The following is a 56,606-nucleotide window of genomic DNA, read 5'->3' as shown; positions in this document are numbered from 1 at the left end:
AGTTTCGGAAGGCCCTCATGTTCGAGAATCCCGTGAAACCGCACGCGCCAATCCATCGCTCGTTCTCGCTCGACGCCTAGCGCGAATGCAATCCAGCCGTCCAAGTGATTGATGAACGAAAACACGGAGTCGAAGCCTCGATGAGCGGCATGCCTCGCCAACCCGTTCTCCTCACATCCGCGCAAGTGCACCTCGATACGTCGTCGATGCTCCGGTAGGAGTCGGACAGCGCCGTCGACAAGTAGCCCCAGTACAACCTTGCGCGCGCCAGGTGGCACTATTCTCGTCTTCGCCCGATGAACAACGAAGCCCGCCTTTCGGATCAGGCCGGTGGCCTCCGCGGCAAGGCTCTGAGCTTCGCCTCGCTGAAATGTACTTCGGCCTGAAAACACGACGTCATCCGAGTAGCGGGTATACGTGAGGCGACGCGAGAGCGCGAGACTTTGTAAGAAGAGGTCGAGACGCGCGGCAGCAGCGTTTGCGAGCATCCCGCTCGTCGGCCCGCCTTGCGGCAGCACGCCGACGCCCGCGACTGCGTAGCTCGGAATGGCCGCGGTGCGAGCCCGCCAGGACGCACTATGCGCGCCTTCCGCCCGGGTCGTGATGCGAGCGAGCTCAAACGCAACAAGCTTGCGGTAACCGAGTCTCCTGAATACGCGGTATACCGAGGCCTCATTTACCGTGCCGAAGAAGTCGTGCAGGTCCATCTTGACCATCCACCGGGCACCCTGATGCTGTGTCGCGCACTGAACAATCGACACCTCTCGTCTATACGCGTAGCTCGCGGGATGCGCCGTCAACTTGTCGAGAACATGACCGAGAAGCCATCGCTGAACATCCATGAGAATGGGCTCGGGCGCCGAGATCGGTCGTACTCCGCCGGTTGCTTTTGGGACCGCGATCGAGCGATAGGGATCTCGTGTGCGGCTTACAACCTCCCGGAGGTACGAGTAGCTCGCGCCGGTCTCGTGTGCCAAATGTGCAAGCGACAATATCGGGTAAGCGCCTTGGGCGGTCAGTCGGGCAACTTCAGCAGTTGCGCGATCCAACGCGTCGACTTCGACCCCAAGGCCACGGCCGATTTCGTGGTAGAGATTCGGGGGGATCACGGGACTTACCTTTCGACCCGAAGGGCTCCGCACGGAGTGGATGGAGAATCCCCGAGGCATTCGAGGGCAGGCATTCTCCATCCAGCCCTACGCGTAGCCTCAGATCGTCCTCCGACCGCAGTCAGCTGCGATCTTCGAGCAAGACACGAAGGACTTGCTCCAGCGAGCTGCCACGACGTGGCAGCTTCATCACTAAGCGCGTGATCCCCCCTCATCTCGTGTTCCGAGGGTAGTACGGCGAAGGGTTTGGTGTGAGCACGGAGGCGCCGCCACGCGGCTTGCGTCTCTGGCTAGCGAGCACCCGACGACCAGCTGGCGTGACTGCGCGGCTTCCGTCAATGAGAGCGAGCCCGTGAAGCGACTGGAGAATGCCACGTGTAGCTCCAAGGTCGCGACCAAGCGCCACTGCCAGCTCCTCGTCCGTGCGCGGAAGCAGTCCGAGTACCGCGATGAAGTCCCGCCAGCGCAGCGCAATATGTCCGTCCCGATGACGCGCTGCGAGCCGCAACTGACCTGCCGACTCAAGGGCAGCAGGAAGGTCCACGTCCGGCCGGTAGTCGCCGATCTCGTCCGCCAAGTCGACCGGAACCGAACGGCCATCGAAGAAGGGCATCCACCGACTGGACCGCCGGATAAGTATTCCTGGCAGGTTGTTCGGCACCGAGAAGGAACTCGCATACAACCCGGCGCTGCCTCCATGACCGAGGGGCGGACCGACCCTCCCGCGCTTTGCGTAGATCCGGCACACCTCTTCAGCCCTGCCATCCGGAGTCGCGCGGCGGAGTTCGTCGATTCCGGGGACGATCTCGATGACTTCAACCTGGTGTATGTTCTTGCTCGCGTTGAGCGCGCGCTTCCCAATCAACGTGGCTGCGTACGCGATTACGACGATTTTCAGCCACCCGAATGAGCACCAGCTCCTGATCGTGGGGTTACGAGTCCAGACGGCGACGTAATCGAGGACCTGTCGCCCAGATCCGATGTAGTCGGTCACGCACACCAAGGTGCGCACTCTGGACTGGCGCATATTCTCAAGCGTAAGAGGCGCCGGGAGGATCGAAGCTCCGACTGTCGCACGCCGTAGCTCACCGATGAGCTGGGCGATAAGTGCCTCGCTGCCCGGATTGTTTGCAAGCGGTTGTGCCGGGTCGAAGTCGACGAACGCTGTTGCTTGCGAGTCGACTTCTGCTCCGTCGGGCCGGATGAGATCTTCGTCCGACAGCACGGGAACGAGAGCAACGGGAAGCCGCTCCGCGTGCTCTGAGATGAACCGCTCGACCGCGCGCCTGACGCCCGTGACCACGTCGCCGCCAGGAACGAATCTCACCGCGTCGAGTAGGGCAACAGCGCCGACGCGATCATCAGGCTCAAACTGGTCGAGCCAGTCGGCTGCTCGGCTCGTCATTGACAGCTTCAACGGTTCTCCTGCCGTACGCATATGTCGGAGTGAATGGGATTGCCCTTGCCTCGGCCTGACACCGCCGCCCCAGCTCTATCACGTCGCCCGCCATCCGCTTCGGGAGCCATTTCATCCGAGTACATCTCCTTTCCAGCGTCACGCCAAGACGACACACCCACGTCGGCGACGCATTCCGCAGAATCGCGCGCACGGCTGACCTCGAGTTCGGAATGGCGGTCGTTCCCGTTGGGTCTTCTGGAATCGCCATGGGCGTAAGCATCTAGATCACAGCCCACACGAGTCGGCGACGCCGTGCGACCACCGTCCCGATAAAGCCGTCTAACGTAGAAGGCTGTACACACCTCTCGGCAGCATCTGAGACTTGTGAAACACTCTAGGAGCCAGATCCATGACATCGTTCCGTGAGGTACGTATCGCCGCGTTGGCAGCGCTGCGGACGTCCGCGTGGGACGCCGACGGATACCCGCTCTACTGCGCAATGCAGGATCGTCATGAACACCTGCATGTCGGCGTCTACTGCAACGCCCTATCGCACATCGAGGCTCTGAGTGAACAACTCGACTACGCCAGGTGGTGCGACGATCTCGATATGGCGGTCGCTCGGGGAGACTCGGAAGACGCTGAGAAGCTGCTCCGCTTCTACACGACGGTGTTTCTACTCATGGAGGAGTGCCACCAGGACTTGGTCGACATCGCGGCTACCGCCGGCCTTGAGCAGAAGGGGCCGCTTGATGGACTGAAAGGCTTCGTCAACAACGTGCTCAAGCACCGTCGCTCGCACGACCACGGCGTCGTTGGTGGCTTCCATGTGTCCAACCATCACGGTCCGTACTATTTTGCGGACGATGCCGAGCATGGCGCCGTCCTCCCGCCGACGTACACGTCGATCGAGAACTACGGCGCCCTCAAGTCGGGGGCGGTGTCCGCGCTGCTGATTCCGAGCCTGGTCGACTCTGCGGCCGCACTCGCGCACGCCGTCGCTGTAGCGGAGACTGAGACGTCCACGTCCGCGGCGCTGGCCCAGATCGAGACGGAGTACGGGCGTGCGATCTCGTCAGCCGCAACTTAGTCAGGCCATCTTCCACCTCACCTGGGTCGGTCGCTGGGTGCGCTTCTATGGCGGGAGTTGACTCCGCGGCAAAGTGTGCCGGGCGCCGTGTCGCGCTCGGCGTGGATGGGCTCGTCGGCGGTGCTCAATTGAGCATGCTCAAACAATTCACTCCATCCGTTCCTACCACCAGATTTGAGCATGCGCAATCCTTGTGTTGAGCATGCTCAAGGCGTAGATTGAGCATGCCCAACTCCGACCCGGAAATGGGATCGAGATGATGATGCCTTGCCTGACCCGAGCGGGTGGAAGGTGTTCCGACACATGACCGAAGACGCGAGCAACACCGCAGCCGAAGACCTCGCCAAGCGACTCCGGCTTCTCCTCGACGTCGCCACAGCGGAGTCCGGCTCAGAGCCGACGTACTCCCAGATCGCCGAATTCCTCGAAGCGCGTGGAACCAATCTCTCGCGCTCGCGCTGGACCTACATGGTCAACGGGCACCGGTACGTACAGGACCGCGCACTGTTCGAAGGGCTCGCAGACTTCTTCGATGTCGAAGCGGACTTCCTCATGGGACTCGACGGAGCCGAGACGCCGGCGAAAGTGAACGCGCAGCTCGACCTCGTCCGCTCGATGCGGGCTGCACGCGTCAAGTCCTACGCGGCCCGCACGCTCGGCGACATCTCGCCGAACGCGCTCCAGGCGATCAGCAAGTTCCTCGACGAGGAGATCAGGCAGACATAGGGATCCGCGGGTGGTGCGCGCTGTCGCAGCATCCGACGACGTCAGGGGGTGACGAGACCGTGAACAGCGAAGCGGATGTCTCGACGGCGTTCTGCGAGCTCGCGCTCGGTGACGTCTTCAGCTTCGACGAGCTCGTGGATGCGGTGCAGGCGCGACGCCAGCGGGGGCTCCGCATCGTCGAGCTGGGCGGCCTCAGCGATCACGAGGGGCTCTGCGCGATCTGGTTGATGACGGACACCGAGGACATCGTGCTCCACGCGCACAGCGACTCCGGGCTGCATCGCCAGCAGTTCGTCCTGCATGAACTCGCGCACATGATCCTCGGCCACGGCACCGAGAACTCCGCCGAGACGCCCGACTTCCTGCTGCCAGATATCCCGCCAGAGACGCGACGGCGTCTGCTCCGCCGGCAGAACCTCGACACCCTCGAGGAGATCAGCGCCGAGTCGCTCGCGGACCAACTCGCTGCGGCGATCCGCGGTTCCGCCATGCACGAGTCCCGATTCCTGGAGATCTTCGGGTGATTCCCGTCCTGGTCTCCACGCTGATGTGGATCCTCCTCATCAGCCTGCTCGTGTTCCGACGAGGGCGTGAGGAACGGACCATCACGTACGCAACCCTCACCATCGCGGTGTCCATGACGCTCAACGTCGATCCGATGTACGAGGCACTCGACCGCGCGGTCGGCGGGCAGAACGTCGTGACACTCCTCGCGGACGTCGCCTTGATGATCGGCGTCTTCTTCCTCGGACGCGGGGTGATGAAGGCCTCCGATCGACCGGCCCGCATCGTCCGCATCGCGCTCGGCCGGACGGTACTCGCCGCCGCGCTGGTGGGTTCGATCGTCTCGTTCGTCTTCATCGATCAGCGCGGCACGACCACGACCTTCATGCTCGACCTCGGCGACCAGCCCGCCGCAGCGGCGTACTCGATGATCCACTTCGCCTACTACGGCATCGTCCTCGCGGCGATGGCAGTCCTCGCCGTGAATCGGATCCGCGTCAGCCATGGAAGCCAGCGGTTTCCACCGGCCTCGCTCCTCATCGGCAGCCTCCTCGGGCTCGCACTCAGCGCAGTCGTCATCGCCATGGATGTCAGCCACCTCCTCGGTAACCTCGACCTCATGCGCAGCGTGTCTGGGGTGTACGGCCCGCTGTACCTCGGCACGTTCATCTTCCTGGTGCTCGGGTTCGCCTCACAGCCGATCCTCCGGAGTCGGCAGACCCACTCACGCATTCGGGCGACCGAGGCGCTCATCGCCGAGCTCGAGCCAGTCTGGACACGCGCCACGACGGCTCGGCCGGGGATCAGTCAGAGCACGGATGCCGCGTTCCGCACGGCGCAGCCTGAGGCGATGCTGCACCGGGAGATCGTCGAGATCCGCGACGCGGTCATCGACAGTCGCGTCTCGTTCGAGCTGACGGAGGCGGAGCGAGAACTGCTCGACCGGGCAGAGCAACACCTGGTCGGCGACGGGGCGCCGGAGTCAATTGAGCCGGCGGATGTGCCCGTGACCGCGGATGCGGAGAGGCGTGATCCATGAGGGCCGGATGGGCGTTCGCGGCTCTCGGCGCTGCCGCGGCGGCATCCTTCGGTGGGCTCGGGTTCGTCATCGCTCGGCGGCTGACCGCGCCGTCGTCCGGCCGGCGATTCGACCTCGTCGTCCGCAGAGTGGAGTCGACTGCGGATCGGGAGTGGGTGGTGTTGGATCGGACGCCTCAGACGACGTCGCCCGGGAAGTACAGCCTGCTCCTCGAGGACGGTCTGTTGATCCGGCTTGGCAACGAGGTCGAGGATCGGGGTCCGCAGCTGATCGCACGTGAGGCCGTCGGTCGAAACACACTGGCCGGCGTGAGCGCGGGGGACCGGGCGTCATGGAGCGGAATCTACTTCGCCGACCCGTCAGACGCCGGCCTCGGAGCGACCGACGTCCGGGTTCCCACCGCCGTCGGGCCGGCTCCAGCTTGGCTTGTCGAGACAGCCGGTGCAGCGTCATCTACGTGGGCGATCCACATCCATGGACTCGGGAGTCCTCGGGCCGGCACGATACGGGGAGTGCAGGTCGCCGCTGAGCTCGGATTGACGTCGCTCGTCCTGACGTACCGCAACGACGGCGAGGGGCCACGGGTCGGGTCAGGGCGCTCCACGCTCGGCCGCACGGAAACAGATGATGTTCGGTCGGCGATGGCGTACGCGCGCGAGCACGGCGCCGAACGCTTCATCCTCTTCGGGTGGTCGATGGGTGGCGCGATCGCGTTGCAGATCGCGTCCGATCCAGAGTCGAGGTCTGACATCACCGCGCTCGTGCTCGATTCGCCGGTCGTCGACTGGGTCGCGACGATACGGGCGAACTGCGTCCGATCCGGGCTCCCAGCCTGGGCAGGCGGGCTTGCTCAGCCGTGGCTTGATCGTCCGGCGCTCGCTCGGCTGGTCGGGCTGCCGAACGCGATCGGCCTTGGTCGCTTCGACTGGGTTGCGCGCGCCACCGAGATCCGGGTGCCGACGCTCATTCTCCATGGCACTTTCGATTCGTCCTCGCCGTTCGACGCCGTGGCGCGTCTCCGAGATCGCCGCCCGGATCTCGTCGAGCTCGAGACCTTCGAAGCCGACCACACCATGAACTGGAACTCGGATCCGGATCGCTGGCGGCTCGCCGTCCGCACCTGGCTGTCTCCGCGCATCTGATCTGACCCGACCCGACCAGGTCCAGGCTCCCCGACAGCCGCCTCGTATCCACGACCCCACATGCCGCCACGCCTCTTGCAGATCGAGGCGCACCTTCTCCCCGGCGGGGGTGGTGATGGCGGTGACGGTTTCGATGCGGGTGATGAGCGCCGGCGACGGGTTCAGGTACTTGCTGCGCAGCGTGGCGATCGGTGACGGCGACCGATCGCTCTCCACGCCGCTGACCCGCTACTACAGCGCGGAGGGAACGCCGCCGGGCCGTTGGATGGGCAGCGGCCTTCCGTCGCTTCGTTCGAGGGAGATCGGCGGCGGCACCGAGGTCACTGAGAAGCAGCTCCAGCGGCTGATCGGCTGGGGATGTCATCCGGCATCTGGCGAGGCGTTGGGTCGCGCCTACCCCTCGTACGCGAAGGCGTCGGTTGGCGAGACCTCCCGTCGCCGCGCGGTCGCCGGATACGACTTCACGTTCTCGATTCCGAAGTCGGCGAGCGTGCTGTGGGGCATTGCGGATGCAACGACGCAGGCGCTCATCGTGCAAGCGCACCATGCAGCGGTTGCGGAGTCGCTTGCATTCCTCGAGCGCGAAGTTGCAGCGACTCGTACCGGGGTTGCCGCGCGCGACGGTGCGATTGCGCAGGTCGACGTCTCGGGGGTGATCGCAACCGCGTTCGATCACTTCGACAGCCGCGCCGGCGACCCGCACCTGCACACGCACGTCGTCATCAGCAACAAGGCGATGACCATGCTCGACGGCAAGTGGCGCTCGCTCGACGGGCGACCGCTGCACGCGGCGGTCGTTGCCGTGTCGGAGTTGCACGAAGCGCTCTTCGCCGACGCGCTGACCCGGCTGATCGGCGTGCCTTGGGAGCGGCGCGCACGAGGACGCGACCGCAATCCAGCGTGGGCGATCGCGACCGTGCCGGAGAAGCTCGTGGCCGAATTCTCGACGCGCTCGAGGCACATCGACGTCGAGACCGACCGCCTGATCGAGTCGCACATCGCGGTGCACGGTCGGCGACCCGGTCGCGTGACGATCATGAAGCTGCGCGCACAGGCGACCCTGTCGACCAGGCCGGTGAAGCACGTGCGCTCGTTGACCGATCTCACGAGCGAGTGGCGCGAGCGCGCGGGTCGCGTCTTGGGCGCGGATGCGACGGCGTGGACGAAAGGGGCGATCGCAAGCACTCCGCATCTCGGGATTCGCGCAGACGAGATCGAGCCGGGTGATGTCAGCGCGCTCGCCAGGGCAGTGGTGGACTTTGTGAGCGGGAAGCGCTCCACCTGGCGGCACTGGAACCTCGTCGCCGAGGCGGCTCGACAGACGATGGCTATGCGGTTCGCTTCTGCGTCCGATCGCGAGGCGGTAGTCGGGTTGATCGTCGACGGGGCCGAGGAGCTCTCGCTTCGGCTGACCCCGCCGGAACTCGCCTCGAGTCCTGAGCAATTTCGTCGCACGGACGGATCTTCGGTCTTCCGCCCGAGACATTCGATCACCTACACGTCGACCGCCGTCATCGAAGCCGAATCGAACCTGCTCGATCGAGCTGCTCAGACCAGCGGGCCGCGCATCGAACATGCAACGTTGCGAGGAACGCTCAGTGACGGCCGTGGCGCTGCGCGCGTCGGGGAGGGGCAGTACCAGGCCCTCGCCAAGATCGTCAGCTCCGGGCGAGCGGTGGATGTGCTCGTCGGTCCGGCAGGTACGGGCAAGACTCGCGCGATGAGTGCACTTCGCCGGGTGTGGGAGGGGACCTACGGCAGCGGGTCAGTCGTCGGCCTCGCGCCATCCGCTGCCGCAGCCCACGTGCTCGCGGAGGACCTCGGCATCCCGACCGAGAACCTCGCGAAGTGGTGGCACGAACGCGTGCGGAGCGGCAAGACCTTCACAGAGGGGCAACTCGTCATCGTCGACGAGGCGTCCCTTGCGGGCACATTGCACCTCGAACGCGTGACCGCGCTCGCCGAAGCGGCGGGCGCCAAGGTGCTGCTGGTCGGAGATCCCGCGCAGCTCCAGTCGGTCGAAGCTGGAGGTGCGTTCTCGCTGCTCGTCCATGCTCGAGCGGACGCTCCCGAACTCGTCGAGGTTCACCGCTTCGTTCACGAGTGGGAGCGGCGGGCATCCTTGGCACTCCGCGAAGGCGACGCTGACGCAATCGATCAATACGTCGCGCACTCGCGTGTGATCGAGGGCAGCACCGAGTCGATGACGGATGCCGCGTATCTCGCCTGGCGCGCGGACGTGCGCGCAGGCAAGGCGAGCGTACTGATCGCCGAATCAAACGAAGCGGTCTCGGCGCTCAACGTGCGCGCACGGACCGAGCTCATCCTCGAGGGCCGAGTCGACGCACTGCGCGAAGCACAATTGCATGACGGCACCGCGGCATCTGTCGGCGACACCGTGATCACCCGGCGGAACGATCGCCGATTGTGCGCCGGCCGTCAGTGGGTGCGCAACGGCGATCGCTGGGTGGTTGTCGGGGTGCGTAGAAACGGCGCCCTCGAGGTGCGTCGCCCGAGACAGCGCTGGGGTTCCACGGTCATGCTCCATCCCGGCTATGTCCGTCGCCATGTCGAGCTCGGATACGCCGTGACCGCACACCGGGCGCAGGGGATCACCACGGACACGTCGCACGTTGTGGCAGCATCGGGCACCACCCGGGAGAACTTCTACGTGGGAATGACGCGCGGACGCGAATCCAACAGCGCCTACGTTGCGATCGACCATCCGGATGTCTCGCATGCCGGACCGCGGCCCGGAGACGCCGAGCCGGCGACCGCGCGCAGCATCCTCTACGGAGTGCTGAACCATGTCGGAGCCGAGCTGTCGGCGCACGAGACGCTCGCGGCCGAGCAGGACGCATGGAGCTCGATCGCTCAGCTCGCGGCGGAGTACGAGTCGATCGCCGCCGCGGCGCAGCGGGACCGGTGGGCGACTGCCGTGCGCCGGTCAGGGCTCGAACGTGAGCAGGTCGACGCGGTGATCAAGTCGGATGCCTTCGGACCCCTCGGCGCCGAGCTGTGGAGGGCCGAGGCGGCGGGCTTCGACGTCGAGCACCTGCTCCTCGCGGCGGTGAGCGCCCGTCGGCTCGACAATGCGCAGGACATCGCAGCCGTGCTCCGGGATCGGATCGCCGCGGCATCCGCTCGTGGCCTCGGCGCTCGCGGGGGAGCGCGCCGCGCACCCCGACTGATCGTCGGGCTGCTCCCTACCGTGAGGACTTCGTTGGACGCCGAGGTACGGCGAGCGCTCGATGAACGCAGCGGGCTCATCGAGGCGCGAGCGGATACCGTGCTCGAGCAGGCGCTTCTCGCGAACGACCACTGGACGCGCGCCCTCGGTCAACAGCCACGAGACAGCGCAGCGGAGTGGCGTCGTCACGCGAGAACGGTGGCCGCGTATCGCGATCGCTATGGCATCACGGGTGCGAACACGCTGGGTTCTGAGCCGCAGAGCGACCTCCAGCGGGCGGATGCCGCGAAGGTGCGGCGTGCACTGGACATCGCCGGAGCCTCTCGGAGCGAGAGGTGGGCTTCCAGCGCCCGGAGCCGAGTGTCCCGAGCACGCTTCCGAGTGTCGGGCCCCGGATCTAGACTGCGGCGGAAGGCGACCTCATTCGTTGCATCGCTCGTCGCGATGGCATGACCTCCGGGCTCCGGCGGTCCTTCCAGGTTCTCGTCGCCGAACACGTGGAGGACTGCAGCATGTTCGGACTCATCTGGGCGGTCGTCGCCCGCGCGCGCTTCGTTTTCCGTCAATTCATGCCGACGAACCTGCTCCTCGATGCCATCCACACCCGCCGCGGCCTCAAGTGGGGCATGCTGGCCATGCTGCTCGCGGTCCCGTACGGCTGGGGAGCGCTCGCGTGTCTCGGTCTCGCCGAGGGCGGTGGCCAGGGTTGGCTGAACCTCATCGGGCTGCTCTTCGTCTGGAACGCGCTCAAGTTCCTGGTCGCCGGCCCTGTGACGCTGATCCGGCTCGTGCGCGTCCGGCTGGGTGAGGCGCGGATGGCTCGTGCTTTGACGCACAGTCCGGCGGGGGGCGGGGAGATTCCCGGCGAGGCGCCTCAGCGCGAGACGATCGAACTCGTCAGGTAGAGCTTTCATCGCGGCCGCATCGGCACGGCACTGTCGGCGCACCTGTTCTTCGCGTAAGTCTTGTGGCACTACGGACCCCGCGAGCAGGAGGAACAGACATGACGGTCCCGCAGGAGCAGTTCGATGACCTCCTCAGCCGAACTGCGCTCGCGGCGCTGTTCTACTACCCGGAGATCGCGGTCGACGACGCCGAGTACGACCTTCAGCGCGACATCGAGTACTGCCTCGAACCGATCGATGGACTGGCGGACGGAGATGTCGAGCGCCTTCGAACTGCGGTCGGCCGCGTGATCACGAACCCCTCGGCGCATCGCTCAGAGCTCCTTGCGTTGGTGATCGAGCTCGCGCCGCCGCCGACTGAGTAGGAGCTGTCGTGGCTTCAATTGATCACGACGACGACGCTGAGGCCGCGGCGAAGCTGGAACACACGCGCGAGCTGAAGCGTCGGTGGCGGCAGGCCCACCTCGATCGAGTGCACGAACAGAGTCGGGCGTGGAAGGCGGCGCACCCGGAGCGCGTGCGGGAGCTCAATCGTCGCTGGCGCGAGGAGCACCTCGATCGCTCGCGGCAGCAGAATCGGGACTCGGCTCGTCGCACTGCCGCCCGGAAGCGTCGTGAGGCGGAGACGCGGCGGAAGGCGCGTGAGCGAGCGAAGCGGTGGCGGGAGGAGCATCCCGAGCGGGTTCGCGCGTACCAGCAGCGCTGGGTCGAGGCCAATCGTGACAAGGTGCGCGAGTACTACAACCGCTACTACGCGACGCATCGCGATCAGGTGAGTGCGCGCGCGGCGGCACGACGGGACGCGGACCCGCAGCGCACGAGGCGCGCCTCGAAGGGGTGGGCCGAACGGAACAAGGAGCGTCGCGCTGAGCTGCAGCGCGCCCGGCGAAGCAACCCCGGGATCTACCAGGCGGAGCTCGAGGCGAATGCGGCGGCACGGCGGCTCAAGCGACGTCTCGCCCGCGATGGGCTACCGCCGCAACGACTTCATCCGACGACTGCCGCTGACCGTCGTACAAATGAGCGCGAAGCCGAGGCATACTTCGGCGATCCGTCGCTCAACGAGCACCTGCGGCAGTTCACTGTGTTCGCCGAGACCCTGACGGAACACATGCTGGAGCACGGCGCCAGCATGCGGGAGTTTGCGGAAGCGTATGCGGCGAGACGCGCACGGATGCGACTCCCGCCGGTCGACGTCGAACGCATCGCGTACGCCCGCGCGGTTGAGGTCGTCACCGACCGCATGCACCGGGTCGACCTTCTGAACAGCCAGGATGTAGCGGCCGCAGTTCGCAGCACACAAGCCGTGTTGAGGCAGGAAGACCGCCGCCAGCAGTTCGAGCGACTCGTGACGTCGCTCGTCGCACGCGTCGAGCATGATCTGATCCGCTTGCGCCACGAAGCAGCCTTCGAGAACCGGGCTCGTATAGAACGCGGTCTCGCCCCAGTTCCGATGGACTCGCTCGTCATCCAACTCGCCATGCAGGAACACTTGCCGAGGATGACGACCAGTCGGCTCTCGATTGACGATGCTCGGAAAGCGGGGCGGACGGCGAAGGCGCGCGTTCGCCTACCCATCGACAATGCGGCGGCGCGCGTGAGCACCCATCGAGCTCCCGCTGCCAGGCGCTTGAATTCCTGAAAGAGGCCCAGATGCCCGGGGTGCTTCACATCCTCGAACTCGACCACGACCAACTACTGGGTCCGCGCTCGTAGGTCCGCCAAGAGGGATTTGGTCGATATGGGGCGTCGTCGTGCCACAGCGCCGGCTCCTGGGACGGACGCCCGCCTCGTGCCTCGTTCGGACGAGTCGTGTCGGTCGTCTCACTTACCATCCGTACATGAGTAGGAGGGTCGACCCAGCTGAGGCCGATCGCATCATGCGTGCCGCAGGGTGTATCCCGCTTGTGCCCTACCCGGGCAGCGGAATCCCTTGGCCCTGCATCCACAAGCCTTGTGGGCGCGAGATCGCACCGCACTACGCGAACGTCCGCGCGCGGGGTACATCATGCAAGCGATGCTCCGATGTCGCGCGCGGCGCCAAGCGTCGTGCCGGTCTAGCCGACGCAGCCGTGCAAACCATGCGGGCTGCCGGGTTCGAGCCGCTAGACCCGTACCCGGGTGCCGACAATCCGTGGCGATGTCTGCACGAGCTGTGCGGCATGGAACGCACACCATCGCTCAATGCGGTACGTAGGAATGGGACCGCGTGCCGCGGGTGCTCGGCAGTAGCCGCCGGTCGCAGGCTTTGGGCTCCGGCTGACGCTGACGCCGCGTTCCGCGCCAACGGTCTTGAGCCACTTGAACCGTGGCCCGGATCGTCGTCGAAGCCGTGGCGCGCCCGACACGTCGCCTGCGGCCGTGAAGTCGCCCCGCGGCTTGGCAACATCGCTGCCGGCCAAGGACCATGTCGCGAGTGTGGCTTGGAATCGGCGCATGCAGCCATGCGGCTGGACGAAAACGAAGCGACAGAGCTATTCCGTGCCGCCGGCCTCGAGCCACTAGAGCCGTTTCCCGGGGTGGATCACCCTTGGCGCAGTCGGCATGAACGGTGCGGCAACGAAACTGCCCCTACTTACTCGAACCTCAAGCGCGGGCAGGGAGGTTGCATCGCGTGCGGCGTGCGAGACAACGCCGCCCAGCTGATGATGCCCGAGCCGGACGCTCGCGCAATCATGGAGGCACGCGGTCTTGATCCGGTCGAGCCCTACCCCGGCAGCGGGCGTCCGTGGAAATCGCGCCATGCTTGCGGGAAGCTCGTATCGCCAACGCTCGCGAACGTGTCGAGCGGGAAGGGAATCTGCCGCTACTGCAACAGCGCCTTCCCGTATGGCGGTCCGGCAACGCTCTACCTCGTGGTTGATCGTGACGCCTTGAAGATCGGCTGCGCCAGCCGTAGCGGCAAACGGCTCGCAGATCACAATCGTTTCGGCTGGGTAGTCGCCTGGACGGTCGATACCGCGACCGGCGACGATGCGTACAACCTTGAGCAGGCCATCCTGTGGTGGTGGCGAGACGGGCTCGGCCTTCCGCCCGCCTACGCTGCGGAGCGCCTCCCGCAGTCGGGGTACTCCGAGACCGTGCTCTGGGAGGACATGGCTCCGTCCTTCGTGTTGGCCAAGGTACGTCAGTTGGTCCTCGAGTTTGAGCTCCAGCCTGTGGTCGTGAATGAGACGGCGTTCGTCACTGAGCGGCCCGAGAACGTGGCAAGTGCACTCGGGCCGCGTGCACGGGCCAAGCGACGCCACCTCTCCACTGAAGCGCTCTTCGACGGGCTGCTCGATGATGTCTAGCAATGCGATTGCCATCAGCTGAGGCGCGGGGAGTGGGAGTGCCAAGCACGGCCATCGTGGGCGGCGCTGTACGCTGGCGTGAGCCGGACTCGTTGCTCGAACGACACGGGCTGCCGGGCCAGGCGGCCGCCGTCCGAGGCCAGTATGGGAGACACGAGTGACGCAGACGATCACCGAGGAGTTGATGGTGAAGTCACGGCATCGCGTAAAGGTTTACGGCGAAGTTTTCACCCCCCGGCACATGGTCAATCGCATGCTCGACCTTGTCCATGAGGAACTCGAGACCGGCCCGGATTTCGTCGACAAGACGTTCCTTGAGCCGGCCGCGGGCGACGGGAACTTCCTCGTCGCGATTCTGCACCGAAAGCTCCGAGCGATCGAGAAGCGGTGTCAACCCGAGTCCTGGCCCAACGAGTCCCTGTTCGCCCTCGCCTCGATCTATGGCATCGAACTGCTCGAGGACAACCACGAGGATGCCAAGGCGGCCATGCTCGCCGAGTTCTCGCGCTTCCATGCGAGGCACGATATCCCCTCCGCTCCCGACACAGACCTGATGCGGGCTGCATCGTTCCTGGTCGACACGAACGTCATCCGCGGTAACACCCTGACTGGCCGTGATTGGCGTGGCAACGAGATCCAGTTCTCCTGGTGGAACCGGGTCCCCAACAGCCCTGGCATGGTGCAACGCGACCCGTTCTCGCTCGCCTCGTTGCGCGACGACAACGCCCTTGACTTCACCGTCTACGACACATACACGGTGTGCCGAATCGACCACGTCCATGAAGAATCGAGAGCCGGTGGCTAGCCCGAATATCAGCACGTTCCACGAGGTGGTCCCCTACATCTATTCGTGGAAGACCCCCGACATCCCCAAGTACGACGGGTGGGAGAAGATCGGGTACACCGAGCAAGAGTCTGCCGAGAAGCGAATCTCCCAGCAGGGCAGTCAGCTCAACATCACGAAGATCAAGGTCTGGGCATACAGGGCAGCATTCATCACCGAGGACGGTGGGACGTTCCGCGACTCAGACTTTCACGCCTTCCTCAAGCAGCAGGGCATCCAGCGCGAGTTCGACCCGTCCAGCACACCGAGCCGCACGGAGTGGCACAAGTTCGCCGGTGCCCCGAAGACGAGCCAGCAGTACTTCTTCGAGTTCGCCTCGAAGTCCTTCACCACACCGCTCGGGGCGTCGCAGGATGCCTACAGGCTCCGGCCCGAGCAGCAGGAGGCTGTCAGCCAGGCGATGACGGCGTTCGCCACGCAAGGGGCTGGCGAGGTGCTGTGGAACGCCAAGCCGCGATTCGGTAAGACGCTGACGACGTACGACCTCATGGGGAAGATGGATGTCAAGCGTGCCCTCATCGTCACCAATCGCCCAGCCATCGCCAACTCCTGGTTCGACGACTATCAGCGTTTCATCGGCCATCAGACCAGCTACCAGTTTGTGTCCGACTCGCCGTCGCTCACCCAGCGCAGCCCCATGACGCGCGAGCAGTGGAAGGCGTACTCACTCGAGAACGTCGACCAGGACCCCCGCATTATCGAGTTCGTGTCGCTCCAGGACCTCAAAGGGTCGCAGTACTTCGGCGGCTCCCTCGACAAGCTCAAGCACATCGCCGACTTCAACTGGGACTTGCTCGTCATCGACGAAGCGCACGAAGGCGTGGACACGACGAAGACCGATGTAGCGTTCAACCAGATCAAGCGTCGCCACACGTTGCACCTGTCGGGAACGCCGTTCAAGGCGTTGGCATCAGGACGATTCAGCGACAACCAGATCTTCAACTGGACCTACGAGAACGAGCAGGGCGCCAAGGAGTCATGGGCGGACGACACCATTGACAACCCGTACGCCCAGCTCCCGACCCTAAATCTGCTGACCTACCAGCTCTCCCGCATGGTGGCCGACCGGCTTGCTGAAGGTGTCGCGCTCGACGAAGACGCGGGGAACGTTGACTACACATTCGACCTGGCGGAGTTCTTTGCGACCAAGGAGAACGGCTACTTCGTCTACGAAGCTGACGTGACGCGGTTCTTGGACGCGCTGGCGACGCAGGAGAAGTACCCGTTCTCCACCCCGGGGCTGCGTGATGAGATCAGGCACTCGTTCTGGCTGCTCAACCGGGTCGCCTCCGCCAAAGCGCTGGAGCGGATGCTCAAGAAGCACCCTGTCTTCGGCGAGTACACGGTCATCCTGGCGGCCGGCGACGGCCGACCCCACGCTGACGAGAACGACGGGCTGGAAGAGGATGCCGATGACTCCGTGACAGTGGGGAAGTCGCTCGACAAGGTCCGCGCGGCCATCGCAAAGGCGGAGGCCAATGGCGGCAAGACGATCACGTTGTCAGTGGGTCAGCTCACAACTGGTGTCACGGTGCCCGAGTGGACGGCGGTCATCATGCTGTCCAATCTGTCCTCGCCCGCTCTCTACATGCAGGCAGCCTTCCGATCGCAGAACCCATGCACGTTCACGCGCGGCGACAAGGTGTTCCAGAAGAAGAACGCCTACATCTTCGACTTCGCCCCCGAGCGCACGCTGACGATCTTTGACGCGTTCGCAAACAACCTCGCGCCGCACCCGCCGATCGATGCCGGTGAGCGCAGAGAGAATATCCGTCGGTTGCTCAACTTCTTTCCCATCCTGGGTGAGGACACCGAGGGCCGCATGATCGAGCTCGACGCCGCGCAGGTCCTCACGTTCCCGCAGGTGTTCAAAGCTCGTGAGGTCGTTCGGCGCGGCTTCCTGTCGAACCTGCTGTTCGCGAACGTGTCTGGCATCTTCCGGGCCGTGGAGCACTTCCAGGACATCCTTAACCAGCTCCCCGTCGCCAAGGAGAAGAAGGCCGAGAAGGGCAAGCTAGTCGAGGTTCCGATCCCGCCGCCGACCACGGACGCGGACGGAAACGTGCAGGTCGACGTCGGCACCGTCATCAACCCCAAGATCGCCGAGCTTGGCAAGCCGATCTACTCAGATGAGGACGTGCCGCCGCTGGACCCTGCCACGACGAAGGCTACTGAGGCGGCCAAGCAGATCGCCGCGGTCGTCACCGAGAAGGCGCGCGAGACACGGACCAAGGTCGCGGCCGAGTACGGCATGACGGCAAAGCAGGTCGAGAACGACGAGAAGGCCACCGAGGCGCAGGTGAAGGCCAAGGTGGAGCGGGCCTTCGTCGACCATCAGATCGCCCTAAACCACATCGAGGCCGATGGCAAGGACGCGGCGACGGAGGCCGACTTTCTGGCCGTCGAGGCGAAGAAGGCTGAGGCAAGGGCCGAGCTCGACGCGCAGGTACTCTCGATATTCCACGACACGCTCGACAACGTCACCGAGACCGTTGTCAAGCGTGAGGAGACAAAGAAGGCCCAGTCAGGGGCGAACAAGACGATGGACGCTGCGCGCGACCACCTGCGCGGGTTCGCAAGGACCATCCCGATGTTCCTCATGGCCTACGGCGACCGGAACATCACACTGGCGAACTTCGACGACTACACCCCGGACGACGTGTTTGCTGAGATCACGGGGATCACCGAGGAAGACTTCCGCAAACTCCGCGACGGTCGCGAGGTGACCGACCAGAAGACCGGCGAGATCATCCGCGTCCCGGGCCTGTTTGACGAGTCTGTGTTCAACCAGGCGATCCAGGAGTTCCTGAACAAGAAGCACGAACTCTCCGACTACTTCGACCCGGCGCTGCCCGAGGACATCTTCGCGTACATCCCACAGCAGAAGACGTCGCTGGTGTTCACCCCGAAGCCGGTTGTGCAGATGATGTGCGACACGCTGGAGGAGGCGAACCCGGGCATCTTCTCCGACCCGGACAAGACGTTCGCCGACCTGTTCTCCACCGCCGGTCTGTTCTGCATGGAAATCGTCCGCCGGCTCGAGAAGGGGCTAGCCGAAGCCATCCCTGACCAGGATGACCGGCTGCGGCACATCCTGACGCGGCAGGTGTTCGAGATGAGCCACAACAAGATCCTGCACGCCATTACATTGGAGGCCGTCAGCGGTGGCGTGGCGGAGCGCCGGGCGTGGCTGGAAGCCAGTGGGCACTTCAGAGTCGGCGACCTCGCCCGCATGAGCCCCGAGGAACGCGAGCGGGAAGTCGACGAGATGCTGGGAGACAGCTGACATGGCCAAGAAGTTCGATGTCGTCATCGGCAACCCGCCCTATCAGGAGGAGGCCCAGGGCGAGGGCACCCGTGCCACCCCTATCTACCACCAGTTCATGGACGCCGCGTACGCGGTCGCCACGAAGGCCGTGCTCATCACACCAGCGCGCTTCTTGTTCAACGCTGGCTTCACGCCGAAGGACTGGAACGAGAAGATGCTCGCGGACGAGCACCTGACAGTGGCATATTTCGAGTCCGACTCAAACCTGCTGTTTCCGAGCCTCACTGACCCTATCAAGGGCGGCATCGCAGTTACATACCGCGATTCGGGACGCAAGCTCGGCCCCATCGGCTTCTTCACCAAGCACCCCGAGCTCAACACGATCCTGCACAAAGTACTGGAATCGGGGACCACCTTCATCGACAAGTATGTGTCGAGCGGTCGCGCGTACGCGTTCACGAAGGAGATGCACGATCAGCACCCGAATGCGTCGAGCATTATGTCGAGTGACGCACAGTTCCGAGTGAGCACTAACGCCTTTGAGCAGGTCGCGTTCCTCTTCCACGAGGACCGCCCGAACGATGGCGGCGAGTACGTGCGCGTCCTCGGGGTCATCAGGAACCGTCGCTCTTTCCGTTGGATTCGCAGGGAGCACATCGTCGGCCCCGACAGCCTCGACAAGTACAAGGTCGCGGTTCCAGCGGCGAACGGGTCGGGGTCGACCACTGACTTTTTTGGCGTCGCGGTGAACAAGCCGACTGTGCTTGAACCAGGAGTTGCGGTCACGCAGACGTTCATCACCATCGGCTCGTTCGAAACCGAAGCCGAGGCGCAAGCGTGCCTGAAGTACATCAAGTCCAAGTTCGCGCGGACGCTGCTCGGCGTCTTAAAGATCACGCAGCACAATCCGGCGAAGGTGTGGAAGTACGTCCCTGTTCAAGACTTCACGTCCACGTCCGACGTCGACTGGTCGAAGTCCGTCCCCGAGATCGACGAGGAGCTCTACGCAAAGTACGGTCTCGACGCGGCGGAGATCGCGTTCATCGAATCCCAAGTCAAACCGATGGATTGACCGGGATCGAGGTCGCCGCGGTTCCCGCGAGTCCTTCCCGGCCGAAGACCCAGCTTGTCGCGAACCGGGGGCGTCGTCTGTCCCTCATAGGCTTGAGGGAAACATCGGAGTCAATTGGGGACGGGAAGAGTGCAGTTCATCATCGTGGCGACGGACGACCTCGCGACGCTCGGCCGTCAGCTCGCACACGCGCTTTCGCTGCATGAAGAGCACAGCGGAACCTACTGGACGCTGAAGCATTACGAGGACAATGAGGCGTCGCTTGCGAAGCAACCGGTTATCTTCCTGGGCGAGAGTAAGGTCTCCAAGCCTTACACCGAAGTCCTGCCGGTGCGGTTCGCAGACTACGGGACAACCTGCCGGTTCGAGGGTGCAAAGGCCGTTCTACTTGCCGATGACCCGGACAGCGTCAGCGTCGACGACCTCGCACGCTTCGAGCGGGTCGTAGAGGGCCGGGCTGAGGAACTTCGTCACATCGCCGAGACCACCAACGTCCCCGGCGTTGTCGAGGTGGAAGCGCAGGCGGAAACTGCAGGGGCACAGACGCCGTCCGTCGCCGTCGCTCACCAAATTCCTGTGGGTGTGAGGGTTGCGCTGGCCGTCCAGCCACTCTTCGATGCCGGGAAGGGTGCCGTCGACTTCATCGTCCGGGCCGTGAACTCGGGCAAGCGGAAGCGTGCGTACCTCCGACTGCAGTATCGCTACGTGCTCGATCGCTTCCTCAAGGAAGAGTTCGAGGTTTTCGTCGCCGGCGTCGAGGGGAACTGATGTCGGACTTCCGGAGGGGATACCAGGCCGCGCTCGACCACTTCTTTGGAGATACCGTCGGTCAGCGGGTCGCTCAATACGGGGATCGCGTCGAAGCCTCGGTCGCGGAACTCATTCGCGACATGGAGAAGGTCGCAATGAACGAGAAAGGTCTTGATTACGTCAAGGGCGACGTCGCCGAGCTCTGGCACGCCGGAACGTTGAACCTCGATGCTGTGCGGCGCGGAATCGATGTCGAGGCATTTGCTCCGCGGAATGCCTCACCGATTGACATCGCGCTTAGGGCAGATGGCTACGGATTGGCGGCCCAGCTGAAGTTCTACCGCTCGGCGGATGCCACCGCAAAGGCCATCAGCGATCCGAAGTATCAAGACCTCGAGAAGGTGGTCCCGGCGGATCAGTTGCGGGATGTTCGCGAGGCCGCCCTTCGTCTGGCGGATAGGAACGTCGAGCGACCGGACGTCGCGGCCTCCTATGACCACACCGCGCGAGTTGTCGATGACCGTTTGCGGATTGACGGAGCTGAGTCGAGGCCGCTCACGGAGGAGCAGTCGCGTATCCTCACCCAACAATTTCGACAGGATGGCGGGATCGACCAGGTACGGTTCGGGTTGACTTCCCAAGAGCTCATCGAGTGGCATGAAGTCTTTCGTGATGCGACTTCGGCCGCCGTCCGCGCCGCACTTATCACCGCTGCGCTTCAAGCCGCACCATACCTGGTGGCGATCGCGAGGAAGGGAATCGAGACTGGGGCGATCACGGCCAAGGATTTCGCGCCGCTCGGGCGTGCTGTTCCGGCGACGATGCTCCGTTCCGGGCTTGCTGGTGGGCTGGCGGCCGCCATCGTCGGAGCCGCTCGGAAGGAACTCCTCGGGGCCTCCCTGAAGGACCTCGATCCCAGCTTGGTCAGCGCGGTAGTAGTGCTATCCCTCTGTGCCGTCACGAACTCGATCAAGGCGGCACGGGGCGAGCTGACTCCTCAGGAGGCGGCGGGCTACACCGCCGAAGACGCCCTTACAATTGCCGTCGCACTGGGGTTCGGGGCGATTGGCCAAGCGCTCATCCCGATTCCGCTCCTTGGGTCCCTGATCGGGAACATCGTCGGAGCACTTGTCGCGCGACTGGTGATCGATCAGGCCAGTGCAGCCATGCTCAGCCTCGCAGTTGAGACCGGTTGGACGTTCTTCGGGCTGGTCGACCAGAACTACACGGTTCCCGCTGAACTCCTCTCTGAGGCTGGTTGGAAAATGATCGAACTTCGGAAGCTCGGGCCGCGGCCAGTAGAACTTCGAGGTCTGGAACCAAGAACCATGTACCCCGACCAGATCGATGTGACGGTGCTCCGCCGCGGGGTAGTGGCCTTCCGTCGCGTCGGATACGTCGCCTAGGCAGTCGCACGCAGAGTGTGTCGGCCGCGCTCCAAGATCCCCCAAACCGCTGGCCTCGCGTCGGCGCGTTGGGGGCTGGAGCCGTCGACGCGCACTTGCATGTGCGCCTCGACGCACAGGCTCAAGCCGTCGCCTTCCTCCCCGCGGTCAATCGCCCTGAGGTGCGCGACTGCGCGCTGCGACACAGCGGCGCGCCACGACATCAGCATCGTCACGCTCGTCGCATCGCGGAGGCCGTCGACCGGATGGGCGACCTCGTGACCGAGTTGATCCAGCCAGTTGCGGAGCGGCTCACTGGATCGGCCTGACTTTCGATCGGTTCCTCAACCAAGGATGGAACACGATCAACGGCGACAGACCCCGTCGGCCTATCGTGTGGGCATGGTTGATGTCGAACTACCTGAGAAGTACCGACTGTCGTTTCTCGTCGGAGAGATCGTCCGCAACGACGTTTCGACCGAGAACGAGACCCGGATGCTGTGGCGTCGGCTGCAAGCAGTTGGGCTCCTTGATCCCGATAAGTTCTCTTATGGGCGGTTGTTCGGCAAGCTGCGAAAGGCGCTGCCTCACCCGAGGTGCCCGGCGCCTTTCGTAGCATCGCGCTCGATGTGCTGAGTACCGCTGACGCGGGGCACAAGACTCGCAACGCCTTTGCCCACACGATCTTTATGCACCACCCCAAGTTCGGCGACGACCTGATGAGACCCGCCCGCCATGCCGTCGAATCCTGGGAACTCTCCAAGCTCGAAGACGCAGCCCGCGACAGCCTGAGGACCAGCTGGCGCATGCGTGGCGTGTGGATCATCGCGCCGTACTGGATCGGCGGTCCGACCGACGGCTATGAAACGGCCGAGCTGCTGCGGTCATGGACCCGCGTCGCGATGGGACACATCGCAGACATGCCGGGTGTCATCGAAGGGACGCCGGGTCCCGCCCCGGAACCGGCTGAGAGTTACGAGAAGACGGCGGCGCAGGAGTCCGCGCGCCGGTCAACAACCAACAGCGTCTAGCTGCGCACGGCGACAAGGGTGACGTCACTTTCATTGCTGCCGAAGCATCCACGCGGCTGTGAAGTCGGGCACGGCGCCGGGCGGCAGGAAGCCTCAGCGAACCGAGGCCGGCGAGGGAGCCGGGGCTGGATTCGAGCGCGTGACTGATCGCCGGCTTCGCGCCGTGGTGGCGCCCCTTCTTCCCCGCTGAATAAGGCGCGGCCGTTTGGCGTCCGCGGCCTTTTTGCGGCTCTTTTTATACCCAGAATCCGGCGAACGACGGCATCCATCGGCCACCACCACGCAGCCGCTCGCCCCGCTCTTCCTTATACTTGCTGGCATCCACAACCAAACACGTGCGCGCCAGCCAAGGTGCCTCCCGTCAGGGGGTCAGGGGTTCGAGTCCCCTCAGATCCACCATTCGATCGAGAACCCCGTCGCAGCGAGCGGCGGGGTTCTTCGCATTCCCGGCCCGGACGCCACGCCGCTCAGGCGGCCCGCATCGAGCTCGAACGTCGCACGCGCGTCACCGCATCGGGTGCCGCGGTGAACCGCCCCTGGCGGCCCGCAGGCGTGACGTACTGCACGCGGATACCGCGGCCGACGCGTGCGACCTTGGTGATCTCGTACACGCTGCCGGTCGCGCTGACCAGCGTGTCGCCGACGGCGAGCTGGTTGGTCTGCTTGAGTTCGACGGCCTCCATAGTGAGAGCATCTCAGTACCCACTGACATCCGGAGCGCCGGGGCCGGCCAGCGCGGCGAGTTCCATCGCGAGGCGCACGGGCGAGGTGCGCGGCACGACGTGGCGGTCGCCGGGAATCGTCACGAGGCGGGCGTCGGCCCCGTTCGCCTCGACGAGCCGCCGGCACCACGCCTCGCGGGCGATCGGATCGGACTCGCCGCGCACCACGATCGCGGGCACGGTGCATCCCGCCATCCGGTCGAGCGTCGGATAGCGCATCATCTCGCGCAGGACCTCGAGGTACCAGCGCACGCCACCGCGGACGTAGTCCCGGACCACGAGCGCGTTGACCGGCGCCGGCTCGCGGAGGGTGTCGCGAACGAGGGAGGCCGACTGCTGCCGGACGGTATGGCGAGCGTCGTCGACCACCGGGCCCACCATGACGATCGCGCGGACGCCGAGGGGGCGGATCCGGGCGAGCTCGAGGACCACCTGCGTCCCCATCGAATGACCGGCCGCGACCAGCGGCCAGGCGCCCAGGCGATCGAGGAGTCCGGCGAGATCCGCGGCGTACGCCTCGATGCTCGTGGCCCGGGGCGGCCGCTCGGTGGAGCCGAACCCGGCCAGGTCGACGTTGAGGGTTCGCAGGGTCGGCGGCAGGGCGTCCTGGACGAGGTCGAGCGATGCGTGCGTCATCCCGATGCCGTGCACGAGCAGCACCGCGGCCGTCCCGGTTCCACTCGTGCCGGACTCGTGGACGAGGTACTGCCGCCCGTTCACGCGGAGCTCGTGGCGCAGCGCGTCGGTTCCGTCGCCCGAGTTCCGGGCGACCTCCGCTCCCGCGTCGCCGCGCGCACCCCCACGTCCCATCGCGCACTCCCTTCGGCCGGTACCGGTCCGACCGTACTCCTCCGATGTTCGCCCTCGGCACCCCTTGCGCACGGCGCGGTTCCTTGACCGCCTCGCGACGGGGGCAGGACAATGAGGGGACGATCCGAACGCAAGGGGCACCCGCCGATGAGCGATACGACCACCCGACCGACCGATCCAGCGCTCCTCGATTCCGGACACGGCGACACCGCCGTCCTCGGGGCCGACGAGGTCCGCACGACCACGTCCGGTGGCGCGCACCCTGCGGCCGGCACCGCGAGCCGTCGCGTCGCGTGGAGTCGAGACCTCCGGTTCATGGCCGTCGTCCTCGCCGCCATCGTCGCGCTCTTCCTGGCCTTCGCGCTCGTGGTGGCCTTCGCGCCCGACGCCTCCGGCGTGACCGCGCTCGCGATCGTCGCCGCGCCGATCGTCACGATCGTCGCCGCCTACTACGGCATCTCCCTGGCGCTCCGCCAGGTCTCCGAGGCCCGTCGGGCGTCGGATGCCGCTGACGAACGCGCACGCGCCGCGGAGGCGACCGCGCGCGAGTCCGACGCGTGGGCCGCGCAGATGGAATCGGGTCTCCGGCTCGCCGTCTCCAAGCTCACCGCCGCGCGCATCGACACGCGCGACGTGGAGCGCGCCGCGGGGACGCCCGACGACTTCTTCTAGACCGGCCGGAGCCCGGAACCGATCGAGGCGCATCCCCTGGGGGATGCGCCTCGATCCGTCTCACGGGGCGATCACAGGTCGGCCAGCAGCGAGATGGGGCGCTCGATGCAGCCGGCGACGTAGGTGAGGAACCCGGCGGCCTCCGCTCCGTCGCACACGCGGTGGTCGAACGAGATGGTGAGCTCCGTCACGGTGCGCACCGCGAGCTCGCCGTCGACCACCCACGGCCGCGCCACGAGCCGGCCGATGCCGAGCATCGCGGCCTCGGGGTGGTTGATGATGGCGGCCGAGCCGTCCACGCCGAGCGACCCGTAGTTGTTGAGGGTGAAGGTGCCGCCGGACAGCGCGTCCGGTGGGAACGCGCCCGTCGAGGCCTGCTCGGTTCGGTCCTGCACGGCGTCGCGGAGCTCGCGGAGCGTCATCCGCTCGGCCCCGTGCACGACCGGGACGAGGAGTCCGCGCGGGGTCTGGGCGGCGAGGCCGAGGTTCACGCCCGAGTGCAGCACGAGCTCGTCGCGCTCGGCGTCGAAGCTCGCGTTGAGCGCCGGATGCCGAGCGAGCCCCGCGACCACGAACCGCGCCACGAGCGCGGTCATGCCGAAGCGCTCGCCCGTCGCCTCCTGCAGCTGGCGCTTCGCGGCGAGGAGCTCGGTCGCGTCGACGTCCATCCACACGGTCGCCTCGGGGATCTCCCGGCGGGAGCGCGTGAAGTGCGCCGCCGCCGCGCGCTGCAGGCGATCGAGCGGCACGCGCCGGTCGCCGGCCGGGGCCGCGGCAGGGGCGGGCGCCGCGGGCGCACCGGCGGGTTCGGCGGGCGCGGTGCGCGCCGCCTCGAGTTCGCGGATGAACTCCTCGACGTCGTGCCGAGTCACCAGGCCGTCGGGTCCGGAGCCCAGCAGCTCGCTCGCATCGAACCCGTGCTCGCGCGCGAGTCGGCGCACGATCGGCGAGATGACGGGGGAGTGGCGCCCGTGCTCGAGGACGTGCGGCTCGTCGGCCCTCTCGCCGGTCGGCGGCGCGGCGACGGCAGCTCGCTCGTCCGGACCCTCGCCGCCGGTGCGGCGACGACCGAAGCGCGACGGCGCCGACGACGATCGAGCGGATGCCGCCGCGGTGCGCGTGCCGTACCCGATGAGGACGGCGCCGGACTCCTCGCCCGCGGCGTCCGTGGGCACCGCGACGCCCGGCTCGGCCGCGACCGGTGCCGCGTGGGGCTCCGCGGAGGACGCGACGGACGCCGGCGGCTCGGGCTGGGAGTCGCCGGCGGCATCCGTCGCGTCGAGGGAAGCGCCGACCGGGGCGAGCCGCAGGAGCACCTCGCCGGCGTGGAGCACCTGGCCGACCTCGCCGCCGAGCGACTCGACGACACCCGCGATGGGCGTCGGCAGCTGCACGACCGACTTCGCCGATTCGAGCTCGACCACTGGCTGGTCGACTGTCACCTCGTCGCCCGGCTGGACCAGCCAGGCGACGACCTCCGCCTCGGTGAGCCCCTCGCCGAGGTCGGGCAGGATGAACTCGCGTGCGCTCATGCCAGGTCCCACTCCCATGAGGCGAGCGCATCGAGCACGCGGTCGGGTGTCGGCAGGTAGTGCTCCTCGAGCTTCGGCGAGGGGTAGGGGATGTCGTAGCCGGTGATGCGGAGGATCGGCGCGGCGAGGTGGAAGAAGTTGCGCTCGGTGAGCCGGGCCGCCACCTCGGCGCCGTAGCCGCCGAACTGCGCCGCCTCGTGGATCACGGCGGCGCGCGAGGTCTTGCGCACCGACGCGCTCACGGTCTCGTCGTCGAACGGCGAGAGGCTCCGCAGGTCGATCACCTCGATCGACAGCCCCTCGGCCTCGGCGGCGGATGCCGCATCGAGGGCGGTCCGCACGGTGGGTCCGTAGCCGATCAGGGTGACGTCCGTGCCCTCGCGGACGACCTTCGCGCGGTTCATGGGCTCCGTGCGGACGGGCAGCTCGAGGCTCGCCTTCGACCAGTACCGGCTCTTGGGCTCCATGAACACGATCGGGTCGTCGCTCTCGATCGCCTCGCGGAGCATCGAGTAGGCGTCGGCGGGGTTGGACGGCATGACGACCGTGAGCCCGGGCGTCGCCGCCCAGTACCCCTCCGACGAGTCGGAGTGGTGCTCGACGCCGCCGATCGCGCCGGCGCACGGGATGCGGATGACCATCGGCAGGCTCACGTGTCCCTTGGTGCGGTTCCGCATCTTCGCGACGTGCGAGACGATCTGCTCGAATGCGGGATAGCTGAACGCGTCGAACTGCATCTCGACGACGGGACGCATGCCGTACATGGCCATGCCGACGGCGGTGCCGATGATGCCGGACTCGGCGAGCGGGGAGTCCCAGACGCGTTCGTCGCCGAACCTCGCCTGCAGGCCGTCGGTGACGCGGAACACCCCGCCGAGCGGGCCGACGTCCTCGCCGTACACGACGACGCGGTCGTCGGCCTCCATCGCGTCGCGCAGGGCGGCGTTCAGGGCTCCGGCCATGGTCAGGGGCTGCGGGGCGGATGCCGCGGCATCCGCTGCGCGCTCGGTCGCGGTCGCGCTCATCGGGCGGCCACCTCCGTTCCGGCGTTCCGGGCGTGGGCGGCGAGCTCGGCTTCGAGGGCGGCGCGCTGCTCGCCCAGCGAGGCGCGCGGCGTCGCGTAGACGTGGTCGAAGAGCTCGAGCGGGTCGAGTTCGGGTTGCTCGTTCATCGCGTCGCGCGTGCGCGCGGCGAGCGCCTCGGCGGCCTCGCCGACCTCGGCGCGCACCGTGTCGGTGAGTGCGCCCTCGGAGACGAGGTACTTCTCGAGCCGTTCGATCGGGTCGCGGCGCTTCCAGTGCTCCACCTCGCGGCTCTGCCGGTAGCGCGTCGGGTCGTCGGAGTTCGTGTGCGACTCGATGCGGTAGGTGAGTCCCTCGATGAGCGTCGGGCCGCCGCCCGTGCGAGCGCGCGCGACGGCGGCGGAGGCCACCGCGTACATGGCCGCGATGTCGTTGCCGTCGACGTGGTAGCCGGGCATGCCGTAGCCGACGGCCTTGTCGGCGAGCGTGGCGGCGTGCGTCTGCCGGGCGAGCGGCGTGCTGATCGCGAACTGGTTGTTCTGCACGAGGAAGACGGTCGGGGTCTGCCAGACGGCGGCGAAGTTGAAGGCCTCGTGGGCGTCGCCCTCGCTCGTCGCGCCGTCGCCCAGGAAGGTGAGCGTGACGATGGGGTCGTGGCGGAGCCGAGCGGCGTGGGCGAGGCCGACGGCGTGGAGTGCCTGGGTCGCGAGCGGCGTCGCCATCGACGCGGTGCGGCGCCGGTGCTGGTCCCATCCGTTGTGCCAGTCGCCGCGGAACGACTGGAGGATCTCCCCGGGCTCGAGGCCGCGCGTGAGCAGGGCGATGCTGTCGCGGTAGGTCGGGAAGAACCAGTCGTCGGCGTCGATCGCAGAGACGACGCCGATCTCGCAGGCCTCCTGGCCCAATGCCGACGGGTACGTCGCGAGCCGGCCCTGCTTGGTGAGGGCGGTGACCTGCACGTCGAAGCGACGCGCGATGACCATGCGCCGGTACAGCTCGAGGAGGGTCTCGACGGGGGGCAGGGCGAAGCCGCCGGTCTCGCGGCCGTGCACCGCGTGGCCGGCGTTGTCGAGGAGGCGCAGGGGCTTCTCGGAGGGCAGGACCCGTGGTTCGTGATGCTCGACGTTGAGGCTCATACGGCCATGGTGCGCCAGTCCTCGGGACCCCCGCTGGGGGTACGCGTCAACCGTGAACGATCGGCACGCCGCGGGCGAAACGGATGCCGCGCGTCCGGTCGGAGGGCACTCAGGCGCGCCAGATGTCCAGCGACTGGGCGGGCGGTCGGCCGTCGATCTCGGCGAGGATCAGGTGCGACCGCGTCGAAACCACGCCGGGCATGTCGTGGATGTCGCGGAGGATCGCCTGGCTCAGCTGCTCGTGGTCGGGCGCGCTGACGGTCAGCATGATGTCGATGTCTCCCGACACGGCCTGCACCTTCTCGACGAAGGGCAGCGTCGCGAGCTTCGCGGCGATCTCCTCCCACGAGACGTCCCCGATGCGCACCACGACGAGCGCGGAGATGTTGAGCCCGATCGCCTTGCGGTCGATCTGGGCGCCGAACCCCGTGATCACGCCGCGCTGCTGCAACGCCAGCACCCGGTTGTGCGCGGCGGTGCGCGAGATGTGCACGCGCTCGGCGAGGGTGCGGACCGAGAGCCGGCCGTCGCGGCTGAGTTCGGCGACGATGCGACGGTCGATCGCGTCGAGCGGTTCGCCTCGGTGTGCTGCCTGCTGGGTCATCCTCGTCCTCGCGGTTCGTTCCCAGCGTACCGGCTGCGCCGTCGCAGCCGACGGAGCGAGATCCGCGTGGGGAGCGCGCGAGCGCGGGGAGGGACGACGCGGCGCGCCAGGCCGAGCCCTGTCAGCCAGGCCTCCGCGACCCGCCTCGTCCGCGGCGTCCAGCGGAACCCGTACGCCTCCCGCAGGGCCGGAGGGAGCAAGGCGGCGGTGACGAGTCGCACCGCCGGCAGGAGCGCGCGCAGCGGAGCCGGCAGTGCCGCACCCGTGAGCAGGTCCTGCGCCACCGACCGGGCATCGTCCCCGACTTCGAGCCGCGCCAGGCGGCCCGCCCACCACTCCTCGAACTCGCCGCGCGTCGCCGGCCACCCGGCATCCGCCCCCTGCAGCCGCGTCGCGATCGGCGCGTACCCGCGGACGAGCGCGTCGGCCGTCCCCGGGTCGAGACGGCGACCAGCCAGACGGTCCTCGAGCTGCAGCGCCATCGCGAGGATGGTCGCGGCGACCCACCGCTGCGCGTCGGCGTCGCGCGCGTCGTACCTGCGGGGCTCCTCGCCGCGGACGCGGGCGTGACGTGCGTCGACCACCCGCACGACATGCCGGATGTCGCGCTCGTCGCCGAACACGAGCGCCGTGAGGTACTGATGGGTGCCGTCGAGCCGGTCGAGCGGGCGCTCCCGGAATCCGCTGTGCCGAGCCACGCCCGCCGCGATCCTCGGGTCGGCCAGCTGGAGCAGGATCGCCGCTGCGCCGCCTGCCATGAGCGTCCCGTCGGCGGCGTGCCGACGCAGGATCGCGCGGTCGTGTTCGTCGTCCATCCCGTCCGTTCTACCCCGGCTCGCTGCGGGGAGCATGCAGGCGGGGCCGCGTAGACTCGCCGGGTGCGCCGCAGCCTCCCCTCGACCCTGGCCGCCCTCGCCCTCACGGGTGCGGCGGTGCTCTCGGGTTGCTCGGCGCCTGCGGAATCGACGCCGAGCCCGAGCGCGGCCCCTCGGAGCGCGACGCCGACGCCGACGCCTGCGACGGCCGCCGAGTGGGCGGCCGAGCGAGTCGCCGGCATGACGATCGACGAGAAGGCGGCGTCGGTGCTCATGCTGCACGCACCCGGCACCGACCCGGCCGCGATGCGCGCGCTGCTCGACGAGGGCATCGCGGGCGTCATCCTCATGGGCGACAACATGACCGGCGACCAGGCATCGCTCGCGGCGCTCACCGCCGCGCTGCAGGTCGACCCCGACGCGGCGACCCTCGTCGGCATCGACCAGGAGGGCGGCATCGTGAGCCGGATCGACTGGGATACCGCCCCCGGTCCCGTCGAAGTGCGCGCGCAGCCGCCGGCGGCCACGCGCGACGCGTTCGCCGCGCGTGCGGCGACCCTCGCGGCGTCCGGGGTCAACGTGAACTTCGGCGTCGTGGCGGACGTCACGGCGGATCCGTCGTCGTTCATCTTCGATCGCGTGCTCGGCACCGACCCTGCGGACGCCGGAGCGCGGGTCGCGGCGGCCGTCGAGGGGGAGCGGGGCGCCGTGCTGAGCACGGTCAAGCACTTCCCCGGACACGGCGCGGCTCCCGGCGACTCCCACGTGTCCATCCCCACGGCGCCGCTGACGCTCGACGAGTGGCGCGCCGGGCCGGCGCTGCCGTTCGCCGCCGCGATCGCCGCCGACGTCGAGCTGGTGATGACCGGGCACCTGGCGTACCCCGCGGTGGACGCCGCGCCGGCGTCGCTCTCGCCGGAGTGGCACCGCATCCTGCGGGAGGAGCTGGGATTCGACGGCGTGCTCGTCACCGACGACATGCTCATGCTCCAGCACAACGGCCTGCCCGAGTACGCCGATCCGGGCGAGAACGCCGTGCAGGCGATCGCCGCGGGGAGCGACCTGCTGCTCTACGTCCTGCCGGCGGATCCGTCGGAGTTCGGCATCAGCGTCGGCGGGCTCGCGGCCTCGATCGCCGAGGCCGTCGACGCGGGACGGATCCCGGAGGCGCGCCTGGACGAGGCCGCGACGCGGGTGCTGGAGCTGCGTCGCGAACTGGTCGTGGGATCCGGGGAATAGATCCGCAGGCTCCATGCGTTTGCATTCAACGTGGCCGGTACCGGCCGAGAACGCATCGAAGGAGCGACACCGTATGACGACGACCGAGACGACCGTCGAGATCCCCGGCTACAAGTCCGGCACCTGGAAGATCGACCCCACCCACAGCGAGGTGGCCTTCAGCGTCCGGCACCTCATGATCAGCAAGGTCAAGGGAAAGTTCGAGCGCTTCGACGCCACCTTCGTGACCGGCGAGGACCCGCTGGACTCGCGCGTGACCGCCACGGCCGAGGTCGCCTCGATCAACACGAACGAGCCGAACCGCGACGCGCACCTGCGCACGAACGACTTCTTCCAGGCCGAGCAGTACCCGACGATCGAGTTCGTCTCGACCGGCGTCCGCATCGAGGACGGCGAGTTCAAGGTGGACGGCGACCTCACCATCAAGGGCGTCACGAAGCCCGTCACCTTCGACTTCGACTTCGGCGGCTTCGGCACCGACCCGTACGGCAACTACAAGGGCGGCGCCACCGCGAAGACCGTGATCAACCGCGAGGACTTCGGCCTCAGCTGGAACGCGGCACTCGAGACTGGCGGCGTGCTCGTCGGCGAGCAGGTCACCATCACCATCGAGCTGCAGGCGGCGCTCGTCCAGGACTGAGCGGACGACGCAAGTCGCGACGGGCGGTCCGGGCAACGGCCCGGGCCGCCCGTCCGCTATTCGAGCACGGTGGCTTCCGAGCCCTGCAGTTCGACGCCGTGGAAACGCGCCCACGAGCCGAACGGTCGCAGGAATCGATCCGATGCCCCCTCGGGCATCCGCTCGAACCAGCGGAGCTCGACGCGCGGCGTCCTCGACGCGCCGTGACGGCGCCACGTGCCGACCACACGACCGTCGAGTACGAGCAGCGGCTGGAAGATCCCGTTGCCGCCGGGGATGACGAAGTCGGCGTACCGGGGCTCGCACACGGCGGAACGATCGGCGTAGCCCAGGAAGTACTCATCGAAGGCCGCCAGCGCGAGGGCGCCGCGCGGGCGGACCGTCGCCCCGTCCATCGACCCGGCGGCGACGAACCGATCGTGCTCATCGTCGAACGGCTCGACGCGGTCGCCCGCCGCAGCGAGCCCCGTCTTCGCGTCCGCCTTCGTCACGCCCGCCCACCATGCGAAGTCCGCGATCGTCGCCGGGCCGTGGCCGGTGACGTAGGCGCTGAACAGCTCGCCGAGCGTCTCGTCGCGGGCGGTCGGCCCGTCGCCGGCGGGCGCCCACTCGTCGAGCAGCGCGAACCGTTGCGTGCGACCATCGACGGGCCCGCAGCACAGCACGCCGTCGCGCGCCAGCCAGGCGATGAGGTGGTAGCCGCGCTGGCCCTCGGGTCGGATGCCGGCGGCCTCCCACGTCGCCGTGAGCTCGTCGCGCGACGCGCTGCCGCAACCGGCGAGCAGCCGTTCCGCGGCGTCGCGCGCGAGCCGGTAGTCGACGTCGTCGAGTTCCAGCTGCGCGAGTCTCGCGCGGGATGACGCGAGCACGCGGGGGCCCGTGATCTTCAGGACGGGCCGCAGCAGCCGAGCCGGCATGAGATGGAGCGTTCCACGCATCGGCCAGGACCGGACGATGCGGCGGGACTCGATCGCCGCGTCCACGGCCTCCACCGAGGCGTGTGCCATCCGGCTGCCGATCGCCCACTTGGCCGCGCCCAGGTCTTGCGCCTGCAGCGCGCCGAGCCGTTCGACCACGGCGACCGCGTCATCGGCCGGCGACCGGAATCCGTGCGACGCGATGCGCGCGGCCCGCATCGCCGGTGAACTCGAACGCGGCATGCGCCCAGTGTGCCGCGCACCGCCGACACGCGGCATCCGTGGCGCCGGGTAGACTGGAGGGCTGTGCCGCTCGGCACGCCCACCCGATGCCCACCCCGACCGGAGGTCGACCGTGCTCGCCGTCCACGACCTCGAGATCCGCGTCGGCGCGCGCCTGCTCATGGAGGGCGTGAACTTCCGCGTCTCCGACGGCGACAAGATCGGGCTGGTCGGGCGCAACGGCGCCGGCAAGACGACCCTGACGAAGACCCTCGCCGGCGAGACGCTGCCGACGGGCGGGCGCATCGATCGCTCGGGCGAGATCGGCTACCTGCCGCAGGACCCGCGATCGGGCGACCCCGAGATGCTCGCCCGCACTCGGATCCTCGACGCGCGCGGACTCGGCTCGCTCGTGCTCGGCATGCGCGAGGCGTCCGAGAAGATGGGCTCCTCCGACCCGGTCGTCGCCGAGAAGGCGATGAAGCGCTACGGCACCCTCACCGACCGGTTCACCGCACTCGGCGGCTACGCCGCCGAGGCCGAGGCGGCGTCGATCGCCTCGAACCTCAACCTGCCCGACCGGATCCTGGACCAGCCGCTGAAGACGCTCTCGGGCGGCCAGCGGCGCCGCATCGAGCTCGCGCGCATCCTGTTCTCGGATGCCGACACCATGATCCTCGACGAGCCGACCAACCACCTCGACGCCGACTCGGTGGTGTGGCTGCGCGAGTTCCTGAAGAACTACAAGGGCGGCGTCATCGTGATCAGCCACGATGTCGAGCTCGTGGGCGAGGTCGTGAACCGCGTGTTCTACCTCGACGCGAACCGGGCGCTCATCGACATCTACAACATGGGCTGGAAGCACTACCTCCGCCAGCGCGCCGCCGACGAGGAACGCCGCAAGAAGGAGCGCGCCAACGCCGAGAAGAAGGCCGGCGCGCTGCAGGCGCAGGCCGCGAAGTTCGGCGCGAAGGCGTCCAAGGCCGCGGCCGCGCACCAGATGGTCGCACGGGCCGAGAAGCTCCTCGCCGGCCTCGAGGAGGTGCGCGCGGTCGACCGCGTCGCCAAGCTGCGCTTCCCGACCCCCGCTCCGTGCGGTCGGACGCCCCTCACGGCGTCCGACCTGTCGAAGAGCTACGGCTCGCTCGAGATCTTCACCGCCGTCGACCTGGCCATCGATCGCGGCTCGAAGGTCGTGATCATCGGCCTGAACGGCGCCGGGAAGACCACCCTGCTCCGCATCCTCGCGGGCGTCGACCGACCCGACACCGGCGTCGTCGAGGCGGGCCACGGCCTGCGGGTCGGCTACTACGCGCAGGAGCACGAGACGCTCGACGTCGCGCGCACGGTGCTGCAGAACATGGTGAGCGCCTCGCCGAACCTCACCGAGACCGAGGCGCGGAAGGTGCTCGGGTCGTTCCTCTTCACCGGCGACGACGTGCACAAGCCGGCCGGGGTGCTCTCCGGCGGTGAGAAGACGCGGCTCGCGCTCGCGATGATCGTCGTGTCGGGCGCGAACGTGCTGCTGCTCGACGAGCCCACGAACAACCTCGACCCGGCCAGCCGCGCCGAGATCCTCGACGCGCTCGCGCACTACGAGGGCTCGGTCGTGCTCGTCTCGCACGACCCGGGCGCGGTCGAGGCGCTCAATCCCGAGCGGGTGCTGATCATGCCGGACGGCACGGAGGACCACTGGAGCCGGGAGTACCAGGAGCTCATCGAGCTCGCCTGATCGGTGCGGGGTCCGGGTCGCCCCACGCGTCCTGCCACTGTGCGAGGACGATGCGGTGCCGACCTCGCTCCGCCTCCCCGCCCGCGTCCCGGCCGGCCGGTTCGAGATCGTGCTCCGCCGCGCTGGGCGCGGCGACCTCGAGGCGATCGTGCGCCTGCTCTCCGACCACCCCGTCAGCGCGCCCGGGGCGACGTCGCCGACCCGGACGACCTCGGCCGCTATGCCGAGGCGCTCGACGAGATCCTCGACGATCCGCGCACTGAGCTCGTCGTCACCGTCGATCCGGGAGGGCGCGTCGTCGGCACGCCGCAGCTCACGTCCATCCCGGGCAGGTCGCGTCGTGGGAGCACGGGCCTGCTCGTCGAGGCGGTCCGCGTCGCTGCGGACGCACGCTCGTCGGCATCGGCAGCGCCATGATGCGATGGGTGTCGGATACCGCGGCGCCCGCGCTCGTCGCGGGCCTGGTGCCGGCCGAGCAGTTGACGGTGGATCGTTGCGCGCAACATCGCGCATTCGCCAGTTCGATGCGCTGAATGCCTTGATCATGCTGGCGAGTTGCATCGACGCCCGATTTCGCGCACACTTGCGCAGGCCAGAACCACCGGAGGGAATCCCCGCATGACCATGCCGCAGACGCCCGACGCTTCGCGCCCGACTCGGATGCACGCCGTGTCGGCCGAGACCACGGATCTCGTCGACCTCGTGCTCGACTACTCGCGTCGACGCATCCTCGCCAGCGACACCCCGCTCGACCGGCCCATCTCGGAGTTCGAGCTCGACCGCCTCGCGGGGCGGAGCATCGACGAGCGCGGCATCGGCGCCGAGCAGGCGCTGTCGCGCTTCGAGCACGTGCTCGCGCCGGCGTGCATCACGACCGACCACGCCCAGTACCTGTCGTTCATCCCGACCGCCCCGACCAAGGCGGCGATCGCCTTCGACCTCGTCGTCTCCGCGAGCGCCCTCTACGGCGGCTCGTGGCTGGAGGGCGCGGGCGCGGTGTACGCGGAGAACGAGGTGCTGGCCTGGCTCGCGCGGGAGTTCGGACTGCCCACGGCCGCGGGCGGCGTGTTCGTGCAGGGCGGCACGCTCGGGAACCTCTCCGCGCTGGTCGCCGCGCGCGAGCATGCACGACTGGCCGTCACCCTGGCGGACCGGGAGACGCCCGCGCGCTGGAAGGTCGTGTGCAGCGGCGAGGCCCACTCCTCGATCGCGTCGGCGGCACGGGTCATGGACGTCGAGGTGATCCCCGTGGCGCCCGGCGACGACGGGATGCTGCGCGGCGATGCCGTGCGCGCCGCGCTCGAGGAGCACGGAGCATCCGTCTTCGCCGTGGTGGCCACGGCCGGATCGACGAACTTCGGCATCGTCGACGACCTCGCCTCCATCGGCGCCCTGAAGGACGAGTTCGACTTCTGGCTGCACGTCGACGGCGCGTACGGCCTGGCCGCGATGCTCTCGCCGCTCGCGCGCGAGCGCTTCGCGGGCGTCGAACGCGCGGACTCGGTCATCGTCGACCCGCACAAGTGGCTGTTCGCGCCGTTCGACGCGTGTGCGCTGATCTATCGCGACCCCGAGGCGGGCCGCCGCGCGCACACGCAGCACGCCGAGTACCTCGACACCCTCACGGAGACGAGCGAGTGGAGCCCGTCGGACTACGCCGCGCACCTGACCCGACGGGCGCGCGGCCTGCCGCTCTGGTTCTCGCTCGCCACGCACGGCGCCGCGGCCTACCGTGAGGCCATCTCCGCCTCGATCCGGCTCGCGCACGACATCGCCGCCGAGATCGGACGGCGCGACGGGTTCCGCCTGGTGCGCGACCCCCAGCTGTCCGTGGTCGTCTTCGAGCGCGACGGCTGGACGAAGGCCGACTACGACTCGTGGTCGGCCCGGCTCCTCCGGGACCAGCACGCGTTCGTGACGCCGAGCTCGCACGCGGGCCGCCCGAACACGCGCTTCGCCATCGTGAACCCGCTGACCACCTTCGAGCAGCTGTCGGCGATCCTCGACACCATGGAGTGAGCGAGTCCCGGCGGCTCGGGCGGCGCAGCGCGTCGCGTGCCACGATGGACGGGTGCAGAGCGCCCGGGTCCCGACCGATCCGACTCCACGTCGACGCGCGGGCGCGGGGCTCGCGGCCCGTCGGCTGCTCGCATGGCTCGTCGACTGGCTGTGCATCCTCGGCTGGGTGGCGCTGACCGCCGCGATCGGCGTTCCGCTCGACCTCGCCGGGGTGCTCGCTCCCGCGGGGTACGCGACGCTCAACGTCATCGGCGGCGTGGTCGTGGTGCTGCCCGTCGTCCTGGCGGCGGGCTGGGCGGAGTCGCGCCCGAGCGGCGCCACGCCGGGCAAGCGCGTGCTCCGCCTCCAGGTCGACGCGGTCGGCGGTCCTCCGTCCTTCCGGGTCGCCCTGCTGCGGAACATCGTCAAGATCGGCGTCCCCTGGCTGCTCGGTCATGCGGCGGTCTTCGCGATCGTCGCGAGCAGCGGGACCGGCGGGCCGGTGCCCGTCGGGGTGTGGCTGCTCACCGGTGCGGCGTACCTGATGCCGATCGCCTGGATCGTGTCCCTCTTCGTCGGCGGCGGGAGGACTCCCTACGACCGGATCTGCGGCACTCGGGTCGTGGCGGTCGGTCCCGAAGCAGGGTGACGATGCAGTGCATTCCGGATCTCCCGGACCACAACACCCGGGAGAAGTCAGCGCCGATCGAGGATCTCGTCCTCGACATCCGCATCGCTCCGCGACCGCGACGGCCTCGCCGGACGCTTGGGCTCGGCGACCGGATGCCGCGGTGCGCCCGTGCGCTCGACGGCATCCGCTGCCGCGAGCTTGCGCTCCTGGTTCGCGAACCAGCCCAGAGCCACGAATCCCATGAGGGCGAACACGAACCACTGCAGCGCGTACGAGAGGTGGGGTCCCTCGTCGCGTTCGGGTCGGGGGAGCGCGAGCGGCGGCTCCGCCGCATCGGCGCCCGCTTGCACGAGGATGCCGTACGCGCCCGTGTACGTCGGCTCGCCGACCCGCTCGGCGAGCTCGTCGAGGTCGATCGTGGCGAACTCGCTGCCCGACGAGGTGCGACCGGCGATCCGCTGCTCGCCGGCCTTCAATCGCGCCGTCACTTCGACCCGGCCCTCGGGGGCCGGCGGCACCTCGGAGGGCCGCCCCTCGGAGTCCTGCGGGATCCAGCCGCGATCGACGACGAACACCATGCCGTCGTCGAGCCGCATCGGCGTGAGCACCTCGAACCCGGTGCTGCCGGCACCGGGCCGGTTGCGGACGACGACCTCCTCGTCGTGCAGGTACTCGCCGGAGAGACCGACGACCTGCCAGCGCTGGTCGATGTCGAACGCCTCCGGATCGGGGAGCGCCTCGCCCACCGGGACCGGGTCGGCGTCGTAGTTGGCGTCGATGCGGGCGACCTCGGCGAGCGCCTCAGCACGTCGGTTGAACTGCCACGTACCGAGCGCCGAGCACGCGATCGCGAACACGACCACGAGCGCCAGGTACCCCGCCCAGCGGGGCGACGCGAGGAAGCGCCACTGGCTCATGCGCCACCACCGGCCGTGGTCGCGCCGCCGCGACCGTGCGACGGCGACCCTGCGGCATCCGCGGGATCGAAGGGGGAGACGGCCAGCGGGAACGAACGAGCGGCGAGGAACTCGCGAAGGTAGTCGACGTGCTCGTCGCACGCCAGCCAGGTCTTGAACCGCTCGCCCATGTGGATCCGCGGATTGCGCCAGTCGATGCGCCGCGTCGCAGGCTGGTGGCATCCCGCGCGGGAGCAGCCGCCCGCGGGGGCGGCGCCGAGCGAGCCGATCACGCCGCGTCCCCCTCGGGGCGCGCGTCGCGCGGGTCGACGTCGGAGGCCGCCCGGAACCGCGGGTCGGCGTCCGGCGCGGGATCGGCGCCGGCAGCGTCGGTCCCGGGTTCGAGGGGCACGAGCCCGCCCGGGCGGAGCACCTCCTGGTCGCGTCGCGACGTGCCCACGTTCGCCACGATGACCGCGAAGTACGGCAGGAAGATGGCGCCTGCGGCGAAGACGAGGATCCACCACCCCTGCGCGAACAGCAGTGCGAAGATGCAGGCGACGCGGATGCCCATCATCACCGAGTACTTGATCATGCGCGCACGCCGCTCGTCGTCCGGCGAGGCCGGCAGCGACGTGATCGACTGGGTGGGCTGCTGCTTCATGATGGTCGCCGGGGCTGGCGGCGCTCCTCACCTCCAAGGGTACGTCCGATGCGCGCAGCGGATGCCGCTACACGGCAACCTCTATGCTGGGACGGGCCGTTCGGCCTTGACGCGCCCCCTTGGAGAGACGGAGTCCGCCATGACCACGAGCCGTACCGTTCTGGTGACCGGGGGCAACCGTGGCATCGGCTACGCGATCGCCGAGGAGTTCGTGGCCCAGGGGCACCGCGTGGCCGTGACCGCCCGCTCGGGCGAGGGTCCCGAGGGCTCGCTCACCGTGCGCGCCGACGTCACCGACACCGACTCCATCGATCGGGCCTTCACCGAGATCGAGGCAGCGCTCGGCCCGGTCGAGGTCGTCGTGGCGAACGCGGGCATCACCCGCGACACGCTCCTCATGCGCATGAGCGAGGAGGAGTTCACCAGCGTCGTCGACACGAACCTCACGGGCGCGTTCCGAGTGGCGAAGCGCGCCTCGAAGGGCATGCTCAAGGCGCGCTTCGGCCGCATCGTGCTGATCTCGAGCGTGGTCGGACTGTTCGGGGGTGCCGGGCAGGTCAACTACTCCTCGTCGAAGGCCGGCCTGGTGGGCATGGCGCGCTCGATCACGCGCGAGCTCGGCGCCCGCAACATCACCGCCAACGTCGTCGCTCCCGGATTCATCGAGACCGACATGACCGACGCCCTCCCGGCTGAGCAGCAGGCCGAGTACAGGAAGAACATCCCGGCCGGCCGGTTCGCCACGCCCGGCGAGGTCGCGAAGGTCGTCGCGTGGCTCGCGGGCGACGACGCCGGCTACATCTCGGGCGCCGTCATCCCGGTCGACGGCGGCCTCGGCATGGGGCATTGAGGCCGCCGTCGACGTCCTGTCGCGGTCGCGCGATCACCGGTCGATCCGGTTCGCCGAGTACTCGGCGCCGGCCGGAGGAGTGCCGAACCGTGCGTTCGGCAGGTAGAGCGAGTTCGCGTACGACGCGATCGTCGTGGGCACGTCGAACGACGGGTCCGTGAGCTGGTCGACGTACTCGCCGCTGAAGCCGTCGGCCGCGAGCTCGACCACGCCCACGAGGTTCAGCCGGTTCTGCACCACGTAGAGGGTGCGGCCCTCGACGAGCAGCCCGTCGCCGTTCGTGAGCGGCACGCCGCCGAGGTCGACCGCCGTCGCGACGCCGGTCGACGGGTCCACGCGGAAGAGCGTGGCGGTGGCGGACTGGATGACGAGCAGCCCCTTCCCGTCCGGGGTCACCTCGATGCCGTTGGCGTTGAAGCCGGGCTGCAGGACGAAGTCGCCGCTGAGGGGGAGGGTCTCCACTTCGTCCTGCGAGGGAAGGGCCCCGGCCGGCCCGAGGGGCACCTTGTAGAGCCGAGCCTGCTGGCTGTCGGTGAACCACGCGGCGTCCCCGGTGACGACGACGTCGTTGACGAACGTCGCGCCGGTGGCGAACTGGTAGCTCGCAAGCAGCTCGCCGGTCTGCGTGTCGATCACCCGGGCGTCGCCCGCAGGCCCGCCGGCGACGAACAGGCGCCCCCGCTGGTCGACGTCGAGGCCGACCGAGGAGGTGCCGGGACCCTGGGCGATCACCTCGCCATCGCCCGAGCGCACGTCCGCGGCGTAGATGTCGCCGTCGGCGAGCGAGCCGAAGTAGGCGGTCCCGCGCGCGTCGATGGCGATGCCCTCGGGCTGGAATCCGTCGGGAAGCGCGATGGTCTCCTCGAACGCTCCGGGCGAGCCGGTCGTGCCCGGCGCCGCGAGGGCGGACGGTGCGGTGCCGGCGGCAAGGAGTGCGAGGACGGCGATCGAAGTGGACGAAACGGCAGCGGTTCGAGTCTTCATGCCCTCACGGTAGGTGCGGATGCCTCGGCGATCGATGCATTCGGATGGATCTCCCAGTCCGCCGTCAGCCCGCTGCAAGCAAGCGACGGCCGTCGCCGGCCGGGGTGCCGGCGCTACCCGCGGAGGCCGGCGAGGGCGAGCACGCCGCTCAGATCGACGCGATCGATCGCGACGTCCGCCTGCGCGCGCACGACGGGCTTCGCGCAGAACGCGACCCCGAGCCCGGCGCGGTCGAGCATGCGGAGGTCGTTGGCGCCGTCGCCGACGGCGATGGTCCGTGAGACGGGCGTGCCGGATGCCGCGGCCCACTCCTCGAGCGCATGCCGCTTCGCCTCCGCGTCGACGATGTCGCCGAGCACCCGCCCGGTGAGTCGATCGCCCTCGACCTCGAGCCGGTTGGCCCGGCAGAAGTCGAGTCCGAGGCGTTCGGCGAGCGGATCGAGCAGCTCATGGAAGCCGCCGGACACGACGCCCACGCGTCCGCCGGACGCGTGGACCCCCTCGATCAACTCGTGCACGCCCGGCGTCGGGGTGAGCCGGGCACGGGCCGCGACCACCTCGTCGACCGGCAGGCCGGCGAGCGTCGCGACGCGCTCGCGAAGGCTCGCAGCGAAGTCGAGCTCGCCGCGCATCGCACGCTCGGTGACCGCCGCGACGTGGTCGAGGCTGCCCGCCGCCTCGGCGAGCAGCTCGATCGCCTCCTCGCGGATGAGCGTCGAGTCGGCGTCGAGCACGACGAGCAGGCCGCCCTCGCGGCCGGATGGCGCGGCGGTCACGAGGCCCGCACGTGCGAGCCCTTGCCCACCACGGTCACGCCGCTCTCGGTGACGACGAACCCGCGTGCCAGGTCCTCCGCGCGGTTCAGGCCGATGTGCGCGCCCTCCTCGACGACGACCTCCTTGTCGAGGATCGCCCGCCGCACGGTCGCGCCCGCTTCGATGCGCGCGCGGTCGAACAGGATCGAATCGGACACGTTCGCGCCCGATCCGACGATCGCCCACGGGCCGAGCACGCTCCGCTCGACGTGCGCACCCGAGATGACCGAGCCGAGCGACACGATCGAGTCGATGACCGTGCCGAGCGACCCGCGCGCGTCGCGCGTGAACTTGGCGGGCGGCGAGTTGACCTGCTGGCTGAAGATCGGCCACTCGCGGTTGTACAGGTTGAAGATCGGCAGCACCGAGATGAGGTCCTGGTGGGCCTCGAAGAACGAGTCGATCGTTCCGACATCGCGCCAGTAGTATCGGTCGCGGTCGGTCGAACCGGGCACGTCGTTGCGCTTCAGGTCGTAGACGCCCGCGTTGCCCTGCGCCACGAAGGCGGGGATGATGTCGCCGCCCATGTCGTGGCTGGAGTCGGAGCGCTCGCCGTCGCGGAGGACCGCGTCGATCAGCGCGTCGGCGTTGAAGACGTAGTTGCCCATCGAGGCGAGCACCTCGTCGGGGGAGTCCGGCAGTCCCTCGGGGTCGCTCGGCTTCTCGAGGAAGCGGTTGATGCGGTCGGGCGCCTCCGGATCGACCTCGATGACCCCGAACTGGTTCGCGAGCGAGATGGGCTGGCGGATGGCGGCGACCGTGGCATCCGCCCCGGAGTCGATGTGCGCCTGGATCATCTGGCTGAAGTCCATGCGGTACACGTGGTCGGCGCCGACGACCACGATGATGTCGGGCTGCTCGTCGTAGATGAGATTGAGGCTCTGGAGGATCGCGTCGGCCGAGCCCGAGAACCACCGCTTGCCGAGTCGCTGCTGGGCGGGCACCGACGCCACGTACGACCCGAGCAGCCCGTCGAGGTGCCAGGTCTGCGACACGTGGCGGTCGAGGCTGTGCGACTTGTACTGCGTGAGCACCACGATCTGGCGGAGGCCCGAGTTGACGAGGTTCGACAGCGCGAAGTCGATGAGCCGGTACTGCCCGCCGAACGGCACCGAGGGCTTCGCGCGGTCCTCCGTGAGGGGCATGAGGCGCTTCCCCTCGCCGCCTGCAAGGACAATCCCGAAGATCTTGCGCGTCGCCACCATGAGCCCAGCGTAGTCAGACGGATGCCGGGCGGCACAGACGGTTGACGACGCGTGACCACGACGGGCTAACGTTGCGGCATGCGCGTCGACCTGCTCACCCGCGAATACCCGCCCGAGATCTACGGAGGGGCCGGGGTGCACGTCGCGGAACTGGTCCGCGCACTCCGCCACGACACCGACGTGCGGGTCCGCGCCTTCGGCGCGCCGCGCGACGAGGAGGGCACGACCGGCTATGGCACACCCGCCGAGTTCGCCGACGTGAACGCCGCGCTCTCGACCATGGGCGTCGACCTCCTGATGGCCGCGGATGCCGCAGGCGCCGACCTGGTGCACTCCCACACCTGGTACGCGAACTTCGCCGGCTTCATCGCGAAGCGGCTCCACGGGATTCCGCACGTCGTCACCGCGCACAGCCTCGAGCCGCTCCGACCGTGGAAGGCCGAGCAGCTCGGCGGCGGGTACGCGGTGTCGAGCTGGGTGGAGCGCACCGCGTTCGAGGACGCGGACGCGGTCGTCGCCGTGAGCGACGGCATGCGTCGCGACATCCTGCGCTCGTACCCGGCGATCGACCCCGACCGGGTGTCGGTCGTCTACAACGGCATCGACCTGACCGACTGGCGTCCGAACGACGATCCCGATCTGGTGCGGTCGCTCGGAGTCGATCCGGAGCTGCCGTCGATCGTGTTCGTCGGGCGCATCACGCGCCAGAAGGGCCTGCCGTACCTGCTGCGCGCGGCGCGCTCGCTGCCCGACGACGTGCAGCTGGTGCTGTGCGCCGGCGCCCCCGACACCCCCGAGATCATGGCCGAGGTGTCCGGCCTCGTCGCGGAGCTCGGCGAGACCCGCGACGGCGTCGTGTGGATCGATCGGCACCTGCCCCGCAACGAGCTCACCGCGCTGCTCACGTCGGCCACGTGCTTCGTCTGCCCCTCGGTGTACGAGCCGCTGGGCATCGTGAACCTCGAGGCCATGGCGTGCGGCGCGGCCGTCGTCGGCACCGCCACGGGCGGCATCCCCGAGGTGGTCGAGGACGGCGTGACCGGCGTGCTCGTGCCCATCGACCAGGCCGACGACGGCACCGGCACCCCGCTCGACCCGGAGCGGTTCGTGGCCGACCTCGCCGAGGCGCTCACCCGGGTCGTGAGCGATCCCGCCCGGGCCCGCGAGATGGGCGCGGCGGGCCGCGTGCGCGCCGAGCAGCACTTCGCGTGGGACGCGATCGCCGCGTCCACCCGAGCGCTCTACGAGCGGGTCCTCGCGGGTCGCTGAGCCCGTCCACGGTGCGCGGGGCGGGTCCACGCGTCCCACTAGCATGGTCAGCATGGCGTCTACGGTTCTGCAGTTCCAGCACGTGTCGGTGGTCCGCGACGGGAACGCGATCCTCGACGGCATCGACTGGAACGTGGCATCCGACGAGCGCTGGGTCATCCTGGGCCCGAACGGCGCCGGCAAGACCACGCTGCTGCAGATCGCCGCCGCGGCGATGCACCCGACGAAGGGCTCGGTCGAGGTGCTCGGCGAGGCGCTCGGCAAGACCGACGTGTTCGAGCTGCGCCCGATGATCGGGTTCGCGTCGACGGCGATGGCCCGCCGCATCCCGAAGAACGAGACCGTGATCGACTCGGTCCTCACCGCGGCCTACTCGGTCACCGGCCGGTGGAACGAGGAGTACGAGACGATCGACGACCGGCGCGCCCAGCGCGTGCTGAAGGAGTGGCAGCTCGAGGGCTTCGCCGACCGCCGCTTCGGCAGCCTGTCGGACGGCGAGCAGAAGCGCGTGCAGATCGCGCGGTCGGTCATGACCGATCCCGAGCTGCTCCTGCTCGACGAGCCGGCTGCCTCGCTCGACCTCGGCGCGCGCGAGGAGCTCGTCGAGCTGCTCGGCGGGTACGCGTCGTCGTCCTCGTCGCCGGCCATCGTGATGGTGACCCACCACGTCGAGGAGATCCCGCAGGGGTTCACGCACGCCATGCTGCTGGCGGACGGCACCATCCGCGCCGCCGGACCGATCGGCGAGGCGCTCACGTCCGAGACCCTCACCGAGACCTTCGGCCTGCCCATCGAGCTCACCGAGCGCGACGGGCGCTACTCGGCGCGCGCAGCCCGCTGACGCGCCATCCTGCGACCCTCTGCTAGACTTGTGTGCTGGCCCGACGGCCGACATGCTTTCCCTGCCCGAAGGCGGGGCGAATCCGAATCCGAATCAACAAGGAAGTCTCCATGAAGACCGACATCCACCCCGCCTACAACGCCGTCGTCTTCCGCGACCTCGCCTCGGGCGCCACGTTCCTCACGCGTTCGACCGTGACGAGCGACAAGACGATCGAGCTCGACGGCGAGACCTACCCGGTCATCGACGTCGAGATCTCGTCGGAGTCGCACCCGTTCTACACGGGCAAGCAGCGCATCATGGACTCGGCCGGTCGCGTCGAGAAGTTCAACCAGCGCTTCAAGAACTTCGGCAAGTAGTCGCTGCCGCACCGAAGGCGCCGTCCCGCGGGGGCGGCGCCTTCGTCGTGCATCCGACTCGGCGCGAGGACGGGGGAGCGGGATCAGGCGCCCGAGCCCGCGGCGGTGACGTGCAGGTAGCGGGCCGACTCGTCGATCGCGGCGAGCTGCGCCTCGTGCGGCGTCACCCGCCCGGCGTCGAGGTCGTCGCCGATCTCGAGGAAGCGACGGGCCTCGCCGGGCTCGGCGTCGCCCACGACCCCGCGCGCCCAGTCGACGAGCTCGCGCACCGAGATGCGGTCGCGGAGCAGCAGCGCGGCCAGCGCGCGCATCGCCAGTGGGCGCGTGGCCGGGTCGGGATCGGGCACCGCGATGCCGAGCTCGCCGAGGGCGCGCTCGAGCGCGGCGCGCAGCTCCCACGCCTCGTCGGAGTCGGAGAGCCCGGCGAGCTCGTGCAGCGCCGGGGCATCCAGCCCGCTGACGACCGCCTCGACGGCGGCGTCGATGAGGAACGACGGCGGGCTGTCGCCCACGAGCCACAGGGCGCTCGCCTCCGTGAACGCGTCAACTGCCGGTCGGTCCTCGAGCGGGCTCGTCATGGGTCCAGCGTCGCAGACGAACGCGATGCGCGCGATGGTCGTTCGTCCCGCTTCCGCCGGTCGCGCCGCGTCGGGCGATGCGCGTGACGGAGCGACTCAGCGCAGCGGCCACGCCCCCGAGGTCGTGAACTCGGGCTCGCCGTTCGCGCGGCGCCACTGCTGGTAGCTCTCGGCCTGCTCGCGGCACCAGTCGACCTGGCGCGCGTGCAACTCGGCGACCGCGATCGCCGCGAGCTCGGGGAAGGTGCGGGCGATCGCCTGGGCCACCCGCCCGGCGGCGATCGCGTCGGCGCCCGCGTCATGCGCGGCGATGAGCTCGACGCCGTAGTGCTCGCACGCGGCGGTCAGCGTGCGCTTGCCCCGCCGGTACCGGTCGACGGCCTTGTCGATCACGAGCGGGTCGACGACGTGCGCCGGCCCGCGGAACGCCTCGTGGCCGTAGCGCTCGGCCTCGCGGTGCAGCACCGACAGGTCGTAGGCGGCGTTGTAGGCCACGATCGGCAGGCCCCGCGCCGCGGCATCCGTCAGCGCCCCGATGATCTCGACGACGGCCTGCACGGCCGGGAGCCCTTCGAGCCGGGCCCGCTCGGTCGTCACGCCGTGGATGAGCGTCGCCGCCGTGGGGATCTCGACGCCGGGGTCGACGATCCACTGGCGCTGCTCGAGCACCTCGCCCGCCGGCCCGATCACGCCCACGTGGGCGGTGACGATGCGGCACGTGTCGATGTCGATGCCGGTGGTCTCGAGGTCGAAGACCGCGAGCGTGTCGGCCCAGGACGCGGCGGGGGAGTGCTCCATGCCCGTCACGGTATCCACGCCCTCCGACAGCGCTCAGGAGCCGCGCCGTAGGATGGCCGGGATGATCGCCTCACCGTACGCCGACGAACTCGCGCGCATCCCGGTCCGCGAGCACCGTGCCCTCGTCGGGGGCAGCCACACCGCCTGGTGGGAGTACGGCGACCGCGACGCCCCCGCGGTCGTCATGGTCCACGGCTTCCGCGGCGACCACCACGGGCTCGAGCCCATCGTCGCCAAGCTGCCCGGCTACCGCGTGATCGTGCCCGACCTGCCCGGCTTCGGCGAGTCGTCGACGTTCACGGGCGCCGAGCACGACATCGACGGGTACGCGGCGTGGCTCAGGGCGTTCGTCGAGGCGGCCGGGGCGACGGATGCCACGCAGTCCGCCGGGCGCTACACGCTGCTCGGCCACTCGTTCGGGTCGATCATCGTGTCGGCGGCGGTCGCCGCGGGCCTCGAGCCGGGACGGCTCGTGCTCGTCAATCCCATCGGGGCACCGGCGCTCGACGGTCCGCGCGCGATCATGACGCGCCTCGCCATCGGCTACTACCGCGCTGCGGCCGCGCTCCCGAAGCGACTCGGCTTCGCGCTGCTCCGCAACCGCGCCATCGTGCGCGTGATGAGCGTGACCATGGCGAAGACCGAGGAACCCGCGCTGCGGCGGTTCATCCACGACCAGCACGACCGGTACTTCTCCGCGTTCGTCGACCGCGACGCGGTGCTCGCCGCATTCCGCGCGTCGGTGAGCCACGACGTGCGCGAGTACGCGCCGGCGATCGAGGTGCCGGTGCTCCTCGTCGTGGCCGAGAAGGACGACATCACGCCGCTCGCCGCCCAGCACCGCCTCGCGCCGCTCTTCGCCCACGGCGCCATCGCGGTGATCCCGGGCGTCGGGCACCTCATCCACTACGAGACCCCCGCCGAGGCGGCCGGGCACATCCGCGCGTTCGTCGAGGGGGAGCGCGCGTGAGGCTCGTCGTCGACTGCCGCTACGTGCGCGTCGACCACCATGACGGCATCAGCCGCTTCACGGCCGGTCTCGTGCGCGAGCTGGGCGAGCGGCATCCGCTCACCATGCTCATCAGCGACCACCGACAGCTCGACAAGCTTCCGGCGCTGCCATGGGAGCTCGTCAGCGGCCCCACCAGCGTGCGGGAACCGTGGCTCGCTCGCCAGGTGCGAAAGCTCGGGCCGGACGTCGTGTTCTCGCCCATGCAGACGATGGGATCGTGGGGCCGCGACTACCGCCTCGTCCTCACCCTGCACGACCTGATCTACTACGAGAACCGCACGCCGCCGCGCGACCTGCCCGCGTTCGTACGCGGGCTCTGGCGTCTCTACCACCTGGCCTGGTGGCCGCAGCGGATGCTGCTGAACCGGGCCGACGCGGTCGTGACCGTGTCCGAGACGACCGCCGGGCTGATCCGGAAGCACCGGCTCACGCGCCGGCCGGTCACCGTCGTGCCGAACGCGGCCGACGACCTCGGCACGCCGAGGCTTCCGCGGACGCGCCCGGAGCGCGACCGGCTCGTCTACATGGGCTCGTTCATGCCCTACAAGGGCGTCGACACGCTCGTGCGCGCCGCCGCGCAGCTGCCCGGGTTCGAGCTGCACCTCATGAGCCGCGTGCGCCCCGAGGAGCGGCGCCGGCTCGAGCAGCTCGCGCCGCAGGCGCGACTCGTGTTCCACGACGGCGCGAGCGACGGCGAGTACGCCGAGGTGCTCGCGGGCGCCACGGCGCTCGTCAGCGCATCGAAGGCCGAGGGATTCGGGATCCCGCTCGTCGAGGCCATGCGGCTCGGCACGCCGGTGGTCGTGACCGACATCCCGATCTTCCGCGAGATCGGCGGCGATGCGGCGCTGTACTTCCCCGCCGACGACCCGGCCGCGCTCGCGCAGGCGGTCGGGGCGCTCGCGCGCCCGGGGGAGTGGGAGCGGCGCTCCGCGGCATCCGTCGACGTCGCCGCCCGCTTCACGTGGGCCGCGTCCGCCGAGCGGCTGCTCGAGCTGCTGCGCGAGGTCGCGGCCGGGAACGCTCAGTAGGTCCCGGTCGCCTCGGCCGCGACGACGGCGTCCGACGACACGAGTTCGAGCCGCGCCGACGTGGCGCGCAGCTCGTGGACCGACCGTTGGCGACCGATCCGCTCGGCAGCGCCGCGCGCTCCCACAGGTGCAGCAGCACCGACTGGATGACGCCGCCGTGCGTCACCGCGACGACGGCACCACCCGGATGCCGCCCGGCGAGCGCGAGCAACGCCGGCACCGCGCGCGACACGACCGAGACGCGCGACTCGAGCCCCTCGATCGGCACCGCGTCGGCCTCGAGCCGACGCCGGTCCTCGCGCGTCAGCCCCTCGAGGATGCCGTGCCGTCGCTCGGCGAGCGCGGGGTCGTGCCCGGGCTCGGGCAGTCCGAGCCGGCGCGCGATGATCCCGGCAGTCTCCGCCGACCGTGACAGCGGGCTGGTCACCACCGCGTCCCACCGTGCGGCCGCGAGCCGCGCCGCCGTCGCGCGCGCCTGGCGGCGACCGCGGTCGTTCATGGCGATGTCGGTCGATCCCTGGATCCGGCCGTCGCGGTTCCAGTCGGTCTCGCCGTGGCGCACGAGCGCGATCGTGGTCGCCGACACCGTCCCGTGGACCGGCGCCGCCTCCTCCGCGGGCCGCCAGAGGCGCACGATCATGCGCCGAGCGCCTCCGCCATCGCCGTCAGGGTCTCGGTGGCGCCCGCGTCGAGCTTCACCGTGGCGCGCGCGTCGCCCTTCGTGGCACCTCGGTTCACGACCACGATCGGGATCCGCCGGCGACGCGCGATCTCGAGCAGCCGCACGCCCGAGTTGACGACGAGCGACGACCCGGCGACGAGCAGCACGTCGGCGCGCTGCACGAGGGCCGCGGCCTGCCGGTAGACCGGGGTGGGCACGAACTCGCCGAAGAACACGACATCGGGCTTCAGCACGCCGCCGCACACCGTGCATTCGGGCAGCACCATCGACTCGACGTCGTCGACCTCGGCATCGCCGTCGGGGTTGATCCGCGCCGGCGTCGAGAGGTCGATGTGCGGGTTCAGCAGCTCGAGGCGGTCGGCCACGGACTGGCGGGCGAACATCTGCCCGCACACGAGGCACCCCACACGGTCGGACGCGCCGTGGAGCTCGACCACGTGCGAGCTCCCGGCCTTGCGGTGCAATCCGTCGACGTTCTGCGTGACGACGCCGGAGACCACGCCCGCCGCCTCGAGACCGGCGAGCGCCCGGTGGCCGTCGTTCGGCTTCGCCGAGGCGAAGGCCCGCCACCCGAGGTGGCTGCCCGCCCAGTAGCGCTTGCGCGCCGTCTCCGACGACAGGAACGTCTGCACGGTCATCGGATTGCGGACCGGCGCGCCCTCGCCCCGGTAGTCGGGGATCCCCGAGTCCGTGCTCACGCCCGCGCCGGTCAGCACGGCCACGCGCGACCCGCGCATGATGCCGATCGCCTCGTCGAACAACGCGTTCGGCGACGTCGGCGCCTCGATGCCAGTGACCACACGGCTCCCTTCGACGGCGCTTGCGGTTCCCAGAGTCTAAACACCGCGCGTTATCGGAATGTTTCCGCCGGCTGGCAGGCTGTCCTCGGAGGACCCATGCGAATCGAACGAGTCCGCGACGCGGCATCCGACGCCGTCGCCGACTACGCCCGCTTGACGGATGTCGCACTGCGGTCGATCGCCGAGCCCGAGCGCGGCATCTTCATCGCCGAGTCGGCCAAGGTGATCCGCCGGGCGATCGAGGCGGGGCACACGCCGCGCTCGGTGCTGATGGAGGAGAAGTGGCTGCCGGGGCTGCGCGACGCGCTCGAGCCCTTCGACATCCCCGTGCACCTCGCCGACCCGGCCGAGCTCGAGGCCATCACCGGGTACCGCGTGCACCGCGGCGCGCTGGCGGCGTTCGAGCGGCCGCAGCTTCCGGAGCCGGGCGAGCTGCTCGCCGCCTCGCGCCGCGTCGTGATCCTCGAGGACATCGTCGACCACACCAACGTCGGCGCGATCATCCGGTCGGTCGCCGCGCTCGGCGCGGACGCCGTGCTCGTGACGCCGCGCTGCGCCGATCCGCTCTACCGCCGGAGCGTGCGCGTCAGCATGGGGACCGTCTTCCAGGTGCCGTGGACGCGCCTGCCCGAATGGACGCAGGCGCGCGCCATCCTGACCGAGCACGGCTTCGCGGTCGCGGCGCTCGCGCTCGCGGACGACGCCGTGACCCTGCGGCAGCTCGCCGCCCGCCCGCCCGAGCGCCTCGCCCTCGTGTTCGGCGCCGAGGGCGACGGACTGTCGCGGCAGGCGCTCGACGCCGCCGACTCGATCGTCACGATCCCCATGGCCCACGGCGTGGATTCGCTCAACGTCGCGGCGGCGGCGGCCGTGGCGCTGTACACGCTCGCATAGCGCGCGTCGGTATCCTGCAAGGGATGTCTCGCACGCTCGACCCGGCCCCGCCCGCGGCACCCGCGACCCCGAACCGCCCCTCGCCGCGGGTGTACCGCCGACGCCGCATCGCCGTGTTCGGCACCCTCGGCGCCGTGGTCGCGTCGCTGGTCGGCGGCGGCGCCTACGCCGCCACGACCCTCACCGCGCCCGTCCCGGAGCTCGCGCCCGTCGTGGTCGACCCGGTGCCGACGGCCGCGGCGGCGCAGGCGGTGGCCGAGCCCGGCTTCGGCACCTGGGCCGTGGGGGCCGTGGGCTTCGACGGAGCCCTGGCGGCCGGCGGGGAGTCGACGCCCGTGCCGATGGCGAGCATCGCGAAGGTCGTCACGGCGCTCGTGATCCTCGAGGAGCACCCCATCCCCGCCGGCGAGGGCGGCCCCGGCATCGCCTACACCGAGGCCGACATCGACCTCTACTGGGACATGGTCGCCCAGAACGGCTCGGTCGCGCCCGTCGCGGCCGGCACCACCCTGAGCCTGCGGCAGAGCCTCGAGGCCATGATGCTGCCGTCGGGGAACAACTACAGCATCTCGCTCGCGCAGTGGGCGTTCGGGTCGGTCGAGGAGTACCTCGAGCGCGCCCGGGCCTGGGTCGCCGAGCATGGCCTGGCCGACACCGTGATCGCCGACACCAGCGGCCTGTCGCTCGAGAACACGAGCACCGCCGCAGATCTCGTCGAGCTCGGCGAGCTCGCCCTGCAGGATCCGACGCTCGCCGAGATCGTCGCGACCAAGCAGGTGGACATCCCCGGGCTCGGCACCCTCGAGAACTCCAACAGGCTGCTCGGCACGCACGGCGTGGACGGCATCAAGACCGGCACGACGGATGACGCGGCGAACCTGCTCTTCTCGGCCGACGTGGCCGTCGGCTCGTCGTCGGTCACGCTCGTGGGCGTGCTGCTCGGCGGTGCGAACCACGCGCAGGTCCGCGAGGGCATCGCGGCCATGATCGACACGATCGCGCCCGGCTTCCGCGAGGTGGTGGCGCTCGAGGCCGGAACCGAGCTCGCGACCTACGAGACGCCGTGGGGCGACACGGCCGCCGCGCGGGCGTCCGAGGGGGCGACCGTCGTGGTCTGGTCGGACACGCCCGTCGACGTCGCGGTCGACGCCGAGATCGTGACGCTCGCGACGGATGGCGCGCCCGCCGGCGCCGCCGTCGTCACCGCGGGCACGCAGCGCATCGAGGTGCCGCTCGAATTCGACGGCACGATCGACGACCCGGGCGCCTGGTGGCGGCTCACCAACCCGGGCGCGCTCGACTGATACCGAACGCGATCCGCACCTCGAGCGGTTCGCAGGATGACAGGCGTCACGGGGCCGTTGCCGCAACCGTGAGCCGTGGCCTCCTGCGATCTCGCCGGAGCAGGCGGGTCAGTCGGCGTCGGCGGCGCGGGAATGGTCGGCAGCTGCCTCGATGCGCGCGGCGTACGGCCCGGCATCCGGCCGCTTGGCCGTGACGAAGTCGCCCGAGGACTGGTGGCGGATCCGGCGGACGACCCAGGGCACGAGGTACTCGCGCGCCCACGACAGGTCCTGCGTGCGGGCCTGCCGCCACGAATGGACGGGCAGGGGCTCGGGCTTCATCGGCTCGAGGTCGTTCTCGACGTTGAGGGCGCGCAGCACCATCCGCGCGACCTCGTGGTGGCCGAGCGAATTCAGGTGCAGCCGGTCGCGGTCCCACATGCGCTGGTCCTGGATCTCGGCGAGCGCCCACTGGTCGGCCACGATGCAGTCGTGCTTCTGCGCGATCGCGCGGAGGTTCTCGTTGTAGATCGCCACCTTGCCCCGGATGCCGCGGAAGACGGGGGAGAACCCCACGTCGACACCCGTGAAGACGACGATCGTCGCCCGGTCGCGCGACAGGCGCTCGACGGCGTACTCGAAGCGCGCCGAGATCTCGTCGGGGTCGGTGCGCGGGCGGATCACGTCGTTGCCCCCGGCGGAGATCGTGATGAGGTCGGGCCGCAGCTCGAGCGCCGGTTCGATCTGCTCGTCGATGATCTGCTGGATCAGTCGGCCGCGGATCGCGAGGTTCGCGTACGCGAAGTCCTCGGTGCCCTGCGAGAGCACCTCGGCGACGCGGTCGGCCCAGCCCCGGTGGCCGCCGGGCACGCCGGGCTCGGGGTCGCCGATGCCCTCGGTGAACGAGTCGCCGATCGCGACATATCTCGACCACGGATGCTGCTGGGTGACCATCCCTCCATTCTGCACAGCGCCGGGCCTCGGCGCTGCCGCCGGCGGTGCACGTCCGTGCGGGGCACGGCATCCGTGTCCGGCGTCTCGACTACAGTGCTGCAGAGTGAGCAACGCGACCCCCACCGGCCATCACCTGCCGGGCACCTCGGCCGCCGAGCATCTCTCACCCTCGTTCCCGGCCCGCGCGCCGTGGGGCACGGCCTCGAAGCTCCGCGCCTGGCAGGCCGAGGCGCTCGACCGCTACTTCGAGACCGAACCGCGCGATTTCCTCGCCGCGGCGACGCCCGGCGCGGGCAAGACCACGTTCGCGCTGCGCCTGGCGGCCGAGCTCCGCGCCCGCCGCACGATCGACCGCATCACGGTCGTGGCGCCGACAGACCACCTCAAGCGCCAGTGGGCGGACGCCGCGGCGCGCGTCGGGATCCGCCTCGACCCGGGGTTCCGCAACGCCCACGGGAGGTCGGCCCGGCACTACCACGGCGTGGCCGTCACCTACGCGCAGGTCGCCGTGCGGCCGGCCCTGCACCGCGAGCTGACGCTCTCGGGTCGGACCCTCGTGATCCTCGACGAGGTGCACCACGGCGGCGACACGCTGTCGTGGGGCGACGCCATCCGCGAGGCGTTCGAGCCGGCGACGCGTCGGCTGTCGCTCACGGGCACGCCGTTCCGCAGCGACACCGCGCCGATCCCGTTCGTGCACTACGAGCCCGACGCGCAGGGCATCCGCGTGTCGAAGACCGACTACGACTACGGCTACGCGCGGGCGCTGCAGGACGGCGTCGTCCGCCCAGTGCTGTTCATGGTCTACGCGGGCAGCATGCGCTGGCGCACGAAGGCCGGCGACGAGATGGAGGCGCGTCTCGGCGAGGACGCCACGAGGGACGTCCATTCCGCCGCCTGGCGCACGGCGCTCGAGCCCACGGGGGAGTGGATCCCCGCGGTGCTGCAGGCCGCCGACCGGCGCCTCACCGAGGTGCGACACGCGATCCCGGATGCCGGCGGGCTCGTCATCGCGACCGACCAGTCCATGGCGCGCGCGTACGCCGGGATCCTCGAGCAGGTCTGCGGTGAGCCGGTCACCGTCGTGCTCTCCGACGAGAAGGAGGCGTCCGGCCGGATCGAGGAGTTCTCGAATGGCACGAGCCGGTGGATGGTGGCCGTCCGGATGGTGTCGGAGGGCGTCGACGTCCCGCGGCTCGCCGTCGGGGTGTACGCCACGAGCTCGTCGACCCCCTTGTTCTTCGCGCAGGCGATCGGCCGGTTCGTGCGGTCGCGCCGCCGCGGCGAGACCGCCTCGGTGTTCCTGCCGAACGTGCCGGTGCTCATGGCGCTCGCGGGCGAACTCGAACGGCAGCGCGACCACGCCCTCGACCGGCGATCCGGCGACGGCGACGACGATCCGGGCCTCGACGACGGCCTGCTCGAGTCGGCCAACCGCGAGGATCGGGCCTCCGACGAGCTGCAGGACGAGTTCACCTGGCAGGCGCTGGCCTCGGATGCCACGTTCGACCGCGTCGTCTACGACGGCACGGACTTCGGCACGTTCGCCGAGCCGGGCAGCGACGAGGAACTGGACTTCATCGGCCTCCCCGGCATCCTGGAGCCCGACCAGGTGGCGGAACTGCTGCGCCACCGGCAGGCGCGCCAGGCGCGTCGCGCCTCGGAACGGCGCAAGCACGCGGCGTCCGCCGAACCGGAGGACGAGGGGCACGCGGAGCCCGTGGCGCTGTACCGCACGCTCAAGGAGCAGCGGTCGCTGCTCAACAGCCTCGTCGGGCTCTACGCGAGGCAGACCGGCCGGGCGCACTCGCTCGTGCACGCCGACCTGCGCCGCGCGTGCGGCGGTCCCGAGGTCGCGCAGGCGACGGTGACGCAGCTGCAGGCTCGGATCGAGCTGCTGCGCAAGCGGCTCTCCGGGCGGTGACCGCCGATCCGGCGACCGGCCGCCGCGATGGCCCTCGCGCGCGCCCTGCAGGGAGCGGCCCGCGCCCTCCTCGTGTCGAGCTCGCTGGCGCTCATCATCGCGGCGTCCCCGCGCAGCGAGCCGTCTCGGGCGATCGGGCGTTGGACCGCGTGGACCCCGAGCGCGTTCCTCGTCGGACCGCTCTTCCGGCCTGCTCGTCGACCTCGTCTGGTCGCGATCGACGTGCTCCCGAACGCGGGGCGCTCGTGGACCGGGATGGGCGATCCCGGCCCGCCGGTGGGCGAGAGGGCTCAGCCGGCGACGCCGACTTCGGAGGAACGTCCGAGGTCCTGAGGCTGCGCCGCGGCGTCGAGCGCCGTCATGAGGTCGGCCGTGAGGTCGTCGACGTGCTCGAGCCCCACGGAGAGCCGCACGACGCCGGCGTCGGGCTTCGCGTGCGCCGCGACGGGACGGTGGGTGAGCGACGCGGGATGCTGCACGAGCGAGTCCACCCCGCCCAGCGACACCGCGTGCGTCACGAGCTCGCACGCCTCGGTGAACCGGCACGCGGCGTCGTACCCGCCGGCGAGCTCGAGGGCGATGATCGAACCCGGTCCCGCCATCTGACGGCCGACGAGGCCCTGCGGGTCCTGGCCGGGGAGCCCCGGGTACCGCACGCGGGCCACTGCGGGGTGCGCCTCGAGGCGCCGGGCGAGCTCGCCCGCCGTCTCCTGCTGGGCGCGCACGCGCACGGGCAGGGTCCGGATGCCGCGGTGGAGCAGGTAGGCCCCCATCGGGTGCAGCAGCCCGCCGGTCAGCGCGCGCACCCGGCGCAGCTTCTCGACCCACTCGGTGGGTCCGGCGACCACGCCGCCCATCGCATCCCCGTGCCCGCCGAGGTACTTCGTCGCACTGTGCAGCACGAGCGCGGCACCATGTTCGATCGGGCGCTGCAGCACCGGGGTCGCGAAGGTGTTGTCGACCAGGAGGGGCACGTCACCCGCGGCCTCCGCTGCTCGCCCGAGCTCGATGAGCTCGAGCGTCGGGTTGGCCGGGGTCTCGACGATGACGAGTCCGGTGTCCGGGCGGACGGCGGCGGCGATCCCGCCGACGTCGGTCCAGGTGACCCGGGTGCCGAGGAGGCCGCTCTCGAGCACGTGATCCGAGCCGCCGTACAGGGGGCGCACGGCCACGACGTGGGGTCGGCCGTCGGCGACGGTCGCGATGAGGGTCGCCGCGAGCGCGGCCATCCCCGTGCCGAACGCGACCGCACCCTGGGCGCCCTCGAGGTCGGCGAGGGCCGTCTCGAAGCGCGCGACGCCGGGCTGCCACAGCCGCTGGTACACCGC

General features: G+C 69.4%; 54 protein-coding genes (2 of these 54 cut by a window edge). 32 read left to right on the top strand and 22 right to left on the bottom strand.

Features of this window, described 5'->3' with window-relative positions:
* Together WBQ80_RS01630 and WBQ80_RS01625 are read right to left on the bottom strand one after the other, a co-directional pair.
* A protein-coding gene (locus WBQ80_RS01630) for a reverse transcriptase family protein (RefSeq protein WP_336570203.1) crosses the window boundary here: on the bottom strand, window positions 1–1,109 show its 5' portion. It extends 10 nt beyond the left edge of the window; 1,109 of the gene's 1,119 nt are visible here — the first part of the coding sequence; it begins with the start codon at window positions 1,107–1,109; its stop codon lies beyond the left edge, outside the window.
* Window positions 1,110–1,320: 211 nt separating this feature from the next.
* Window positions 1,321–2,514, bottom strand: coding sequence for a phosphoribosyltransferase-like protein (locus WBQ80_RS01625; protein ID WP_337282444.1), 1,194 nt, complete (start codon window positions 2,512–2,514; stop codon window positions 1,321–1,323).
* Between the two features lie 403 nt (window positions 2,515–2,917).
* On the opposite strand from WBQ80_RS01625, the gene WBQ80_RS01620 reads away from it, so the two are divergent.
* The 17 genes from WBQ80_RS01620 (at window position 2,918) to WBQ80_RS01540 (ending at window position 22,747) form a co-directional block, all read left to right on the top strand.
* Window positions 2,918–3,598 carry a hypothetical protein gene (locus tag WBQ80_RS01620; RefSeq protein ID WP_336570205.1) on the top strand — a complete coding sequence of 227 codons (681 nt, stop codon included), beginning with the start codon at window positions 2,918–2,920 and terminating at the stop codon, window positions 3,596–3,598.
* Window positions 3,599–3,901: 303 nt separating this feature from the next.
* Window positions 3,902–4,324: a hypothetical protein gene (locus WBQ80_RS01615; RefSeq protein ID WP_336570206.1), complete on the top strand. Its 423-nt coding sequence runs from the start codon at window positions 3,902–3,904 to the stop codon at window positions 4,322–4,324.
* Window positions 4,325–4,383: 59 nt separating this feature from the next.
* Window positions 4,384–4,848: a hypothetical protein gene (locus tag WBQ80_RS01610; protein ID WP_336570207.1), complete on the top strand. Its 465-nt coding sequence runs from the start codon at window positions 4,384–4,386 to the stop codon at window positions 4,846–4,848.
* Window positions 4,845–5,867 (top strand): DUF6545 domain-containing protein, encoded by a 1,023-nt coding sequence (locus WBQ80_RS01605; protein ID WP_336570208.1) that lies wholly within the window; start codon window positions 4,845–4,847, stop codon window positions 5,865–5,867. Before WBQ80_RS01610 ends, WBQ80_RS01605 begins: the two co-directional genes overlap by 4 nt.
* On the top strand, window positions 5,864–7,009 hold the full coding sequence (locus WBQ80_RS01600; RefSeq protein WP_336570209.1) for an alpha/beta hydrolase family protein: 1,146 nt from the start codon (window positions 5,864–5,866) through the stop codon (window positions 7,007–7,009). Before WBQ80_RS01605 ends, WBQ80_RS01600 begins: the two co-directional genes overlap by 4 nt.
* A 115-nt stretch (window positions 7,010–7,124) precedes the next feature.
* A complete protein-coding gene (mobF, locus tag WBQ80_RS01595; RefSeq protein ID WP_336570210.1) occupies window positions 7,125–10,652 on the top strand; it encodes a MobF family relaxase in 3,528 nt (1,175 codons plus the stop codon).
* Window positions 10,653–10,711: 59 nt separating this feature from the next.
* Window positions 10,712–11,104, top strand: coding sequence for a sulfate permease (locus WBQ80_RS01590; protein ID WP_336570211.1), 393 nt, complete (start codon window positions 10,712–10,714; stop codon window positions 11,102–11,104).
* A 98-nt stretch (window positions 11,105–11,202) separates the two neighbouring features.
* The gene (locus tag WBQ80_RS01585) at window positions 11,203–11,469 is read left to right on the top strand and encodes a hypothetical protein (RefSeq protein WP_336570212.1); all 267 of its coding nucleotides are present in this window, start codon (window positions 11,203–11,205) and stop codon (window positions 11,467–11,469) included.
* Window positions 11,470–11,477: 8 nt separating this feature from the next.
* The gene (locus WBQ80_RS01580; protein ID WP_336570213.1) at window positions 11,478–12,746 is read left to right on the top strand and encodes a hypothetical protein; all 1,269 of its coding nucleotides are present in this window, start codon (window positions 11,478–11,480) and stop codon (window positions 12,744–12,746) included.
* A 979-nt stretch (window positions 12,747–13,725) separates the two neighbouring features.
* Entirely contained in the window at window positions 13,726–14,397 is a 672-nt protein-coding gene (locus WBQ80_RS01575; protein ID WP_336570214.1) for a hypothetical protein, read from the top strand.
* Between the two features lie 157 nt (window positions 14,398–14,554).
* Complete coding sequence (locus WBQ80_RS01570) at window positions 14,555–15,202, top strand: DNA methyltransferase (protein WP_336570215.1); 648 nt, start codon at window positions 14,555–14,557, stop codon at window positions 15,200–15,202.
* Complete coding sequence (locus tag WBQ80_RS01565) at window positions 15,177–18,527, top strand: DEAD/DEAH box helicase family protein (protein WP_336570216.1); 3,351 nt, start codon at window positions 15,177–15,179, stop codon at window positions 18,525–18,527. Before WBQ80_RS01570 ends, WBQ80_RS01565 begins: the two co-directional genes overlap by 26 nt.
* A gap of 1 nt (window position 18,528) precedes the next feature.
* Window positions 18,529–19,581, top strand: a complete 1,053-nt coding sequence (locus WBQ80_RS01560) for an Eco57I restriction-modification methylase domain-containing protein (protein WP_336570217.1) — start codon at window positions 18,529–18,531, stop codon at window positions 19,579–19,581.
* 129 nt (window positions 19,582–19,710) lie between these two features.
* On the top strand, window positions 19,711–20,349 hold the full coding sequence (locus WBQ80_RS01555; protein ID WP_336570218.1) for a hypothetical protein: 639 nt from the start codon (window positions 19,711–19,713) through the stop codon (window positions 20,347–20,349).
* Window positions 20,349–21,737 carry a hypothetical protein gene (locus WBQ80_RS01550; protein ID WP_336570219.1) on the top strand — a complete coding sequence of 463 codons (1,389 nt, stop codon included), beginning with the start codon at window positions 20,349–20,351 and terminating at the stop codon, window positions 21,735–21,737. Before WBQ80_RS01555 ends, WBQ80_RS01550 begins: the two co-directional genes overlap by 1 nt.
* A 381-nt stretch (window positions 21,738–22,118) precedes the next feature.
* Window positions 22,119–22,352, top strand: a complete 234-nt coding sequence (locus tag WBQ80_RS01545) for a hypothetical protein (RefSeq protein ID WP_336570220.1) — start codon at window positions 22,119–22,121, stop codon at window positions 22,350–22,352.
* A complete protein-coding gene (locus WBQ80_RS01540) occupies window positions 22,346–22,747 on the top strand; it encodes a hypothetical protein (RefSeq protein ID WP_336570221.1) in 402 nt (133 codons plus the stop codon). The genes WBQ80_RS01545 and WBQ80_RS01540 overlap by 7 nt, the downstream gene beginning before the upstream one ends.
* A 467-nt stretch (window positions 22,748–23,214) precedes the next feature.
* Here WBQ80_RS01540 and WBQ80_RS01535 read toward each other — a convergent pair whose 3' ends face one another.
* Window positions 23,215–23,430 carry a hypothetical protein gene (locus WBQ80_RS01535; RefSeq protein WP_336570222.1) on the bottom strand — a complete coding sequence of 72 codons (216 nt, stop codon included), beginning with the start codon at window positions 23,428–23,430 and terminating at the stop codon, window positions 23,215–23,217.
* A 12-nt stretch (window positions 23,431–23,442) separates the two neighbouring features.
* Window positions 23,443–24,279, bottom strand: coding sequence for an alpha/beta fold hydrolase (locus WBQ80_RS01530; RefSeq protein ID WP_336570223.1), 837 nt, complete (start codon window positions 24,277–24,279; stop codon window positions 23,443–23,445).
* Between the two features lie 147 nt (window positions 24,280–24,426).
* Here WBQ80_RS01530 and WBQ80_RS01525 point away from each other — a divergent pair, with 147 nt between their 5' ends.
* Window positions 24,427–24,951: a hypothetical protein gene (locus tag WBQ80_RS01525; protein WP_336570224.1), complete on the top strand. Its 525-nt coding sequence runs from the start codon at window positions 24,427–24,429 to the stop codon at window positions 24,949–24,951.
* Between the two features lie 71 nt (window positions 24,952–25,022).
* Here WBQ80_RS01525 and WBQ80_RS01520 read toward each other — a convergent pair whose 3' ends face one another.
* The 5 genes from WBQ80_RS01520 to WBQ80_RS01500 all read right to left on the bottom strand — a co-directional run bounded on the left by WBQ80_RS01520 (window position 25,023) and on the right by WBQ80_RS01500 (window position 30,060).
* On the bottom strand, window positions 25,023–26,483 hold the full coding sequence (locus WBQ80_RS01520) for a dihydrolipoamide acetyltransferase family protein (RefSeq protein WP_336570225.1): 1,461 nt from the start codon (window positions 26,481–26,483) through the stop codon (window positions 25,023–25,025).
* Window positions 26,480–27,508, bottom strand: a complete 1,029-nt coding sequence (locus tag WBQ80_RS01515) for an alpha-ketoacid dehydrogenase subunit beta (RefSeq protein ID WP_336570226.1) — start codon at window positions 27,506–27,508, stop codon at window positions 26,480–26,482. Before WBQ80_RS01515 ends, WBQ80_RS01520 begins: the two co-directional genes overlap by 4 nt.
* Entirely contained in the window at window positions 27,505–28,641 is a 1,137-nt protein-coding gene (gene pdhA / locus WBQ80_RS01510) for a pyruvate dehydrogenase (acetyl-transferring) E1 component subunit alpha (protein ID WP_336570227.1), read from the bottom strand. Before pdhA ends, WBQ80_RS01515 begins: the two co-directional genes overlap by 4 nt.
* Before the next feature lie 109 nt (window positions 28,642–28,750).
* Complete coding sequence (locus tag WBQ80_RS01505; RefSeq protein ID WP_336570228.1) at window positions 28,751–29,245, bottom strand: Lrp/AsnC family transcriptional regulator; 495 nt, start codon at window positions 29,243–29,245, stop codon at window positions 28,751–28,753.
* On the bottom strand, window positions 29,242–30,060 hold the full coding sequence (locus tag WBQ80_RS01500) for an oxygenase MpaB family protein (RefSeq protein WP_336570229.1): 819 nt from the start codon (window positions 30,058–30,060) through the stop codon (window positions 29,242–29,244). The genes WBQ80_RS01505 and WBQ80_RS01500 overlap by 4 nt, the downstream gene beginning before the upstream one ends.
* Window positions 30,061–30,123: 63 nt before the next feature.
* Between WBQ80_RS01500 and WBQ80_RS01495 the strand changes: the two genes are divergently transcribed.
* A complete protein-coding gene (locus tag WBQ80_RS01495) occupies window positions 30,124–31,299 on the top strand; it encodes a glycoside hydrolase family 3 N-terminal domain-containing protein (RefSeq protein ID WP_336570230.1) in 1,176 nt (391 codons plus the stop codon).
* Window positions 31,300–31,372: 73 nt separating this feature from the next.
* On the top strand, window positions 31,373–31,939 hold the full coding sequence (locus WBQ80_RS01490) for a YceI family protein (protein ID WP_336570231.1): 567 nt from the start codon (window positions 31,373–31,375) through the stop codon (window positions 31,937–31,939).
* Between the two features lie 56 nt (window positions 31,940–31,995).
* Here WBQ80_RS01490 and WBQ80_RS01485 read toward each other — a convergent pair whose 3' ends face one another.
* On the bottom strand, window positions 31,996–33,099 hold the full coding sequence (locus WBQ80_RS01485) for a winged helix DNA-binding domain-containing protein (RefSeq protein ID WP_336570232.1): 1,104 nt from the start codon (window positions 33,097–33,099) through the stop codon (window positions 31,996–31,998).
* Between the two features lie 112 nt (window positions 33,100–33,211).
* Between WBQ80_RS01485 and WBQ80_RS01480 the strand changes: the two genes are divergently transcribed.
* From WBQ80_RS01480 to WBQ80_RS01470, 3 genes are all read left to right on the top strand, one after another.
* Window positions 33,212–34,810 carry an ABC-F family ATP-binding cassette domain-containing protein gene (locus WBQ80_RS01480; RefSeq protein ID WP_336570233.1) on the top strand — a complete coding sequence of 533 codons (1,599 nt, stop codon included), beginning with the start codon at window positions 33,212–33,214 and terminating at the stop codon, window positions 34,808–34,810.
* Window positions 34,811–35,428: 618 nt separating this feature from the next.
* Window positions 35,429–36,829, top strand: a complete 1,401-nt coding sequence (locus WBQ80_RS01475) for a pyridoxal phosphate-dependent decarboxylase family protein (RefSeq protein ID WP_336570234.1) — start codon at window positions 35,429–35,431, stop codon at window positions 36,827–36,829.
* Between the two features lie 52 nt (window positions 36,830–36,881).
* Window positions 36,882–37,457, top strand: a complete 576-nt coding sequence (locus tag WBQ80_RS01470; RefSeq protein WP_336570235.1) for an RDD family protein — start codon at window positions 36,882–36,884, stop codon at window positions 37,455–37,457.
* Window positions 37,458–37,504: 47 nt separating this feature from the next.
* Here the strand turns inward: WBQ80_RS01470 and WBQ80_RS01465 are convergent, their stop codons facing one another.
* The 3 genes from WBQ80_RS01465 to WBQ80_RS01455 are packed head-to-tail and all read right to left on the bottom strand — an operon-like array spanning window position 37,505 to window position 38,999.
* Window positions 37,505–38,356 carry an SURF1 family cytochrome oxidase biogenesis protein gene (locus WBQ80_RS01465; RefSeq protein ID WP_336570236.1) on the bottom strand — a complete coding sequence of 284 codons (852 nt, stop codon included), beginning with the start codon at window positions 38,354–38,356 and terminating at the stop codon, window positions 37,505–37,507.
* Window positions 38,353–38,628, bottom strand: a complete 276-nt coding sequence (locus WBQ80_RS01460; RefSeq protein ID WP_442892653.1) for a hypothetical protein — start codon at window positions 38,626–38,628, stop codon at window positions 38,353–38,355. Before WBQ80_RS01460 ends, WBQ80_RS01465 begins: the two co-directional genes overlap by 4 nt.
* On the bottom strand, window positions 38,625–38,999 hold the full coding sequence (locus WBQ80_RS01455) for a DUF3099 domain-containing protein (RefSeq protein WP_336570237.1): 375 nt from the start codon (window positions 38,997–38,999) through the stop codon (window positions 38,625–38,627). Before WBQ80_RS01455 ends, WBQ80_RS01460 begins: the two co-directional genes overlap by 4 nt.
* 139 nt (window positions 39,000–39,138) lie before the next feature.
* Between WBQ80_RS01455 and WBQ80_RS01450 the strand changes: the two genes are divergently transcribed.
* A complete protein-coding gene (locus WBQ80_RS01450) occupies window positions 39,139–39,849 on the top strand; it encodes a beta-ketoacyl-ACP reductase (protein ID WP_336570238.1) in 711 nt (236 codons plus the stop codon).
* Window positions 39,850–39,882: 33 nt separating this feature from the next.
* On the opposite strand, the gene WBQ80_RS01445 is transcribed toward WBQ80_RS01450, so the two are convergent.
* The 3 genes from WBQ80_RS01445 to glgC form a co-directional block, all read right to left on the bottom strand.
* The gene (locus tag WBQ80_RS01445) at window positions 39,883–40,833 is read right to left on the bottom strand and encodes an SMP-30/gluconolactonase/LRE family protein (RefSeq protein ID WP_337282443.1); all 951 of its coding nucleotides are present in this window, start codon (window positions 40,831–40,833) and stop codon (window positions 39,883–39,885) included.
* A gap of 113 nt (window positions 40,834–40,946) precedes the next feature.
* On the bottom strand, window positions 40,947–41,609 hold the full coding sequence (gene serB / locus WBQ80_RS01440) for a phosphoserine phosphatase SerB (protein ID WP_336570240.1): 663 nt from the start codon (window positions 41,607–41,609) through the stop codon (window positions 40,947–40,949).
* A complete protein-coding gene (gene glgC / locus WBQ80_RS01435; RefSeq protein ID WP_336570241.1) occupies window positions 41,606–42,853 on the bottom strand; it encodes a glucose-1-phosphate adenylyltransferase in 1,248 nt (415 codons plus the stop codon). Before glgC ends, serB begins: the two co-directional genes overlap by 4 nt.
* A 78-nt stretch (window positions 42,854–42,931) precedes the next feature.
* Between glgC and glgA the strand changes: the two genes are divergently transcribed.
* From glgA to WBQ80_RS01420, 3 genes are all read left to right on the top strand, one after another.
* Complete coding sequence (gene glgA / locus WBQ80_RS01430; RefSeq protein ID WP_336570242.1) at window positions 42,932–44,122, top strand: glycogen synthase; 1,191 nt, start codon at window positions 42,932–42,934, stop codon at window positions 44,120–44,122.
* A gap of 52 nt (window positions 44,123–44,174) precedes the next feature.
* On the top strand, window positions 44,175–44,963 hold the full coding sequence (locus tag WBQ80_RS01425) for an ABC transporter ATP-binding protein (RefSeq protein ID WP_336570243.1): 789 nt from the start codon (window positions 44,175–44,177) through the stop codon (window positions 44,961–44,963).
* Window positions 44,964–45,073: 110 nt separating this feature from the next.
* Entirely contained in the window at window positions 45,074–45,322 is a 249-nt protein-coding gene (locus WBQ80_RS01420) for a type B 50S ribosomal protein L31 (RefSeq protein WP_336570244.1), read from the top strand.
* An 83-nt stretch (window positions 45,323–45,405) separates the two neighbouring features.
* On the opposite strand, the gene WBQ80_RS01415 is transcribed toward WBQ80_RS01420, so the two are convergent.
* Together WBQ80_RS01415 and WBQ80_RS01410 are read right to left on the bottom strand one after the other, a co-directional pair.
* Window positions 45,406–45,900: a hypothetical protein gene (locus WBQ80_RS01415; RefSeq protein ID WP_336570245.1), complete on the bottom strand. Its 495-nt coding sequence runs from the start codon at window positions 45,898–45,900 to the stop codon at window positions 45,406–45,408.
* Between the two features lie 96 nt (window positions 45,901–45,996).
* Window positions 45,997–46,698, bottom strand: coding sequence for an exonuclease domain-containing protein (locus WBQ80_RS01410; protein WP_336570246.1), 702 nt, complete (start codon window positions 46,696–46,698; stop codon window positions 45,997–45,999).
* Window positions 46,699–46,759: 61 nt separating this feature from the next.
* On the opposite strand from WBQ80_RS01410, the gene WBQ80_RS01405 reads away from it, so the two are divergent.
* Together WBQ80_RS01405 and WBQ80_RS01400 are read left to right on the top strand one after the other, a co-directional pair.
* Window positions 46,760–47,668 (top strand): alpha/beta fold hydrolase, encoded by a 909-nt coding sequence (locus WBQ80_RS01405; protein ID WP_336570247.1) that lies wholly within the window; start codon window positions 46,760–46,762, stop codon window positions 47,666–47,668.
* Window positions 47,665–48,741: a glycosyltransferase family 4 protein gene (locus WBQ80_RS01400; protein WP_336570248.1), complete on the top strand. Its 1,077-nt coding sequence runs from the start codon at window positions 47,665–47,667 to the stop codon at window positions 48,739–48,741. The genes WBQ80_RS01405 and WBQ80_RS01400 overlap by 4 nt, the downstream gene beginning before the upstream one ends.
* Here WBQ80_RS01400 and WBQ80_RS01395 read toward each other — a convergent pair.
* Complete coding sequence (locus WBQ80_RS01395) at window positions 48,671–49,381, bottom strand: histidine phosphatase family protein (protein ID WP_336570249.1); 711 nt, start codon at window positions 49,379–49,381, stop codon at window positions 48,671–48,673. The genes WBQ80_RS01400 and WBQ80_RS01395 overlap by 71 nt on opposite strands.
* Window positions 49,378–50,160: a Sir2 family NAD-dependent protein deacetylase gene (locus tag WBQ80_RS01390; RefSeq protein ID WP_336570371.1), complete on the bottom strand. Its 783-nt coding sequence runs from the start codon at window positions 50,158–50,160 to the stop codon at window positions 49,378–49,380. Before WBQ80_RS01390 ends, WBQ80_RS01395 begins: the two co-directional genes overlap by 4 nt.
* Window positions 50,161–50,319: 159 nt before the next feature.
* Here WBQ80_RS01390 and WBQ80_RS01385 point away from each other — a divergent pair, with 159 nt between their 5' ends.
* Entirely contained in the window at window positions 50,320–51,117 is a 798-nt protein-coding gene (locus WBQ80_RS01385; RefSeq protein WP_336570250.1) for a TrmH family RNA methyltransferase, read from the top strand.
* A gap of 23 nt (window positions 51,118–51,140) precedes the next feature.
* On the top strand, window positions 51,141–52,421 hold the full coding sequence (locus WBQ80_RS01380; protein WP_336570251.1) for a D-alanyl-D-alanine carboxypeptidase family protein: 1,281 nt from the start codon (window positions 51,141–51,143) through the stop codon (window positions 52,419–52,421).
* Window positions 52,422–52,529: 108 nt separating this feature from the next.
* Here the strand turns inward: WBQ80_RS01380 and WBQ80_RS01375 are convergent, their stop codons facing one another.
* Complete coding sequence (locus WBQ80_RS01375; RefSeq protein WP_336570252.1) at window positions 52,530–53,354, bottom strand: SGNH/GDSL hydrolase family protein; 825 nt, start codon at window positions 53,352–53,354, stop codon at window positions 52,530–52,532.
* A gap of 103 nt (window positions 53,355–53,457) precedes the next feature.
* Here WBQ80_RS01375 and WBQ80_RS01370 point away from each other — a divergent pair, with 103 nt between their 5' ends.
* Window positions 53,458–55,278: a DEAD/DEAH box helicase gene (locus tag WBQ80_RS01370; RefSeq protein ID WP_336570253.1), complete on the top strand. Its 1,821-nt coding sequence runs from the start codon at window positions 53,458–53,460 to the stop codon at window positions 55,276–55,278.
* A gap of 290 nt (window positions 55,279–55,568) precedes the next feature.
* On the opposite strand, the gene WBQ80_RS01365 is transcribed toward WBQ80_RS01370, so the two are convergent.
* Window positions 55,569–56,606, bottom strand: partial view of a trans-sulfuration enzyme family protein gene (locus WBQ80_RS01365; RefSeq protein WP_336570254.1) — the 3' portion only. It continues 183 nt past the right edge of the window; 1,038 of the gene's 1,221 nt are visible here — the last part of the coding sequence; its start codon lies off the right edge, out of view; it ends in the stop codon at window positions 55,569–55,571.

Origin of the sequence: Agromyces sp. CCNWLW213 (genome assembly GCF_037199545.1) — a bacterium.
Taxonomy (GTDB): domain Bacteria; phylum Actinomycetota; class Actinomycetes; order Actinomycetales; family Microbacteriaceae; genus Agromyces.
Note: the sequence above shows the minus strand (reverse complement) of the source record. Positions and strands in the feature narration are given on the sequence as shown.

Coding starts and splice junctions, on each gene's coding strand:
- WBQ80_RS01625 (WP_337282444.1), bottom strand. CDS start 2,514: ATGACGAGCCGAGCAGCCGACTGGCTCGACCAGTTTGAGCCTGATGAT.
- WBQ80_RS01620 (WP_336570205.1), top strand. CDS start 2,918: ATGACATCGTTCCGTGAGGTACGTATCGCCGCGTTGGCAGCGCTGCGG.
- WBQ80_RS01615 (WP_336570206.1), top strand. CDS start 3,902: ATGACCGAAGACGCGAGCAACACCGCAGCCGAAGACCTCGCCAAGCGA.
- WBQ80_RS01600 (WP_336570209.1), top strand. CDS start 5,864: ATGAGGGCCGGATGGGCGTTCGCGGCTCTCGGCGCTGCCGCGGCGGCA.
- mobF (WP_336570210.1), top strand. CDS start 7,125: ATGGCGGTGACGGTTTCGATGCGGGTGATGAGCGCCGGCGACGGGTTC.
- WBQ80_RS01590 (WP_336570211.1), top strand. CDS start 10,712: ATGTTCGGACTCATCTGGGCGGTCGTCGCCCGCGCGCGCTTCGTTTTC.
- WBQ80_RS01585 (WP_336570212.1), top strand. CDS start 11,203: ATGACGGTCCCGCAGGAGCAGTTCGATGACCTCCTCAGCCGAACTGCG.
- WBQ80_RS01565 (WP_336570216.1), top strand. CDS start 15,177: ATGAAGAATCGAGAGCCGGTGGCTAGCCCGAATATCAGCACGTTCCAC.
- WBQ80_RS01560 (WP_336570217.1), top strand. CDS start 18,529: ATGGCCAAGAAGTTCGATGTCGTCATCGGCAACCCGCCCTATCAGGAG.
- WBQ80_RS01550 (WP_336570219.1), top strand. CDS start 20,349: ATGTCGGACTTCCGGAGGGGATACCAGGCCGCGCTCGACCACTTCTTT.
- WBQ80_RS01545 (WP_336570220.1), top strand. CDS start 22,119: ATGGTTGATGTCGAACTACCTGAGAAGTACCGACTGTCGTTTCTCGTC.
- WBQ80_RS01535 (WP_336570222.1), bottom strand. CDS start 23,430: ATGGAGGCCGTCGAACTCAAGCAGACCAACCAGCTCGCCGTCGGCGAC.
- WBQ80_RS01530 (WP_336570223.1), bottom strand. CDS start 24,279: ATGGGACGTGGGGGTGCGCGCGGCGACGCGGGAGCGGAGGTCGCCCGG.
- WBQ80_RS01525 (WP_336570224.1), top strand. CDS start 24,427: ATGAGCGATACGACCACCCGACCGACCGATCCAGCGCTCCTCGATTCC.
- WBQ80_RS01520 (WP_336570225.1), bottom strand. CDS start 26,483: ATGAGCGCACGCGAGTTCATCCTGCCCGACCTCGGCGAGGGGCTCACC.
- WBQ80_RS01515 (WP_336570226.1), bottom strand. CDS start 27,508: ATGAGCGCGACCGCGACCGAGCGCGCAGCGGATGCCGCGGCATCCGCC.
- pdhA (WP_336570227.1), bottom strand. CDS start 28,641: ATGAGCCTCAACGTCGAGCATCACGAACCACGGGTCCTGCCCTCCGAG.
- WBQ80_RS01505 (WP_336570228.1), bottom strand. CDS start 29,245: ATGACCCAGCAGGCAGCACACCGAGGCGAACCGCTCGACGCGATCGAC.
- WBQ80_RS01500 (WP_336570229.1), bottom strand. CDS start 30,060: ATGGACGACGAACACGACCGCGCGATCCTGCGTCGGCACGCCGCCGAC.
- WBQ80_RS01490 (WP_336570231.1), top strand. CDS start 31,373: ATGACGACGACCGAGACGACCGTCGAGATCCCCGGCTACAAGTCCGGC.
- WBQ80_RS01485 (WP_336570232.1), bottom strand. CDS start 33,099: ATGCCGCGTTCGAGTTCACCGGCGATGCGGGCCGCGCGCATCGCGTCG.
- WBQ80_RS01475 (WP_336570234.1), top strand. CDS start 35,429: ATGACCATGCCGCAGACGCCCGACGCTTCGCGCCCGACTCGGATGCAC.
- WBQ80_RS01465 (WP_336570236.1), bottom strand. CDS start 38,356: ATGAGCCAGTGGCGCTTCCTCGCGTCGCCCCGCTGGGCGGGGTACCTG.
- WBQ80_RS01455 (WP_336570237.1), bottom strand. CDS start 38,999: ATGAAGCAGCAGCCCACCCAGTCGATCACGTCGCTGCCGGCCTCGCCG.
- WBQ80_RS01450 (WP_336570238.1), top strand. CDS start 39,139: ATGACCACGAGCCGTACCGTTCTGGTGACCGGGGGCAACCGTGGCATC.
- WBQ80_RS01445 (WP_337282443.1), bottom strand. CDS start 40,833: ATGAAGACTCGAACCGCTGCCGTTTCGTCCACTTCGATCGCCGTCCTC.
- glgC (WP_336570241.1), bottom strand. CDS start 42,853: ATGGTGGCGACGCGCAAGATCTTCGGGATTGTCCTTGCAGGCGGCGAG.
- glgA (WP_336570242.1), top strand. CDS start 42,932: ATGCGCGTCGACCTGCTCACCCGCGAATACCCGCCCGAGATCTACGGA.
- WBQ80_RS01425 (WP_336570243.1), top strand. CDS start 44,175: ATGGCGTCTACGGTTCTGCAGTTCCAGCACGTGTCGGTGGTCCGCGAC.
- WBQ80_RS01420 (WP_336570244.1), top strand. CDS start 45,074: ATGAAGACCGACATCCACCCCGCCTACAACGCCGTCGTCTTCCGCGAC.
- WBQ80_RS01415 (WP_336570245.1), bottom strand. CDS start 45,900: ATGACGAGCCCGCTCGAGGACCGACCGGCAGTTGACGCGTTCACGGAG.
- WBQ80_RS01410 (WP_336570246.1), bottom strand. CDS start 46,698: ATGGAGCACTCCCCCGCCGCGTCCTGGGCCGACACGCTCGCGGTCTTC.
- WBQ80_RS01405 (WP_336570247.1), top strand. CDS start 46,760: ATGATCGCCTCACCGTACGCCGACGAACTCGCGCGCATCCCGGTCCGC.
- WBQ80_RS01395 (WP_336570249.1), bottom strand. CDS start 49,381: ATGATCGTGCGCCTCTGGCGGCCCGCGGAGGAGGCGGCGCCGGTCCAC.
- WBQ80_RS01390 (WP_336570371.1), bottom strand. CDS start 50,160: ATGCGCGGGTCGCGCGTGGCCGTGCTGACCGGCGCGGGCGTGAGCACG.
- WBQ80_RS01385 (WP_336570250.1), top strand. CDS start 50,320: ATGCGAATCGAACGAGTCCGCGACGCGGCATCCGACGCCGTCGCCGAC.
- WBQ80_RS01380 (WP_336570251.1), top strand. CDS start 51,141: ATGTCTCGCACGCTCGACCCGGCCCCGCCCGCGGCACCCGCGACCCCG.
- WBQ80_RS01375 (WP_336570252.1), bottom strand. CDS start 53,354: ATGGTCACCCAGCAGCATCCGTGGTCGAGATATGTCGCGATCGGCGAC.